This window comes from Actinomyces viscosus, assembly GCF_900637975.1.
In the GTDB taxonomy this organism is placed as follows: Bacteria; Actinomycetota; Actinomycetes; order Actinomycetales; family Actinomycetaceae; genus Actinomyces; species Actinomyces viscosus.
In genome coordinates this window covers 3,226,263-3,283,933 of the sequence record NZ_LR134477.1, presented here as the reverse complement: position 1 = coordinate 3,283,933, position 57,671 = coordinate 3,226,263, and the positions used below count along the sequence as shown (strand labels likewise).

Genomic DNA, 57,671 nt, shown 5'->3' with positions numbered 1-57,671 from the left:
GGCACCAGCCACAGGAACGGGTTGCCCAGTGAATCGCGAAGCTTGCGGTCACGCTTGCTGCGATCGTCCTTTCCGGCCCTGCCCGGCTTCTCCGAGTCCTTGCGGCCGGGCTTACGCCCAGAATCTGTCATCTGCGGTAGGTCCCTTCAACATACTGATTCTCAGACGTTAGCCGATAGCACGGCAAAGGTCCCGTTGCGCTTGCTCACGTTCGCGCCGGGCGTGGCCGGGAAGAACCGGGGAAGCGGTGGGGAGGTGGCGGGGAGGCGGTGGGGCGCGCTGCCATGGAGGGGCTCGGGGCCGGCTCCCGCCGGTACTGCACGAGGCCTGGGGGCTCGGGGCCCGCTCCCGCCGGTTACTGCACGAGGCCTGGGGGCTCGGGGCCCGCTCCCGCCGGTTACTGCACGAGGCCTGGGGGCTCGGGGCCCGCTCCCGCCGGTTACTGCACGAGGCCTGGGGGCTCGGGGCCCGCTCCCACCGGTTACTGCACGAGGCCTGGGGGCTACTGGCTGGGACGTGGGTGTACTCCACGGGGTCCGGACTCCCGTGCAGTGCGGCCAACCCCTGGCCAGTAGGACCCGGACCTCGTGCAGTAGGCGCTCGGACACGGCTGGCAGCACACCACCGCATCCCCACGCAATCCCCGCACAGGGAGTGCTCTGCGACGCGTGCCGCAGCACCCCCTTACCCTCAGCCCTGACATCACCTCCATTGATGCCGACAGCGCCGCTGCAACCAGTCGCTCACGTCGTCGAAGTCTCATGCTCCACCGTCTCGTCGACGCCTCTATCAACTGGTCGGCGACGGAGTGGCGCTCGCAGATTGCCGACGGAATCGCACGTAACGAGTCCTCAACCCGAGGAACACTGCACCGATCAAGTCTCGAGCGATGGAGATCGTGGCTCGAGTCGGGAGACACCAGGGCCATGCGTGAACGCATGTGTGCCGACGACGAAGACGGCTGCCGGCTTCGCGAGGTCTCACCTATGGCGGGTTTCCTCAGCACACCCCAGCGACAAGCCGTGATCCGCTGGGAGAGGGACCACTTGCGACGTGAGCCGGAGAGCTCTCCCCTTCGAGCAGCTTCACGGGTTTGCGATTGATGGCATCGACGACTCAACCGCCTCCCCTGCGGACGCACCTTAGGGCACGAGGACTGAGGCCCAGAGGGCAGTCCGCGGCCTCTAAGGTGCGTCCGCGACGACGTCGATGACGCCCATCCCGTAGGCGCCGTGGGAGCCGACGTTGGTGTAGCGGGCCAGGGCCATAAGCTGGGAGAAGACGGCAGTGGTGGCGCCGGCGGAGGGGCGCTGATACGCGGGCGCCGATGCTGGCGTGGATGGGCCTCGACGGCGGCGAGCACGGCGGTGGTCTCGCTGCCGCACATTAAGACGTGGCCTGCCAACCTCTAATCACCTCCTTCAACTTCTCGTCAGAAAGCACCTCATGCCAGAAGACGTCGAAAAGCCTACGACATGCGCAGTTAGCAACAGGGGCACCACATCCGTTTCCCAATCCGGCGCAGACCAGTCGCGACTCAGTACGGGCGCCGTCCTCGCCGACAGCACTCAGAGCGTCCGCAGCAGCGTCCACCTCAGGTGGATTCGCGCCAGGTGAGCTTGCGGAACTCCAGCAAGCGTCACGCAGCCATCATGCCTATACCGCGGGACCCGCTAGATCGGCCCGCACAGTGAGGTGCATGAGGCTCCGTCGCGAGGGGAGGGCCGCAAAGGTGTTCTCGGTACCCGGTCAAGGCACTCAGTTCGCCGCAGACGCACCTTAAGGGCCGAGGACTGAGGCCCGGGGATGCGTCCGCGACGACGTCGATGACGCCCATCCCGTAAGAGCCGACGTTGGTGTAGTGGGTCAACCCTCGCCCGGCCCCTCAACTACGGCGCAGGCGCAGGATGATCAGGCCGCCGGACAGCAGGATCGCCGCCATGGACAGCACGCCGATCGCCACACCAGTCACCGGCAGCCACCGCTCCCGGGCGCTCTGGGAGGAGGACCGCTCAGCGGCGCTCGTGCGCCCCTTGCTGTCCTGGCCGCTGCTGGCACCCACCACAACCTCGTTACGGTCGTCGTGCCCGGCGCCATTCGAGGACTGCGAGCCGGTGCTCGAACCATCCGGCACCGAGCCACCATTGGCGGGCGGGGCCCCCGGAGCCGGAGTCTGCGCACCCGGCTGGGCCGAGGCCGAGGCTGAGGCCTCCGGACCCGGCGTCGCGCTACTACCGGCGCCGCCAGTGGCTCCCGACTGATCCGGGGCGGCCGCACCGCCCTCGGGCGCGGACCACTGCGGGCGAGCCACCAGGGCCACCTCAGCCATCGTCTGCGCATCCAGCGTCTCCGCCCGTACACCGCCGGACGAGGCCCTCACGACCTTGTTCTCCCCCACGTAGATGCCGACGTCGTATACGTTCCCGAACACCACGGACTGCGCGGGAGCCGAGCCGGCCCCGCCCTGCCCCGCGGGCATCGGGTTGGAGAAGAAGACGATGTCACCGGGGGCGATAGCGCCGTTCGCGTTCACCCACAGACGCCCCTGCGAGTTGAACCAGCCGGCCAGGTCGTCCGGCTTCCAGGACCCGGTCAGATCGTGCCCGACGTCGGCCCGGTACCCCACCTGGGTGTTCTGGTCCGCCACGTACGTGGTGTGCGAGTAGTCCCAGCCGGAGAGCACCATGCCCACCAGCGCCGAGGAGGTGATCGGGTACGGCCCCGAACCGCCGGCACGGACGTTCGCGCCCGACAGCGGCGTGGGACGCGACGGGTCCACCACCAGGGAGCCTCCCGCGGCGGCGAAGGACTGCGCCCGGGCCACCACGTCACCGGCGGCGGCACCGTCCGAGGCGGCAGTCGGGGCGACCGGAACACCCCGTGGCACGGCCCACTGGCCGTCGGCCAGCATGACGGACACGGCCCCCAGCGCGCCGGCGGGGCTCGTGCTCTCCACGGTGTAGGTCAGACCGCCGCCGTCACCCGGCGCCTCATCGCCAAGAGTGGTCAGGGTGCCCGAAGCGCCGCTGACCTGCGCCATCTCAGCAACCGTATTAAAAGTGGTGCCTGCGGCCGGCTCAGCGGCCACGGGGGCCGTCAGGGGCGCACCCAGCGAGGACGCCAGCACCACCGCACCCGCGAGGCCGACCAGCCCCGAGACACGTCGACGCACAGCCTTCTTCACCGTCACCAACTGTCCTTCCACAATCACCCGCCGGCATGGGGCATCCGCCGACGACCTACACTCGTTATCGTAACGTAACGTACACGGCTCCGACCACCTGGAAAAGGGGGCAGGACGCAGGTCACGGGCCTCGCGAGCACCGCCCGGCAGCAGCACTTCGACCGACCCACCCCCGATTCTCCCGTTCTCCCCTCAGGTTTTGTCAAGGTTGACCTGAGTCAGTCAGCCTCCATAGACCTCGGGCCGCAACGTGCCGATGAACGGCAGGTTGCGGTAGCGCTCGGCATAGTCCAGTCCGTAGCCGACGACGAACTCCGTAGGAATATCGAAGCCGACGTACTTGACGTCCACCTCGACCTTGGCGGCGTCGGGCTTGCGCAGAAGTGTGGCGATCTCCACCGAGGCCGCACCGCGGGAGGACAGGTTGCCCAGCAGCCAGGACAGGGTCAGGCCGGAGTCGATGATGTCCTCGACGATGAGGATGTGGCGGCCGGTGACGTCGGTGTCCAGGTCCTTGAGGATGCGCACCACCCCGGAGGACTTGGTTCCCGAGCCGTAGGAGGACACCGCCATCCAGTCCATCGGCACGCTCATGTGCAGCCGGCGCGACAGGTCCGCCATGACGTAGACGGCGCCCTTGAGCACGCCCACGAGCAGGGGGTCGCGGCCCGCGTAGTCGGCGTCGATCTGGGCGGCCATCTCGTCGAGGCGCTGCCCGATCTGCTCCTCGGTGATGAGTACCTGCTGAAGGTCCGATCCCATGTCCGTGGCGTCCATCCGCCCTGCCTTCCTCATGCGTCGTCATGGCTTCGCGGTGCCACCGGGGCCCGGGGAGGCCACCGGTCCGCGTCGACGCCATAAGCCTGCCACACCGGGCCCGACCTGGCACTTCAGCTCACGCGGCGCACCCACACGTCGGGACGGGCGATCTCGGCCGGGGTGGGCAGCAGCGCGGGGTCGGTCCACACGACGTTGAGCCCCTCCTGCCCGATGCGCGCCACGACGCTGCGCACGAAGGCGGCACCGTCGGCGTACTGGGCCTCCTTGGCCTCCAGCCCCATGAGCCGGCGCAGCAGGAGCGCCCCCAGGCCCGGCCCGGGACCGATGCCGCCGTCAACCGCGCGAGAGCGCGACAGCACCGCCCGCAGCCGGTGCACCGAGGGCATCCGGTTGGGCCGCACGTCGTCCAGGACGACCTCGGCGTGCCCCTCCAGAAAAGTCAGCGCAGCCGCCAGGGAGGCGACCTCCGAGCGATCCCTGAAGTTCGTCAGTCCCTCCAGCACGCGTCCCCGACCGGCGCGCGCCGCGATACGCACCGCGCCGCCCCGCCGCGACCGAGGCGCCCGCTGCCCCGTGCTCGCCCCCGCAGCACCGCCGGAGCCGCCGTAGACGGCCTCGACGACGTCGCCGATGACCGTGCGCATGGAGTCGGTCAGGTAGGGGCCGAGCCAGGGGGCGGCCGTGAGCTGGACGGCGTGCGTCACCTCGTGCAGGCAGACCCAGGCGGGCAGGTCGAGCATGTCCAGGTCCATCTGGCGGCGCATCGCCAGCACGTTGGGAGCCACGAGCAGGAGGTGCGGAGCCCCCGGGGCCGCCCGGCCGACGACGCCGGACGCCTCGCCCTCGCCCTCCTCGTCTCCGGACCGCCCGGCTCCGGGCTCGCCGTCGTCGGCACCGCTCGGGGCGGTCGGGGCTGGGGGCACCACCTGCCCCAGGAGCCGGGTGGCCAGCAGGCTCATCGCCCCGGCCACCTCGGCGGCCCCGACGAGCCGGACCGCCTCCGAGGCCCGCGGGGCGGGCACCTGCCCCATGAGGTCGCGCAGCGCCCGGGTGGAGGCGCGCACCAGGCCGGCCCGGTCGACCACGCTCACCCGCGTTGAGTCCGCGACCTGCTGGGCCGCCCGGTGCAGACCGGTGATCCTGGCGACCCAGGCCGGCGCCTCCTGGGCGGAGCGGCGCAGGACCGCCACGGAGCTGGCGCGCGTGGAGTGCGAGGCACTGGGGCCGGCCGGGATGAGCGCGGTCAGGCGCTCCACCGTCCGCCAGTCGACCAGCCCCGCTGCTGTGCCGTTGGTTGTCACCGCCACGCCTTTCTCACCGAATTCTCACTGAAGTCACTGACGTCACCGGGCCCGCGCCCTTCAGGGAACCTACTGGACGGACCCTACCGGCCTACCGGTCCACCGGCATCACGTGGGTTCTCACGAGCAGCCGCAGGAGGCCAGGGGCGCCACGAAGTGGTTGTCGATGGCGGCGCCGGCCGCCGAGCTGCCGTTGGCGGGGAAACCGTTGGCCAGGATCGAGAAGGCCAGCAGCCGCCCGTCGGCGGTCGTGACGACGCCGGCGAGCGAGGAGGTCTGCTCCAGCGACCCGGTCTTGGCGCGCACGGTTCCGGCGGCGGAGGTGCCCAGCAGGCGGTTGCCCAGGGTGCCGTCCAGGGCGGCGACGGGCAGGCCCGCGATGAGGGTGCGCCCGGTCGAGCCGCCCTCGTCACCGGCGGACCTGGCCAGGATCTGGGTCAGCAGCCTGGCGGGCACCTTGTTGCCCTTGGCCAGCCCGGAGGAGTCCAGGAGGGTCAGCCCGGAGGTGTCGAAGCCGTCCTTGCGCAGCTGGGCGGTCACGGCCTTGGAGGCCCCGGCGAAGTCGGCGGTCTCCTTGGCCTGGACGGCCACGAGCCGCCCCTCGACCTCGGTCATCGTGTTGTCGGAGGTCTTGAGCGACAGGGCCAGGATGTCGGACAGCGGGGCGGAGGAGACCGAGGCCAGCTCCCGGGCGCTGCTGGGCGCGGCCGCGCGGGACGCGTCGCCGTCGACCGTGATGCCGGCCTCGCTCAGGTGCCGGGCGAAGGCCTGGGCGGCCTCCATCGCTGGGTCGGCCGGGTAGCCCTGGTTCTGGGTGGCCGAGACGTCCACCATGATCGGCTGGATCTTGGCCACGTACTGCTCGTTGCCGGACTCCCAGCCGTCGTTCCACTGGGCGCCGGTGAACAGGGTGTCGTCCAGGCGCAGGGAGACCGACGTCGTCCCCTGGGCCTTGAGCTGCTCGGCGGTGGCGCGGGCGAGGTCGCCCAGGCCCGCGTGGCCGGCCGTGGCGGTCGGGTCACCGGCGTCCTCGGCCAGCAGGACGTCGCCGCCGCCCACGAGGGTGACGGTCTGGCCGTCCAGGACGGCCTTGGTCTGGAGCGTGTGGCCCGGCCCCATGGAGGACAGGGCCGCCCAGGCGGTGAGCACCTTGTTGGTGGAGGCCGGCGTCACCCCGGTGGCCGCCGACTGGTCCAGCAGCTCCTCGCCGGTGGCGACGTCGACGACCGAGGCGGTCACGCTCCCGCCGGTCAGGGCGGCATCGGAGGCGACCGCCTGGACGTAGGAGCTCAGTGCCGCCTTCGAGGGCGTGGGCGCCCCCGACTCCAGGCCGGAGGGGGCCGTGGTCTTGGCGCTGGGGCCGGCCGGCGTCGGGAAGGGCTGGGGGGCGACGTCGGCGTAGGCCACCGTCACCGGGCCAGGTACCAGGTCGAGAGCATCGCCCAGGCTGTAGTAGCCGCCGAAAACCAGCAGGCTCGCCGCCGTCAGGGCCGCGGTCTGGACCTTGCGCATACGTCCTCCGGACTGGGTTGTTGACAGGCTGGGATGGCCTGTATATCAGGTGGGTGGGGCGCCCGGGAGGTCGTCCCCGCCGGTGCACCGACGTGCAGAGTACGCGTTTGCTGACCTCGGGCGCTGTCGTGCGCCACACTAGTGCCATCAATACCCGCCCCGCCGGATCGACGCCGACCGCCAGGCACCGTTCCAGCGCCCAACGAGCTGAAGACACGAGCGAAGGAGGCTCCCCGTGGAGTTCGACGTCACGATTGAGATCCCCAAGGGCAACCGCAACAAGTACGAGATCGACCACGAGACCGGCCGGATCCGCCTGGACCGCATGCTCTTCACCTCCACGCGCTACCCCGACGACTACGGCTTCATCGACGAGACGCTCGGCGAGGACGGCGACCCGCTGGACGCCCTGGTCCTGCTGGAGGAGCCGACCTTCCCCGGCTGCGTCATCCGCTGCCGCGCGCTGGGCATGTTCCGCATGCGCGACGAGAAGGGCGGCGACGACAAGGTCCTGTGCGTGCCCAGCGCCGACCAGCGCGCCTCCTGGCGCACCGACATCGAGGACGTCTCGGAGTTCCACCGCCTGGAGATCCAGCACTTCTTCGAGGTCTACAAGGACCTCGAGCCCGGCAAGTCGGTCGAGGGCGCCCACTGGGTGGGCCGCGAGGAGGCCGAGGAGGAGATCCGCCAGTCCTTCCAGCGCGAGGCCGACCGCATCGCTCGCGAGGGCCACTGACGCGAGCCGCCCGGACTGGGCGGGGCAGGGCGGCACATATGCTCTCGGCTACCATCCGCGCCGCTCGTTCCTCGCGCCGCTCCCGCCAGACCCGCCACGCCTTCGAGCACATATGCCGCCCCACCCCTGCTCAGGGGTGGGGCGGCTCAGCGTCCCGGCGGGTCACCTCGCGGCGAGAGGGCTGCCGCTGAGAGTGTTTAGAGACGCACCGCGTAGGGCATGACGCCGGAGTAGCGCATGGAGGTCACGCGCACGGTCATGCCGAAGGTCGGCGCCTCGATCATCGTGTCGTCACCCAGGTAGATGGCCACGTGATAGATGCCGGACTGGCTGCCGTCGGAGGACCAGAAGACCAGGTCACCGGGCTGGGCGGCGTCGAGCGGGACGTGGGTGCCCTGCCCGTACTGCACGCGCGAGGAGTGGGTGAGGTACACCCCGGCGGCCTCGTAGGAGACCATCGTCAGCCCGGAGCAGTCCAGGCCCGACGCCGACTCCCCGGCCCACACGTAGGGCGTGCCGAGGTAGCTCATGGCCGTGCTGATGGCGATGGAGGCGGCGTTGCCGGAGTACGACGGGGCGGGCTCGGGCTCAGCGGCCGGGGCGGGCGCGGGAGCGCGGTCCTCGTCGTCGGAGGTCTCGGGCTGGGAGGTGGTGGCGGGGTCCTGGGCCGGGGCCTGGTAGGCGGGCTCGGGCTCGGTCGCCTGCTCCTGGGGGGCGGGGGCCGTCTCCTGGGGGGCGGGGGCCGTCTCCTGGGGCTGGGCTGCGGCCTGCTCGGCCTGCCTCTGGGCGAGGTCGGCGGCGGCCTTCTCCGAGGCCTCCTTGGCCGCGGCCTGGGCGGCGGCCTCCTCACGGGCCTTGCGCTCGGCCTCGACCTGGTTCTGGTACTGCGTCTCCAGCTCGACGGTGGTGTTGCGCTGGGCGGCCAGCTGGGTGATGAGGTTCTGGCGGTTGGTCTGGGTAGTGGAGACGGCGCTCTGGGCGTCGCGGGCGGCGGTCTCGGCGTCGGACTTGGCGGTCTCGGCGGAGGTCTTGGCGCTCTCCTTGTCCTTGACCTTCTGGTCGGCGATGGCCTGCATGCTCGTGGCCACCGACTGGAGGGCCTCGACGTTCTGGACCTTGGCGTTGTTGTTCTCGCCGGCGCGGGCCAGGGCGACGTCGGCGTCGGCCAGGTCGGCCAGCGACTCGCTGGTGAGGTACGGGGTGAGCGGGTCGAGCGGGTTGCCGCTCTCCTGGTAGGTCTGCACGACGATCGAGCCCAGCTCCGAGCGGGCGGCCGCGGTGCTGGAGGCGGCGTTGTCGGCGTTGGCCTGGGCGGTCTGGGCGTCGGTGGTGGCCGTGTTGAGGTCGTCGACGGCGGTCAGGTAGTCCTCGTTGGCCACCTGCGCCTTGACCTGGGCCTGCTCCAGGGTGGTGCTCTGCTGGGCGAGCTGGGCCTCCAGGGAGGCGATGGAGGTGGAGGTCGAGCGCTCCGAGGCCTTGGATCGGTCGATGTCGTTCTGATCGACCGGGTCGGCGAGCGCCGACGGCGCCAGGGTGCAGGCCAGTGCCACGACTGCGGTGGCGACGACACCGTGTCCGTGTCGTCTCTGGGGGATCGGGCTCACAGGGGTTCTCCGTCGTGATGGGGCTGAACGTGAGGATGTCGCCTCACCCGGGGACCGACGTCGGCCCAACCGTCGGGATCCGTTCCGCGAGATCACGGGGGCGCGGGACGGAGGAGGGGACGAGGACGGCGGGTGCGTCGGCCCGGATGTGACGCAACCACACTAGTCGCTTCAGTCTCAACAGAAAACAGAGTTCACACTATTCACAATCGTAACTTACACCCCTGTAGTTCAGGGGTCTTGCTTGTGATGACAAGGCTCTCGACGTCCGTCATGCGACCGTGACCGGTATGACATCTGGCACAACCAACCGTTCGTGCAGGTCAGAGGCGGTTTTGAGCCGGGGTTGCCGAGGCGTCGGCACGGAGCCGAAAGCGGGGGCCGACGACGGTCCCGAGCCCCCGGGCTGGACCTCCTGAGCACCGGGGAGGCCCCGGCCCGCCCCCGCATCGTGGACACACGTTTGGACCGGGCGCGGAGGAAACCGCTAAAGTCGGAGCATGTTCCGTCGTCCTGAGGCCCTCCGGCCGGACGCCCCCGCCACGGGGCGAATGCGCAGCTGACGCGCACGCCGCCGTCGGCCCACGTGCGCGTCCCCGCCCTCACTCACACCCATCGCAGACACTGCAGAAACGGTGACGGCGGACGACCAAGCGCCACGACATCTCGCCACCGACTGCGTCCACCGGCCTCGTCGCCGGGCGCAGCGGGCGCCGGGCAGCACCACTCGCAAGCGCGCCGGAAGCAACGGCGCGGCGCGGGCACCGCCCGTGGCACTGACATCGCCGCCGGTCACCAGGAACCACCAAGGAGTCCTCATGACCGACCAGCACCCCTCCGCCCCCGAGCAGGCCACCGACCGGGCCACTGACGGGGCCGCCTCCCGGAAACTGGCCCAGCCCCCGGTCCCCTCCCCCACCAATCCGGCGGGGTGGCGCTTCGAGACCAAGCAGGTCCAGGCCGGGCACGACCCGCTGGCCGAGCCGACCCACGCGCGAGCCATCCCGATCTACCAGACCACCTCCTACGTCTTCGAGTCGGCCGAGCAGGCGGCCGCCCGCTTCGCCCTGACGGATCTGGGTCCCATCTACTCGCGCCTGACCAACCCCACCAACGACATCGTCGAGCAGCGGATCGCGGCCCTGGAGGGCGGCGTCGGGGCGCTGCTGACGGCGTCGGGCCAGGCGGCCGAGACCCTCACCTTCCTGACGCTGGGGCGGGCCGGCGACAACATCGTGGCCTCCCCCTCGCTGTACGGCGGCACCACGAACCTGCTCACCCACACCCTGCCGCGGCTGGGCTTCGAGACCCGGTTCGTGGACGACCCGGGCGACCCGGCGGCCTGGGCGGCGCTGGCCGACGAGCGCACCATCGCCTTCTACGGGGAGACCATCCCCAACCCGCGCGGCGACATCCTCGACATCGAGGCGGTCGCGGCCACCGCCCACGAGCTGGGCATCCCGCTGGTCGTGGACAACACGGTGGCCTCGCCGTTCCTGACCCGCCCCATCGAGTGGGGCGCGGACATCGTGGTGGCCTCGGCGACGAAGTTCCTGGGCGGGCACGGCTCCAGTGTGGCCGGGGTGATCGTGGACTCCGGCGGCTTCGACTTCGCCGCCCAGCCCGAGCGCTTCCCCACCTTCAACACGCCCGACGAGTCCTACCACGGCCTGGTCTACGCCCGGGACCTGGGGGTGGGCAGCCCGTTGGGCGCGAACCTGGCCTTCATCCTCAAGGCGCGTGCCGAGGGCCAGCGCGACCTCGGCTTCCCGCTGGCGCCGCACTCGGCCTTCCTCATCGCCCAGGGCATCGAGACGCTCTCGCTGCGCATGGAGCGCCACGTGGACAACGCCCTGGCGGTGGCCACCTGGCTGGAGGGGCGCGACGACGTCGCCGCCGTGCGCTACTCGGGCCTGACCTCCAGCCCCTACTACGAGCTGCACCGCAAGTACTGCCCGCGCGGGGCCGGATCGATCGTCACCTTCGACCTGGCCGGCGGGCGCGAGGCGGGGGCGGCCTTCATCGACGCGCTCGGGCTGTTCTCCAACCTGGCGAACATCGGCGACGTGCGCTCCCTGGCGGTCCACCCGGCCACCACCACCCACTCCCAGCTCGACGACGCCGGGCTGGCCGCGGCCGGCATCAGCGCCGGGACCGTGCGCCTGAGCGTGGGGATTGAGCACATCGACGACATCCTGGCCGACCTCGAGCGGGGCCTGGCGGCAGCGCGCGCCGTCGGTGCAACCGGGGCAGCCGGAGCCTGAAGCCGCCGTGAGCGCGCGGACGCACCTTAAGGCCCGCGGACGGCCCCTGGAGGGTCAGCCCCGGAGCCCTATGGAGCGTCCGCGAGGCGGCGTCGATCCTTCTTCCACTCGTTTCCCGATGATCGCGACCAGAGGCAGCCTGTCATGAGCAATCCCACCCCCTCCCACCCTCAGACCGCCCCGTCCGCCGACGACACCGCACCCGCCGCCTACGGCGTGGGAACGGCCTCCTCCAAGCTCGTCGACCGCAAGGCCGGCTCCCCCACCGGGGCCTGGCGGCCGGGAGACGAGCCGGGACGCCGTCGATTCCTGGAGATCGGGGACCTGCCCCTGGAGTCCGGGGAGGTCCTGCCGGACACGGTCCTGGCCTTCGAGACCTGGGGCCAGCTGAGCCCCCAGCGTGACAACGCGGTCCTCGTGCTGCACGCGCTGACCGGCGACTCCCACGTCACCGGCGAGGCCGGGCCCGGGCACCCGACGCCGGGGTGGTGGTCGGACCTGGTGGGGCCGGGGCGGGCCATCGACACCGAGCGCTACTTCGTCGTGGCGGCCAACATCCTGGGCGGCTGCCAGGGATCGACGGGCCCGTCGTCGACGGCGCCGGACGGGCGGCCCTGGGGGTCCCGCTTCCCGTGGCTGACCACGCGCGACGCCGTCGAGGCCGAGGCCCGGCTGGCCGACGCCCTGGGCATCGAGGTCTTCCACCTGGTCATCGGGGCCTCGCTGGGCGGGCACCGGGCGATCGAGTGGGCGGTCACCCACCCTCAGCGGGTGCGCAACCTGGCGCTGGTGGCCACGGGCGCCTCGACCACCGCCGACCAGCTGGCCTGGTGCCACCTCCAGGAGCTGGCGATCGTGGCCGACCCCTTCTTCTTCGACGGCGACTACTACTCCCACTCGGTGGGGCCGGTGCGGGGGCTGGGGCTGGCGCGGGCGCTGGCGCACACCACCTACCGCAGCGCCGCCGAGCTGGACGAGCGGTTCGGGCGGCGCCACCAGGGCGAGGAGGACCCGGCCGTGGGCGGGCGCTACCAGGTGGAGTCCTACCTGGACTACCACGCCGGCAAGCTGCTGGCGCGCTTCGACGCCAACACCTACCTCATCGTCACCCACTCGATGATGGTGCACGACGTCGGCACCGGACGCGGCGGCATCGAGGCGGCGCTGGCCAGCGTGCAGGCGCGCACGCTCGTGGTGGACGTGGACTCCGACCGCCTCTTCCTGGCGGCCCAGGCCGAGGAGCTGGCCGGCGGCATCCCGGGCGCCCGGCGCGAGACGATCACCTCCCTGCACGGGCACGACGGCTTCCTCATCGAGGCCGAGCAGATGGACGCGATCCTGCGCGACTTCCTGGCCGGCGCCTAGAGATCCACATCTTCTTCACACACGACGGTGGGATCATAGAAGCGTGAACGAGACGACCGAGCACGCCCCGGTGGGCGCCTGGGGGCCGGACTTCCTGGGCCCGGGATTCGAGGCCCGCACCCTGGAGCTGCTGCCCGACGACGAGGACGACGGCGCCGTCGCCACCCTGGTGCGCCACCTGCCCGCCCTGGACCCGGGCGCCCTGCCGGGCACCCCCACCACCCCCGGCTTCGTCTACCTCTACCTGCACGGCTGGAACGACTACTTCTTCCAGACCCACCTGGCCCGCGAGATCTCCCGCCTGGGCGGGGCCTTCTACGCCCTGGACCTGCGCCGCTACGGCCGCTCCTGGCGCGAGGGCCAGATGCTGGGCTGGTGCACCTCCCTGGCCGACTACGACGAGGACCTGGGCCTGGCCCTGTCCGCCATCCGCGCCGACCAGGGCTGGGAGACCGAGGTCGTGCTGTCCGGCCACTCCACCGGCGGGCTCGTCGCCGCCCTGTGGGCCGACCGCCACCCGGGGGCGCTGCGCGCCCTCATCCTCAACTCCGCCTGGCTCTCGCTCCAGGGCTCCGAGCTCGTGCACCTGGTCGGCGAACCGGTCCTGCGCACCCTGGCGCTGCGCGACCCGCGCATGTCGATCCTCGACGGCTGGGTCGACCCGGCCCGGGCTTTCTCCATCACCGACGGCTGGGATACCGAGCGCGACGGCGAGCTGCCCGACCCGGCCTGGGCCGACGACCCCTACGTGACCGGCTGGGACATCAACCCCGCCTGGTCGATCAAGCCCTCCGCGCCCGTACGCGTCGGCTGGCTGCAGGCCGTCATGGAGGGGCACAACCGGGTCGCCCAGGGCCTGGACATCCGCTGCCCGGTGCTGTCGATGGGCGCGGCCACCACCCGGCTCGGGGTGACGTGGATGCCGGAGTCCAGGCACGCGGACACGATCATCGACGCCGACGCCACCGCCCGCCGCGCCGTCATGCTCGGCAAGCTCGTGACCATCGCCCGGTTCCCCGGCGGGGTCCACGACCTCACCCTGTCCGAGCCGCCCGTGCGCGAGCAGGTCTTCTCCGCTCTGCGGCGCTGGATGTCCGCCTACGTGCTGCGCTGAGCCGGCCCGACGACGGCCGCGGCCGGCCGCCCGCGCACAGGGCTAGACCAGTCCGTTGCGGTAGGCCCACACGACGGCCTGCACCCGGTCGCGCGCACCGATCTTGGGCAGGATCCTCGTCAGGTGCGACTTGACCGTGCTGGTCTCGACGAAGAGCGCGGCGGCGATCTCCGCGTTCGACATACCGCCGGCCAGGAGCTGGACCACCTCGCGCTCGCGCCCCGTGAGCACGGCCAGCCCCTCACCGTTCCCGGCTCGGGCCGGCCGGCGGGCGAACTCGGCGATGACCCGCCGGGTCACGCCCCGGTCGATCAGCCCGAATCCGGCAGCCAGCCTGCGCACGGCGTCGACGAGCTCCTCCGGCTCGCAGTCCTTGAGGATGAATCCGTCGGCCCCGGCCTCCAGGGCTCCGAAGACGTCGGCGTCCAGGTCGAAGGTGGTGACCACCAGCACCGCCGGGGTGGCGTCCTCACGCTCGGCGACGATCTGGCGCGTGGCCGTCAACCCGTCACCCTCGGTCATCCGCAGGTCCATGCACACGACGTCGGGGCGGGCCGCCCGCACCACGCGGACCGCCTCCCTGCCGCCGGAGGCCTCACCCACCACCGTGATGTCGTCGTGCTCCTCCAGCAGGATGCGGAAGCCGGCGCGGACCACCGCCTGGTCGTCCACGAGCACCACCCTGATCACGCGTCCTCCTCCTGAGCCTGCTGGGCCAACGGCAGGACCAACCGTACCCGCCAGCCGCCGCCGGCCACCGGGCCGGCCTGGAGAGAGCCGCCGACGGCGTCCGCCCGCTCCCGCATGACCGTCAGGCCGGTGCCGCCGCCACCGGGGTCGGCCGGAGGCATGCGCGCCGGGTCGTTGAGGACACACAGCTCAAGGGCGGCCGCCGCGCGCTCAACCTCCACCGTGATCGGGGCGCCCGGAGCGTGCTGCAGGGCGTTGCTGATGGCCTGCTGCGCGACCCGGAAGAGGGCCGTTTCAGCCTGCGGTGGCAGGGCTGGCGTATCGGCGGGTGCCTCAGCGGGCGTGCCGCCAGGGGCTCTGACGGAGGCCGCTTCACCGGGCTCGCCGCCCAGCAGGCCGCCGTCGAGCAGCTCGATGTCGACACCGAGCGCGCGGGTGGAGGCCACCAGCTCGGGCAGGTCGCGCAGCCCGGGCGCGGAGGCCTGGCCGTCCTCGTCGCTGCGCAGCAAGCCCACCACGGAGCGGAGCCCGGAGAGGGTCTCCTTGGCCTGGCTACGCAGCTGCTGGGCGGTCTGCCTGGCCGACTGCGGGTCGCGGTCGATCAGCCTCTCGAGCGCAGCCGCCTGCACGACGATCCCGGCCAGGTGGTGGGCGGCGACGTCGTGCAGCTCTCCGGCCAGGCGGCGGCGCTCCTGGATGAGGGTCACCTCCAGCTGCCGTTCGTGCTCGCGTCTAAGAAGCTCCTGGCGGGAGCGCTCGTACCTGCGGCTGCTGGCCAGTGCTGCGCCGCCCAGCACCGGCAGCAGGTAGAGCGCCAGCTTCACCAACGCACTCACAATGCCGCTTTGCCACTGCTCCGGCGGGTTGCGCCACACGTCAACCGCTGCGCTGCTCAGCGCCAGGGCCGCCAGCACGGCCACGGTTCGACGTGGGGGAAATCGCATCCCGATACCGAAGGACACCACGACCTGGCCGTACCCGCTGGCGATGAATCCCACCGGAACAACCAGTGATGTCACGACCTCCGCCGACCACACCAGTGCCTGGCAGAGCAGCGGGCGACTGCGCCACAGCACGAGGGCCAGCCCCTCGACCCCGAGCGGGATCGCTGTCGCGGCGAACCACTGTCGAGCACCGGCGGGCACCATGGTGCTCGCGAGAAGCACAGCCGTCGGCTGGACCACTGCGAAGGTAAGAGCCAGCAGCACATCGTTGCGCTGGATCGAGAGCGCGCTGGCGGGAACGGACAGGCTCATGGCTGCATTGTCGTCGACGGGCACCGGCCTCTGCGCCCAGGTCACAGTCCGAGCCTGGGCACCAGGGCGTTGCCGGCCCAGGCCCACCAGGCCAGCGCCACCAGTGCCGCCAGGAGTACGGTCGACATGGTGACTCTCCGCCAGCCCGCGCGGCGCCTCAGAGCGATGACGAGGTCGGCTGCCGCCGGGATGACGGCCGCCACCCCGAGGGCCTGGAGCACCTGGGCACCCCGGATCACCGGGACGATCCAGGAAGGAGCGCCGACGACGGCCGCCTGAGTAACCATGAATACGGCAAGGACCAGGATCCAGGTGAGCTGCGCAGCCAGTGCCACGGCCCCGCCACCACGGGCCACGCGGGTCAGCCACGGCACCGGAGCGCTGGCTTCCTGACCTCGCTTGAGGGCTCGACGTCGTCGCAGCGCCCCGACCGGCCAGGCCACCGTCACCACCAGCAGCAGGACCAGACAGGCAAAGAAGACCGGGGCGAGTGCCTGCTGAGCCGGTGTCATGGGCAGCAGGGCAGAAGCCGGCCCCTGACTCAGGCTGACCACCTTGCCGTCCTCGACCTGAGCAGCGATGGCGCCGGCACCGTCGACCTGTCGCCAGACCCAGGGCTCGACCTCGACATACCGATTCTCACCGACGACGAGCCGCCCGTCACCGCCATGCTCTATCGTCGTTGAGAACACAACAGGCACCCAAGCCGCCGCGAAGGTGGCCCACGGGGCCCTGCTGGAGATGTAGGAGCCGGCCACCTGGCGGGCGCGCTCGGAGGAGTCCTTGCTGCCGGAGGCCTTGACCGTCTCGCCGGGGAAGTAGCGGTCGGCGAAGCCCTGGGCCAGGTCCTCCCGCAGGCTGTTCGAGGACACGTTACTGCTATCACCGTTGTAGGAGATGAAGATGCCGGTGTTCTCCTCGGGGTAGAGCTCGAACTTGGAGTGCCAGCCCTGGATGTCCCCGCCGTGCTCGACGACGCGTCTGCCGTTGCGGGTGAGCTCGAAGTAGCCCAGCCCCATCTCCCCGGCCTTGGCCCGGTTGCCGAGCGTGTCCTCCCCCAGTCCGGGGGACCACATCTGCTCCCAGGTCTCCTCCCGCAGCAGCTTCGGTGAGCGGCTCAGCTGAGCGTTCATGAAGGCGGCGAAGTCCGGCGTCGACACGGTCAGCGACCCGGCCGGGAAGTCCCCCATGAGCTCAAAGGGAACCTTCTCGCCGGTGGAGGTGTAGCCCGGGCCCAGTGAGCCCGCCAGTCCTTCGGGCAGGGGCTGCTCGTAGGTGGAGGTGGTCATCCCCGCCGGCTCCAGGACGTGCTCACGCACGTAGGTCTCGAAGGGCTGCCCGCTGACCCGCTGCACGATGTAACCGGTCAGGGCCATCCCGTAGTTGGAGTAAGCCGGGGTGGTGCCCGGCGCGAAGACCTGCCCTGGCTGATTATTCTTGACATAGTCCTCCAGCTTGGTCTCATTCTGGGCGAGCTTCATGCTCTGCTCGAAGCCCGCCGAGTGGGTCAGCAGGTGACGCAGGGTGAGGGGCTCATCGAAGCGCCGCTCGATCTCGAAGTCGAGGTAGGCACTGATATCCGTATCAAGATCCAGCTTGCCCTGCTCCACCAGCTGCATCGCCGCGATGGAGGTCGGGATCTTGGAGATCGAGGCCACCCGGAACAGGGACTTCTGCGGGTCCACCGCCACCGGATCACCGCCCGAGGCACCTGTGTCGGACCAGCCGTAGCCGCGGGTGGTGACCACCTGGCCGTCCTTGACGACCGTCACCACGGCACCGGGGATGTCGCCGTTCTTCAGGGCGTCGGGGATCTTGCCGTCCAGCCAGGCGTTGACGTCCTCGGTCGTCAGCTGGTGCTCACCGGCCGGCGGCTCCGGCGGCGGCACACCAGCCGACGACGATGCCTGGCCGCAGGCGGTCAGCAGGGACAAGGACGCCAACAGGGCCACGACAACCAGGGCCATCGTCTTGCGCGTCAGGGTGCGCGTCGCGTTCATGATCATCTCCCAGGCCCGCGGGGTCGGGAAGCCGCGAGCCGCCTCAACCCTCACGGTTCCGGGAGGCTCTCCTCTACGGGCGCGGGACGGCAGCGCGCTTACGACCTACGACGCAAGCCACGTGGCCAGGCGGAGGAGAGGGACGATTCCGACGCCCGGCTCGTCGCGGACGCACCATCAGGCCCGGCGACTCATCTCTGCGGGGCAGTCCGCGAGCCCTCAGGTGCGTCCGCGGCACTCATGACGTACCAGCCAGGGCCGGGGCAGGCGGGCTCAGGAGCTGCGGTCGGCGAGGTCGTCGCGCAGGTCCCCCAGGTGGGCGCCGCGCACCCCGACGCGCCACACGCGCCAGCCGTCGGCGTCGCTGACGTCCTGGGCGGCGTTGGCGGCCGAGGTCGGGTCGGTGAAGGAGCGCCCGTCGGACAGGGTGATGACACCCTCCACCGACAGGGTCGCCTCGTGGTAGATGCCCCGGCGCAGCCGCTGCCAGATGAGCTGGGTGGACTCCCCCAGCGAGGCGGCGACCGCAGCCAGCTCCGCGGTCTCCTGGACCACGAGGGACTTCGACGGGTCCCCGCCCAGGGCCTCGGCCACCGGGTCGAGCGCGTCGGCCGACCCCCGCAGCGGCTCCCAGGATACCAGGGGCACTGCGCCGGTGGGCTCCTCCGGGCGGGCCTCGTTGGGGGCCACGGTGGACCAGGCCTCGGCGGCCTGAGCCGAGTGCTCACCAGTCTCGGGGACGCCCGAGGCGGCCGGCGACGTCGCGGCGTGAGACGTCGGCGACGCGGCGGCACTCTCCTGCTCGCGGGACTGCGTCGCCCGCGAGCGCCGCCCCCTGCGGGTGCGGGAGTCGACGTCGTGCGGGGCACCGGAGGGCTCGGAGGAGGACGAGAACTCGGGGCCCTGCCCGGCACCGGGGGCGCTGTTGGAGGCGGCGCCGCGCGGCGCATTCGGGAGTGCTGAACCGGCGGGGGCAGTCGAGCCGCTCCCGGCCGACAGGGCGCTTCCCCCGAGGATGTCCACGCCTCCGGCCAGGGCGGCGACGGCGTGAGCCTCGGCGCTGATGCCATCGCCCTGGTCCGTATGGTCGCCGCGGCCGGTGTGGTCGGCACGGTCTGTGCGGTCTGAGTGGTCTGTGCGGTCTGAGTGGTCTGTGTGGTCTGAGTGGTCTGTGCGGCTCGGATCGCCGGTGCCCTGTCCCTCTCCGGCACCGGTGCCGACGCCGCTGCCGGTCCCTTCGCGGCCGGAGTCGTCTGCATTCGGCTCGTCACCCAGGTCGACGGTGACGGGGCCGGTCAGGGAGTCCCCGCTCAGGATGTCGGCCAGGTCCCGGCCGACACTGCCGGTGCCGGGCTGCTCGTCGGCGCCGCCGTCACTGTCGCTGCGGTCTGCGCGCTCATGGCCGGCTCCGCGGGAGTCCGCCGCGGAGGCGGGGGCGTCGTCGTGGGACTCGGCGGCGCCGGCGGAGGTCCGCGCGGCATGCTCGTCTGTTCCGGGAAGGTCGGCGGAGGCCTCGCTGGCGGCCTCGCCGGCAGGGTCGCTCCCGGTACCACCGGCGGTGTCCTGGGCCGATCCCTCAGCGGGGGCGGACGAGGCGTCATCAGCCGGTTCATCGGCCGCAATCCCGGCCCTGTCCCCGTCCTCGTGCCCGGCCGGGTCGTCGGGGTCCTTGGGGTCCTCGGACCGGTCCTCGGCCTGGTCCTGACCCGCCTGGGCGTGCACCTGGGGCTGCTCGGCGGTCACGGCCACCGGCTCGAACAGCTCGGAGAGCGCGTCGGCAGCGCCCGACGCGGCGAAGGCACCCGCGGGAATACCGCCACCGGCAGCCTCCCCGGCGGCGTCGCCGTCTCCGGGATCCTCCTGCGGCATGACGATCTCGATGGGGCCGGTCACCGGGCTCGCCTGCGCGGCCTGCTCGGAGACGTCGATGGCCCGCGAGCCGGCCGCGGACGCCGTAGAACCGGCAAGCGCCGGGCGGGGCGCACGGGCCACGAGCAGCGGCCCTCCGGCGGCCACGTCCAGCCCGGAGATCTTCTCCACGACGACGACGATGCGGGACTCATCCACGATGCGCACGTCCACCTCGTGGATCTCCAGCCCGGAGGAGGCCAGCACGCCCAGTCCCCCGACGACGTCGGGCTCCAGGGAGGCGCTCAGGATCGTCAGCCGAGGCCCGGCCTCGACCTGAGCGGGCATGGCCTCGCGGAACTCGTTCCAGTCCTCGCTGAAGGCCCCCAGCCCACCGACGTACCTGCTGGCGATCTCACGGCGGCCGGCGGCGGCGGCCTGCGTCAGGCGCGACATGGCGGCCAGCAGCCCCGCGGAGTCAACACTCTCCAGGACCTCGACGACGACGACCTGCCCGGTGGCGTCCAGGGCGGTCAGGCTCGCTCCGCCGTCGATCTCGTCCCAGGCCAGGGGGAAGAGCGGACGGCGCAGAACGTCGACGATCTGACGCTGGATGGCGACCAGGCTGTGGGACAGGGTGATGGCATCAGCGGAGCGTCCCAGGCGCACGGGCAGGAGGTGGTTGCCGTCGAGCTCGTACATGGCCATGGATGGGGCCGCCTTTCCTCGTCGTCCTGCTCCGCGATGGCCTCCAGCACAGTCGGGCGCACGCGTGGGCAGCTCACAGTCGAGTCGCCCACAAACGCAGTGCCCAGCCATCCTGTCACGACCGCCAGCACACGGCAGCGTATCTCATCATGGCAACGAAGGGCGGGCCGCCGGGCCGCCGCATCGGCTCCCGAACAGTGAGAAAACCGCCGCCATACGCGCATATCGAGGTTTTCTCTCAGGGTTATCCCTGATTCTTAGAGAGACCGGTCTCATGGGCTCATCCCCCTCGAGGGGGATGAGGATGCCTACGAAGTGGATAAGAATGTCGGCTGACCGGCCCCTCCCAGAGAGCCGACCGGCCCTTAACGCACCGTCAACCTCCCCCCGCCTACCGTCTGAGGAGTGTTCATGCCGTCGGCCTCGTCCACCACGACTCCCCCGGACGTACCCGAGAGCGACCCCTCCCCGGTGTCCTCCTCCGCCTCATCCGTCTCCTCACCGTCTCCCGCTGCGGAACCCTCCCAGCCCTCCCGGCCCGCCCGGAAGCGCCCCGGGGCGCCCGCTACCACCTCTACTACCTCCGGGGCCGCAGCGCCGTCGTCCGCGCCAACAGCGTCGTCGTCCGCGCCGGCCTCGGGCCTCAGGTCATACGCGCACCGGGCCTGGCGGGCCACCCGCACCTGGTTGGCCCCGGCACCGGCGGCAACCGCCTCCGCCGTGATCGTCCTCCTGGTCGGGCTCGTCCTCATGCCCTGGGGCCACCGCGGCCAGATGGCCCTGGCCGCTCTCATCAACCGGCCCGAGCGGGCCTGGACCCTGCTGACCGCCTGGGCGGCCCCCGGCCACCTGGTGCCGGTGGCGGGCGTCATCGCGCTGCTGTCCATCGGGGTCCTGCTGGAGCGGCTCCTGGGGACGCAGCGGTGGCTGGTCACCGGCGTCATCTCCGCCGCCGGGGGCATCGCCCTGGCCCAGGCGCTCTACCCGCTCATCGGGCGGGTGTGGGAGGCCTGGTCCCCCTACCTCGTCCACGCCCCGATCCAGGGTGTCAGCCTGCCCATGGCCGGCCTGGTGGCGGCCTCCACCAGTGTCATGCGCCCCTCCTGGCGGCGTCGCGTGCGCCTGGTCATGTTCGCCGTCCTCATCGTCTCGGCCGCGGTGACCGGCACCGTGGGGGCCCTGGCGCGCCTGGGGTCGGGCGTCGTCGGCCTCGTCCTGGGCATCGTGCTGGAGCGCGGGCAGCAGACCGCCCCCTCCCAGGAGCTGCCCCGGCGGGTGGAGCGCGAGCTCGTGGCCTTCCTGGTGGCCTGCTGGTCGGTGGGCTGCGCCCTGGCGGTCCTGAGCAACGCCGCCGGCCCCCTGGCCGACGCCCGCTACGGGCTGACCCCCGCCATCCTGCCCAAGGACGCCGTCGTCTACCCGGTCGAGCTGCTCCTGCTGTGCATGCCGGCCGTTCTTCAGCTGGTCCTGGCCGACGGTCTGCGCCGCGGACGCCGCTCGGCGGCCCTGGGCACGATCGCCCTCCAGATGTTCCTGGGGGCCTGCGCCGCCATGTTCGCCCTGGTGGAGAAGATCATCGACGAGCAGCTGCCCGAGTCCGCCACCACCACGGCCCGGATCCTGCACAGCTGGCTGTACTCCGGCCACCTGCTGGTGCCGCTGCTGCTCAACATCGTGGTCATCAGCCTCGTGGTGTGGAAGAGGAGCTGCTTCACCCTGGGCTCACGCCCCGGCGTCATCCGCCGCGCCGTCATCGCCTGGGTCCTCACCGGCCTCGGTGGGGCCGCCGTCAGCGTGTTCGGGGGACTGCTCATCTCCCGGGACTTCTCCCCCTACGCGACCTGGTCCGACCTGCTGGAGACCTACCTGTCCTACCTGCTGCCCGTGAGCACCGGCGGCATCATGGGCCTCATCGTGGAGCCCCTGACCCCGATGGCCCACCTCGTCACCGAGTGGGTGCCGGTCGCCGTGTGGCTCCTGACGATCCTGTGGGTGTGGCTCGCCCAGTCGGCGCCCGCCCGCACCCGGGTCTCCAGCCGCGAGGAGCTCACCGAGCTGGTGCGCAGCCGCGGCGCCGGGACCCTGGGCTGGATGCTCACCTGGGAGGGCAACGAGGCCTGGGTCAATGAGTCGGGCACGGCTGGCTTCTCCTACCGGCCCAGCCGCGACGTCGCCCTGACGGTCGGGGACCCGGCCGCCGACGACGCCGACGTGGCCCAGGCGGTGCGCGACTTCGCCGGTTTCGCCACCGACGCCGGACTCATCCCGGCCCTCTACACAGTGCACGCCCCGGCCATGGAGGCGGCCCGCGCCATGGGCTGGACGATTCTGCAGGTGGCCGAGGAGGCCGTCCTGGACCTGCCGGACCTGGCCTTCCGCGGCAAGGCCTACCAGGACGTGCGCACCGCCCTCAACCACGCCCGCAAGGAGGGCATCGAGGCCGTGTGGACCACCTTCTGCGACTGCCCGGCCGGCCAGCGCGACCAGATCCGCGCCATCTCCCAGGCCTGGGCCAGTGACAAGCCGCTGCCGGAGATGGGATTCACCCTCGGCGGCCTGGCCGAGCTCGACGACTCCGAGACGCGCCTGCTGCTGGCCGTTGACGCCGACGGCACCGTCCAGGGCGTCACCTCCTGGCTGCCGGTCTACCGCGACGGGCGGATCATCGGCCTGACCCTGGACTTCATGCGGCGCCGCGAGGGCGGCTTCCGCCCCGTCATGGAGTTCCTCATCGGGCGCGCCGCCCAGGACGCCCAGGCCGAGGGCCTGGAGATCCTGTCCCTGTCCGGGGCGCCGCTGACCCGCTCCGCACCGGCCGACGGCGGCGCCGCCTCCCCCTTCGACCCGCTGCTCGACCTGCTGGCCTCCGTGCTGGAGCCGGCCTACGGCTTCGCCTCCCTGCACGCCTACAAGCGCAAGTTCAAGCCGCGGGCGGTGCCCATGTACCTGGCGGTCCCCGACGTCGTCGACCTGCCCACCGTGGGGATCGCGATCGCCCGGGCCTACCTGCCCGACCTCAAGCCCTCCCAGACGGCGCGCTTCGCCCAGGTGCTCATGAACCGCGACTGAGGCCGGACGCGGGCTGAGGCCGGGCGTACTGCACGGGCCTCGGGTGGCACTGGCCGGGAGTCGACCGCACTGCACGAGGTCAAGACCCCGTGGAGTACACCCGCACCTCCCCCAGTAGCACCCGGACCACGTGCAGTGCCGGCAGGACACGGCGCACCCAGGGCTCACAGGGCACCCAGCACGCACGATGGAGCCGGCCGGCTCACCCCCTCGGGTCGAACCGGCCGGCTCCGCTCGTGACTGCTTTCAGCCTCTGGCGGCTGCGCCGCGGTGCTGCTCGCGGTTACTCGCCCTTGTCCTCGACGGCGACGCGCCCGGCCTCCAGGCGGGCCACCGGCACCCGGAAGGGCGAGCAGGACACGTAGTCCAGGCCCACGCGGTGGAAGAAGACGATGGACTCGGGGTCCCCGCCGTGCTCACCGCACACGCCCATCTTCATCTCCGGCTTGGTGGAGCGGCCGCGCTCCACGCCCAGGCGCACCATGCCGCCCACGCCGTGGTCGTCGATGGTCTCGAAGGGGGAGATGCCGAAGATGCCGTCGTCGATGTAGCGGCCCACGAAGGAGCCCTCGACGTCGTCGCGCGAGAAGCCCCAGGTGGTCTGGGTCAGGTCGTTGGTGCCGAAGGAGAAGAAGTCGGCCTCCTCGGCGATGTGGGCGGCGGTGACGGCCGCGCGCGGCAGCTCGATCATGCAGCCCACCGGGAAGTCGAGCGTGTAGCCGGAGGCCTCGGAGACCTCCCGCAGCACCTGCTCCACGCGCTCGCGCGCCAGCTGAAGCTCACGCACCGAGCCGATGAGCGGGATCATGATCTCCGGGTGCGGGTCGCCGCCGACCTTGAGCCGCTCGACAGCGGCCTCGGCAATGGCGCGCACCTGCAGCTCGATGAGGCCCGGCATGGTCAGCAGCAGGCGGGCCCCGCGCAGGCCGAGCATCGGATTGGACTCGTGGTTCTTGCGCACCACGGCCAGGAGCTCCTCATCGGCCGGGTCCAGCTCACCGCGCTCACGGTCCACGGCCACCTTGACGCTCAGCTCGGTCAGGTCCGGGAGGAACTCGTGCAGCGGCGGGTCGATGAGGCGCACCGTCATGGGCTTGCCGTTCATCGTCTCGAACATCTGGATGAAGTCGCCCTTCTGCAGCGGCAGGAGGGCCGCCAGGGCGGCCTCGCGCTCGGCGTCGGAGGCGGCCAGGATGAGATTCTGGACGAACTGCTTGCGCTCGCCCAGGAACATGTGCTCGGTGCGGCACAGGCCCACGCCCTGGGCGCCGCGGTGGATGGCGTGGCGGGCGTCGTCGGGGGTGTCGGCGTTGGCGCGCACCTCAAGGCGGCGGACCTTGTCCGCGTGGCGCATGAGGCGGTCCACGGAGGTGACGAGCTCGCGGGTGTCGACGTCGCCGGCCACGTCGAGGGCCTCGGCCAGGCCGCGGCGCAGGTAGGTCATGACCGGGGAGTCGACGACGTCGACCTGGCCGAGGAAGACCTCGCCGGTGGTGCCGTCGATGGCGATGATGTCATCACTGGTGAAGACCTCGTCGCGGCCGGCCACGCGCAGGGTCTTACCGGCGGCGTCGACCTCCAGGGCCTCGGCGCCGCACACGCAGGTCTTGCCCATGCCGCGGGCGACGACAGCGGCGTGGCTGGTCTTGCCGCCGCGGGCCGTGAGCACGCCGGCGGCCGCCACCATGCCGGGCAGGTCGTCGGGGTTGGTCTCGCGGCGCACGAGGATGACCTGGTCGCCCTTCTCGGAGCGGGCGACGGCCTCCTCGTTGTCGAAGGCGATGTAGCCCACGGCGGCGCCCGGGGAGGCGGGCATGGCCCGGGTGAGCAGGTCGCGGGCGGACTCGTCGTCGAACTGGGGGAACATCAGCTGGGTGAGCTGCTCGCCGGAGACGCGCGTGAGGGCCTCGTCCATGGTGATGAGCTTCTCGTCGACGAGCTGGGTGGCCACGCGGAAGGCGGCCGCGGCGGTGCGCTTGCCCACGCGGGTCTGGAGCATCCACAGCCTGCCGCGCTCGATGGTGAACTCGATGTCGCACAGGTCGCGGTAGTGGGTCTCCAGGCGCCGCATGATGGAGCGCAGCTCGTCGTAGGAGCTCTTGTCCAGGCGCTCGAGGTCGGCCAGGGACAGGGTGTTGCGGATGCCGGCGACGACGTCCTCGCCCTGGGCGTTGACGAGGTAGTCGCCGTAGACGCCGGTGCGCCCGGTGGAGGGGTCCCGGGTGAAGCACACGCCGGTGCCGGAGGTCTCCCCCATGTTGCCGAAGACCATGGTGCACACGTTGACGGCCGTGCCCAGGTCGTGGGGGATCTTCTCGCGGCGGCGGTAGATGTGGGCGCGCTCGGTGTTCCAGGAGCGGAAGACGGCCTCGGTGGCCATGTCGAGCTGGGCGCGCGGGTCCTGGGGGAAGTCGATGCCGGCCTGCTCGCGCACGATCGCCTTGTACTGCTCGACGAGCTCGGTGAGCGCGTCCACGTCCAGCTCGTAGTCGAGGCTCACGCCGCGCTCGGCCTTCTTGGCGTCCAGGGCGTCGGAGAAGTGCTCGCCGTCGATGTCCAGGACGGTCTTGCCAAACATCTGGATGAGCCGGCGGTAGGAGTCCCAGGCGAAGCGCTCGTCGCCGCTGGTGGCGGCCAGGCCCTTCACGGAGGCGTCGTTGAGGCCGATGTTGAGGACGGTCTCCATCATGCCGGGCATGGAGAACTTGGCGCCGGAGCGCACCGAGACGAGCAGCGGATCCTCGGCGGCGCCCAGCTCGCGCCCCAGTTCCTCCTCCACGCCGCGAAGAGCGGTGGTGACCTGGACGGCGAGCTCGTCGGGGACCTCGCCGTCGGCCAGGTAGGCGCGGCAGGCGTCGGTGGTGATGGTGAAGCCGGGGGGAACGGGCAGGCCGAGGCGGGTCATCTCCGCCAGGTTCGCTCCCTTGCCGCCCAGGAGGTCCTTCTGGTCCTTGTCACCCTCGCTGAAGCGGTACACGTACTTGGGCATCCTTGCCTCTTTCGGTTCTTGTGGAACTACTAGGGACTCCGTGCACGCGCAGGCGCACGAAGGCCACTCTATGTGACCTCGGTCCCATATCGAAATCGGCTCGCCCAGCCGCGAACACGGCCGGCCCCGGCCCGAAGGGCCCGCACGGGTGCCAATGGCCAGGGGATGTCCTCACTCCACGAGGTCCGGACCCTCGTGGAGTACACCCGAGTCCCAGCCAGTAGACCCCGGACCTCGTGCAGTATCGCCAGCTGTTGACGGGAGCCGGCGCCGGCGCCACTCAGGGGCGCAGGGCGATGAGGCCGAAGTGGCCCGGCAGGGTGACGCGGGTGGGCAGCGGCTCGCCGTCGGGCGCGCCGGTGGGGCCGGGCAGGACCAGGCCCGCGGGCAGCTCCAGCCCGGCCTGCCCCTCGCCGCTCAGGACGACGGCGGCCAGGCCCCCCTCGAACTCGCGAACCCAGGCCCCCGAGCGGCGCTGGGGCCGCCCGAGCGGCCGCCCCAGGTCCGCGTCGAGGGCCGGGAACCAGGGGGTGCGCGAGTAGTCGTCGTGGCCGGTGGCCGCGTAGGCGCCCTCCCCTCCTCCGAAGACCCAGAAGGCCGCCAGCCCGTAGAGGCCGTAGGGGAGGCGGGTAGCGCCATCGCCCCGGGTGCCGGTGCCGCCGCCCCCGCCGTCGGGCGTGCGCACGATGGACAGGCCGGGGCCGCGCAGCTCATGGATCTGGGCCAGGGCGGTGGCCTCGTCGAAGAGGTGGTCATCCCCCCAGCCCAGCCAGCACTCGTCGAAGCCGCCGCCCCAGGCGGAGTGGCGGTCCCAGCGACCGGGCTCGCGGCGGGCCTCGGCCACGTTGGGGATGAGGATCTTGCCGACGCTGTTGAGCCCGGCGCCGACCTGGTCGACGAAGGTGTTCAGCTCGGCGCGCAGGGCGGCGGCGTCGGCGATGCCCTCCAGCGGGAAGTCCAGGTCGTAGTAGTCGTCGAAGACGTCGTTGTCCGCCATGATGCCGTCGAAGGCGGTGCCGGCGGTGGCCTGGCAGACCTCCTCGACCCAGCGGCGGCGGTAGTCGGGGTCCCACACGCGGGCCTGGAAGTGGCCGGGGTAGGTGCTCCACTCCACCAGGTCCCCGTTGTCGCGCTTGGCGAGCCAGCCGCGGCGGCGGGCCTCGCGGTAGGACAGCCCGGAGGCGCGCATGGAGTCCGGCTCGAAGTCGCGCGTGGAGGACAGGCACCGGTAGGCCAGGACCGTCATGTCCGGGCGCGCCTCCTTGAGGCGGGCGGCGGCCTCGGTCTCCCAGGGCTGGAGGATCGCGGCCCGGTAGTGGGCGATCGCGAAGTCCAGCTCCCCGGGCTCGAGCGGGTTGCCGTAACGGATCCAGGCTCCGACGCCGCCGGTGCTGCTCCTCATGCTCCTCCTTGGTCGGTTTCCGGACGGGCCTGCTCGCCGGCCCCGCCCTGACGGTAGATCTTGTTGTAGGAGGCGTTGACCTTGACCAGGTCGTAGGCGGCCTCCACGCGGCCACGGGCGTTGAGGCTCAGGCGCTCATAGAGCTCGACGTCGCTGATGACCTCCTGGACCTTGTCCGCCATGACGGCGGGGTCGCCGGGCTCGATGATGATGCCGCAGGCGTCCCAGGTCTGCCCGTCCTCGGTGACGATCATGTCCTCGACGACGGAGCGCACGGCGCCGACGTCGGTGCTCACCGTGGGGATGCCCGCCCCCATGGTCTCCAGGGAGACCACGGGAAGGCCCTCGTTGTAGCTGGGCAGGACGAACAGGTCGAACTCGGGCAGGAGCTCGCGGACCTTGACGGTGCCGCGGATGGTGATGACGCTCTCCAGGCCCTGCTCGACGATGCGGGTCAGGCACTGCTCGAAGTAGGAGGGCATGTGCTCGGTGGGCCCGCACACGTCCAGGTGGATGTTCAGCCCCCGGTCCACCATGAGGCGCACCGAGTCGATCATGTCCAGCAGCCCCTTGATGGGCACGACGCGGGCGATGTACACGAGCTTCCACAGGTGCTTGTCCGCGCCCTCCTTCTTGATCTCCTCGATGGCGGCCAGGCGGGCGGCATAGGAGGCGTCGAACTCCTCGGTGACGATGCCGTTGGGGATGACGATGGCCCGACCGGCGTCGCCTCCGAGCTCGTTGGCCTCGGTGATGGCCCGCGGGTAGAGGTAGGTGGAGGCGTAGGCGTAGGGGTAGCACAGGCGCCCCATCTCCAGCCACCAGGCCATCCACATGCGCTCGCGCCCGGTGACGTCGAAGGTGCGGTAGTCCTGCAGGGTGATGTTGAGGTCCATCCGGCGCTCCAGGAGGGTGTTGACCGTGTCGCGCACGTAGAGGTTGTGCTCGGTCAGCAGCACCCGGGTGCCGTGCTCGCGGGCGGCGTTGACGCTCAGGAGCATGGCGTAGCCGGTGGTGTGGGCGTGGTACACCGAGGCGCGCGGGACCGGCTCGGCCAGGACCGCGTAGGCCAGGGAGAAGAAGTCGCGCAGGCACCAGAAGATGTCGGTCATCGACATCCCCAGGTCCGGCATCATGTCGTGGTAGGCCTCCATGAACTCGCGCGTCCCCAGGATCGCCCAGACCGGGTAGCGCCGCGAGGCGCTCAGGCCCTCGCTGATGATCTCCCACAGCGGCTCGGTGCGGCCCTCCTGGGCCAGGGCGAGCAGGGCGCCCAGGATGCGGCGGGACAGCTCGCGGCGCTGGCGGCGGTTCATGCGCAGGTCGCGCGGGCGGGCGCGCAGGAAGTCCTCCTGGTGCTCCTCCATGGACAGGTAGAGGACCCGGACCCAGGCGACGTTGTCCGGCATGCCGTAGAGGTCCTTGAGCGCCGAGTGGGAGTCCCAGGTGATGTGGATGATGCCGAAGGTCAGGTCGGGGTTGCCGGTGATGATGTCGTGGACCACCGCGGAGACCCCGCCCTTGAGGTAGGGGTAGGTGGACTCCATGACGATGGCGACGTCGACGTCGACGTAGACGCCGTCCTCGGGGACGCCGTCGGGCAGGGTCTGGGTGTCCGGTTCCGGCTCGGGCTCCTCGGGGACCTGGAGGAGCTCGGCCGCGCCCGCCTGGGCCTCCTCCTCGGCCTCGGCGTTCTGCTGGGACAGCGGGATCGCGGCGGCGTCGGAGGCGGCCGAGGCCACGGACTCCCAGGCGATGGCGGTGGGCGCCATGGGGCTCGGTGAGCCCGCGCCTCCCGCGCCCTGGGTACCGGCCGCACCCGCTGTACCGACGGGGCCACCGGGGACACCAGGGCCAACAGAGTCACTGGGGATACCGGCTCCGTCCGGGCCGACGACGGGGGCCTGCGCCTCCGGGGCCAGCACCGTCTCCTGGAAGGGCGCCACCGGGGCGGGCGACGGCAGGACGCTTTCGTCGGCCCCCTCGTCGGGCGTCGACGACGCGGCCCGGGTCTCCGGCCCGGCCGCCCGCTCCGGTAAGGCCGCCCGCTCCGGCGAGGCCACGGATCCCGCCGATCCCGGGGAGCCTGCCGAGGCCGGCGGAGAGGCCGGCACGGGCTCTGAGCGCATGGTCCCGAAGATCGGGGAGTCCAGGACCTCGGCGCCCTCCGAGGGGGCGGCCGGCTCCGGGGACCGGGGGCGCGGCTGGACCACTCCGTAACCGGCCGGAGCCGGGGTCTGGACGACGCCGTAGATCGGCGCCGCGGGGACCTCGGGGGTCGCTGCCGACTCGCTCACCGGCGGAAGGTCGCGAGGGGCGGTGCGCCCCGGGAGCTCGGAGCTCGCGGCGTCGACCGCGGCTGGCGTGCCGACCGCCCTTGTCACGCCGCGAGGTTCCGCCAGGTGCTGGCTGCGACGGGCCCGGTGTCCATCGGGCGCTCCGGCCGCGTCTGAGGCACTGGCGGCACTAGGAGTAGCGGGGGCGCTGCGGGCACCGGGCGCGCTGGCGGCACTGCGGGCACCGGGCGCACTGCGCGCACTCCGGGCGCTGGCAGCACTACGAGCACCGGGCGCGCTCCGGGCGCTGGCGGCACTGGGGCCCGAGGGGCCGCTCAGAGCGCTCGACCCGCCGGTGGTGACGACGACGCCGTAGCCGTCGGGGCCGACCTTGACCGTGGGACCGGAGTCCTGGCCCCGGTCGCCGATGCCGGGGGCGTCGTCGGGACTGGGCATCGGGGCGTAGCCGCCGGCTGGGGCCGAGTAGCGCAGCGGAAGACTCTCCAGCCGGGCGCGGAAGGACGACGACGAGCTCACCAGGACATGGCCTTTCCCCAGAAGAAGGAGTACTCCGGCGCGGCCCACCGCCTGCGGTAGAGCAGCAGGCCCAGCGCGCACAGCGCGAGGTCGACGCCGGCCAGCGGCAGGTAGGCGCCCGTGCCGGCCACACGCAGCAGCAGGGCCGCGGCGACGGCCACGTGGATGCCGGACAGGAGCAGGGCGGAGGTCGAGTCGCCGATGTGGTCGATCTCGTAGCTCAGGAGGGTCAGCACCGTGAACAGGGTCGAGGAGAGGCACACCTCGAGGACCAGGGGCACCTGCTCGGGGGCGATGAGCGCCATGGAGCAGATGACGATGATGATGCCGGCAACCCCCACGACGCAGGCACGGATGAGGCTGGCGTCCAGCAGGCGGCGCAGGGTGCGCCCCCGGTCACGCAGGCTGGCCATTCCCTCGCGCTTGAGGACCGTCTGGAACATGGCGATCTCGGTGTTGACCCGCGGGGCGGTGACCGCGAAGTAGTAGCAGTAGGCGACGACGGCGGGCTGGAGGCACAGGTAGACCAGTGCCACGTCGAAGTCGCGACCGGCACCCAGGAAGAGGAAGAACTTGTCTGACCACAGCACTCCCCCCAGGATCGCACCTCGAAGCATGTCCTGCATGAGGATGCCGGTGGACACACCCCGGGGGCGCAGGATCCTGCCCAGGGACCGCCCCATGGACAGGACCTGGCTGAGGGTGCCCAGCAGCGGGGGCAGGTACCACCAGGTGGGCTCGGCGATGAGGGCGACCGCGTAGAAGAGCCAGCCCACCGACCACAGGCGGCGCCGGCCCGAGACGTCGGCGACGATGAGCGACTGGACGAAGACGACGTGCAGGAGGAGCAGGGCGATGTGCACCCCCATGACGCGCAGGTTCCAGCCGGTCACGGCGGCCATGACGAGGACCTCCAGCGCCGTGGGGAGAAGCGCCCACAGGAACAGGGCCGGCCAGATGGAGCAGTAGCGCTCCAGGACGGCCCTCGGGCCGCGGCCGATCGAGTCGCCCAGGAGCCGGTAGACGGGGGTGCCGATGATCTGACTGAGCCAGGGCACTGCCACCGACACGCTCAGGACGATGACCGGCAGGCCCGTTCCGTCGATGGTGCTGGCGGCCATCTTCTGGGAGACGACGGGGAAGGTCAGACCCAGCAGGATCGCCGGGGACATCCCCAGGAGCATGGCCGCCCCCCAGTGCCAGCGGGCCCCGGGGGCGATGCCACCGCGCTTGAGCGCCCGGGTGGGGGGCGCCGTGACGAGCCCCAGACCGATGAGGACGGTGACGACCAGGACGCCGATCGTCCCGGTCATCGGCCAGGCGATCCAGGACAGCACCGCCGTGACCAGGCCGACGGCGCTCAGGGCCGCAGCAGCGTTGGCGGTCCGCAGGCGCGGGAAACGGTGCTGATGAAAATGTCGCGGTTCGTATCTGAGTTGGGTCATGGGAGTAGTGGCACCAAGGATGCGTGAGCGCACGCAGGCGATCCGAGCCGGGCATTCAGAACCGTGGATGAGGAGTGCAACGGCAGCCTGAATGAGGGCAGACAGCTACGGACAGTAACGGACGAGAACGGGCAGAGACGGTTAAGACAGCCCCGCACAGCGCGGAGCGACGACACCGACCGACCAGGTCCTAGGGACGACTTTCGCCGGAGCGTCACTCCACTGTATCCGGCAGAGGGCGCACATGAGACGGTCAAGCCGAACTTTCAGTTTATTCTCTTGGCGTACCCAGGCTCCATTAAACCTTCATCTGTTTATCCCGTGACGATCCCGCCTTCGAGTCCTGTCATTATTCACGATCCCCGGCGGCCATCCACCAGGCCCGGCCACGCACCGAAACGGTCGCCACCTGGAAAAATATGGTGACGGAACAGCTGCGCACCGCCGGCCTCACTGTGGTTCGCACCAAGGCGCGGGTGCAGGGGCGGGCGCAGGGAGGCGCCGCCCTCGCCCCGGACGACGATGGGCCGCAACCCGCCCGGGTTGCGGCCCATCGTATGGGACTGATAGTGGAGCTCAGTGCCCCGGCTCGGCGGCCGGTGAGGCGCCGCCGTCGCGACTGATCGGCGTCGAGGGGATGCGCATCGGGGCGGAGGCTCCTCCCCCACCGCCGGCTGCGGCCTCCTCGGCCTCGCGCAGCGCGGCCACCTCGGCCTCACCCTGCTCCCAGGGCTCACCGCGGAAGATGAACTCGCCCAGGATGGACTCGCCCTCGGCGTCGACGATGACCTTCTGCCCCCGCTCGATCTCCCCGAAGAGGATCTTCTCGCTCAGGGCGTCCTCGATGTCGCGCTGGATGGCGCGACGCAGCGGACGGGCGCCGAGGACCGGGTCGAAGCCGCGCTCGGCCAGGAGCTCCTTGGCGGCGTCGGTCAGCTCGATCGTCATCTGCTGCTCGGCCAGGCGCTTGTCGAGGCGCGCGATCATGAGGTCGACGATCTGGCGCACCTCCTCCTTGGTCAGCTGCGGGAAGACGATGAGGTCGTCGACGCGGTTGAGGAACTCGGGCCGGAACTGCTGCTTGAGCTCGCGGTTGACGTGGGACTTCATCTCCTCGTAGTCCATGGCGCCGGACTCGGTGGACTGGAAGCCGGTGGCCACCGACTTGCCGATGTCCTTGGAGCCGAGGTTGGTCGTCATGATGATGACGGTGTTCTTGAAGTCCACCACGCGGCCCTGGGCGTCGGAGAGGTGTCCGTCCTCCAGGATCTGCAGCAGCGAGTTGAAGATGTCCGGGTGGGCCTTCTCGACCTCGTCGAACAGGACCACGGAGAAGGGCCGACGGCGCACCTTCTCGGTGAGCTGGCCGCCCTCGTCGTAGCCGACGTAGCCGGGAGGGGCCCCGAAGAGGCGCGAGACCGTGTGCTTCTCGGCGAACTCGGACATGTCGAGCTGGATGAGGGCGTCCTCGTCGTCGAAGAGGAACTCCGCCAGGGCCTTGGCCAGCTCGGTCTTTCCGACGCCGGTGGGGCCGGCGAAGATGAAGGAGCCGCCGGGTCGCTTGGGGTCCTTCAGGCCGGCGCGGGTGCGACGGATCGACTTCGACAGGGCCTCGATGGCCTTGTTCTGGCCGATGATGCGCTTGTGGAGCTCGGACTCCATGTTGAGGAGCTTGGCGGACTCGGCCTCGGTCAGCTTGACCACCGGGATGCCGGTGGACATGGCCAGGACCTCGGCGATGAGCGCCTCGTCGACCTCGGCGACCTGGTCGAGGTCACCGGACTTCCAGGCCTTCTCCTTGGCGGCGCGCTCGTCGGCCAGGCGGCGCTCGTCGTCGCGCAGGGAGGCGGCGCGCTCGAAGTCCTGGTCGTCGATCGCGGACTCCTTCTCCCGCTTGACCTCGGCGATCTTCTCGTCGATCTCGCGCAGCTCGGGCGGGGCCGTCATGCGGCGGATGCGCAGGCGGGCGCCGGCCTCGTCGACCAGGTCGATGGCCTTGTCCGGCAGGAAGCGGTCGTTGATGTAGCGGTCGGCGAGCTTGGCGGCGGCCTCGATGGCCTCGTCGGTGATGACGATGCGGTGGAAGGCCTCGTAGCGGTCGCGCAGGCCGGTGAGGATGCCGATGGTCTCCTCGATGCTGGGCTGGTCGACGGTCACCGGCTGGAAGCGGCGCTCCAGGGCGGCGTCCTTCTCGATCTTGCGGTACTCCTCCAGGGTGGTGGCACCGATGGTCTGGAGCTCGCCGCGCGCCAGCATGGGCTTGAGGATGGAGGCGGCGTCGACGGCCCCCTCGGCGGCGCCGGCACCGACGAGCGTGTGGATCTCGTCGATGAACAGGACGATGTCGCCGCGGGTGCGCACCTCCTTGAGGACCTTCTTGAGGCGCTCCTCGAAGTCACCGCGGTAGCGCGAGCCGGCCACGAGCGAGCCCATGTCCAGGGAGTAGAGCTGCTTGTCGCGCAGGGTCTCGGGGACGTCGCCGTGGGCGATGGCCTGGCTCAGGCCCTCGACGACGGCGGTCTTGCCCACGCCCGGCTCCCCGATGAGGACGGGGTTGTTCTTGGTGCGCCGGGAGAGGACCTGCATGACCCTCTCCATCTCCTTCTTGCGGCCGATGACCGGGTCGAGCTTGCCCTCGCGGGCGGCGGCGGTGAGGTTGCGGCCGAACTGGTCCAGGATGGCGCTGCCCGATGGCGTGCCCTCCTTGGAGGGGCCGCCGGCGTTGACCGTCTCCTTGCCCTCGTAGCCCGAGAGCATCTGCATGACGGTCTGGCGCACGCTGGACAGGTCGCCGCCGAGGTTGGTCAGGACCTGGGCGGCCACGCCCTCGCCCTCGCGCAGCAGGCCGAGCAGCAGGTGCTCGGTGCCGATGTAGTTGTGGCCGAGCTGGAGGGCCTCGCGCATGGACAGCTCGAAGACCTTCTTGCCGCGCGGCGTGAAGGGGATGTGACCGGTGGGGGCCGACTGGCCCTCACCGATGATCTCGATGACCTGGCTGCGCACGGCTTCCAGGGAGATGTCCATGGACTCCAGCGCCTTGGCGGCAACTCCCTCGCCCTCGTGAATGAGGCCGAGAAGGAGGTGCTCGGTGCCGATGTAGTTGTGGTTCAGGGCCCGCGCCTCGTCCTGCGCAAGCACGACGACGCGTCGGGCGCGGTCGGTAAAGCGTTCAAACATCAGTAGTTCCTCCTCGGCACGTGCTCGGTGCGGGACCACTCGTCCGGTGGTGGCGAGGGATGTCGCAGCGCCGCGGAGAGATGGCGCTGGGGGCACGTGCTGACAAGGCTAACCAGCCGGATGCCTTGCCCATGCCCCTGTTCGCGGTAGGCGTGAGTCAGCCTTGAGCCGGGTCGGCTCAAGCCGAGGACCCCGCGCTCTCCGGCCCGTCCTGCGGCCCGGTGTCCGGCCTCATTGCGTTCGTAGGGTAGGTCGCGCGTTCGTACCCTCTACCCCTCGAACGCGAGACACAAGGTACGACCGCACCGGCGGTGGCCGAGGCGAGGCGCGCGGGGCAGGACGAGCCGGGATTCAGCCCAGGTCGAGCAGGCCGCGGCGCAGGGCCTCGGTGACGGCGGCCGTGCGCGAGTCGACGCCGAGCTTGGAGTAGGCGCGCAGCAGGTGGGTCTTGACGGTGGCCTCGGTGATGTAGAGCTCGGCCCCGATCTGGCTGTTGGACAGTCCGCGAGAGGCCGCCTGGAGGACCTGCCTCTCGCGCGGTGACAGGGTCACCGGTGCCTCAGCCCGGCGTGAGGAGCCGGGCGCGCCGGGTGCGGCGCCTCGCGCCACACCGACGAGCCGGGTGGTGATGGCCGGGCTCAGCACGCTGCGGCCCACGGCGGCGGAGAGCACGGCCGCGATGATGTCCTCGCGCGGGGAGTCCTTGAGGAGGTAGCCGATGGCCCCGGCCTCGACGGCGCGCAGGATGTCCCCGTCGGTGTCGTAGGTCGTCAGGACCACGACCCGGGGCGCGGCGGGGCGCGCGGAGATCCGGCGGGTGGCCTCGACGCCGTCGAGACCGGGCATGCGCAGGTCCATGAGGACGACGTCGGGGGCCAGCTCGGCGGTCAGGGCGATGGCCTCGGCGCCGTCGGCGGCCTGACCGACCACCTGGAGATCCGTCTCGCCGGTGAGCATGCCGACGATCCCGGAGCGCACCACCGGGTGGTCGTCGACCACCAGGAGGCGGACCCGGCGGCCGCTCGAGCCGGGTGGCGGGCACGGGCCGGCGGAGCCGTCCGGGGATCCCGGGGTGCTCGCTGAGGTGGGGCCGACGTCGTTCACAAGGGCATTCTGGCCTCGACGACGGTTCCGACACGCCCGTGCTCATCGGGCTCCTGAAGCGGGTCGACGGTCAGCGTCCCACCGAGGGTCTCCACGCGTGCCCGCATCCCGGTCAGCCCCGTTCCCTCCGGCGCCCCTCCCGCACCGACGCCGTCGTCGGCGACGGTGACGATCAGCTCTCCGGTCTCGGAAGGGGAGACGGCGACGTCGACGTGCTGCGCCTGGGCGTGACGCGCGACGTTGCTCAGAGACTCCTGGACGATGCGCAGGACCGCGACCTGGAACGCGGAGGACATCTGGGCCGGCAGCTCGGCAACGAGGGAGATGTCCACACCGTGGTGCTCCTGGGCCCGGGCGAGGCGCCGTAGCGCGGCCTCCAGGCCGTCGTCGCGCAGGGCGCTGGGGCTCTCGCCGGCCACCAGGGCCCGGGCCTCGGCCAGGTTGTCGCGGGCCACGGCCTCGATCTCGGCGAGCAGCCCGTACAGGGCTCGCGCCTCATGGGGATCACCGTTCGGGTGCTCGACGAGATCATTGAGCGCCGTCTGGGCGAGGTTGATCACGGAGATGAACCCCTGCGCCAGGGTGTCGTGGACCTCGTGGGACCAGCGCTCGTGCTCGGCGGCGATGCCCGCGGCGCGCTCGGCGGCGACGAGCTCGCTCTGCGTGCGGGCCAGGGCGGTGAGTGCCTCCTCCTTGTCGGCCAGGGCGTGGATGGCCTCGAAGCGGACGATGTGGACCCAGGTGCCCCAGGTGCCCGTCACCAGGACGACGACGACCATGATGAGGGGGTTGATCCACCAGGACTCGTCGCCGTCGCCTCGGAGGTAACCTGCGGCGGCGAATCCCGCCGCGAAGACGAGGTGCGCCACGACGGCGGCCCACCACCTGGTGTAGACCCACCAGAGCATCGGCAGCACGATGAAGAATCCCGGCATCGCCAGGTCGGTGTAGTGCACCGCCACGAGGTTGGCGACCGCCAGCGTCCAGGTCAGGAGGCACCAGACCCACCGGGGCAGGCCCGCCCGGTCGAGCGGCGGGTACACGCCCGTGGGGCTGTCCGTGCCCTCACAGGCCAGGCGCAGCTTTCCGCACAGGTCACGGGGCCAGGACACGAGATCCTGCGTCTCCCGGGTCATCTGTCCACTGTATCGCGGCGGGTGATGACGACGGCGGCCACGACGCCGCCCACGAGCCAGGCGGTGACGACAGCCAGTCCCTTGCCGGTCTCCCAGGTCCCGGCGGGTTCGGCAACGGCGGCGGTGGCGGGCAGGAAGGCCTCGCGCATGAGCTCGGCCGACCAGCGCACCGGCAGGACCGAGAAGCCGTGGACCATCCAGGTCGGCAGCTGGGACAGGGGCAGGAAGAGACCGGAGACGAACTGGAGGATGATGATGACCGGCGTGAGGACCCCGGAGGCGGCGCGCGAGGAGGGACAGCAGCGGCCGACGGCCAGGCCCAGGGCGGTGCAGGCCCCGATCGTGAGCACGAGGGTCAGGGCGGCCAGGGCCCAGGAAGCCGCAGCGGCGGGCAGGCTCAGTCCCAGGGCCAGGCGGCCGACGCCGATAAGGACGACGATGTTGAGCACCGACAGGGCGACATTGGCCAGGCACTTGGCGGCCACATAGGCCCAGGCGGGGACGGGCAGGACGGCCAGGCGCCTGAGCTCACCGGACTCCCGTTCGGCTGCCACGGAGATCGCCAGGATCTGCATGCAGGTCATGAGCACGCCCATGGTGATCATGGCCGGCAGCATGTACTCGCCGTAGGTGATGCCGCCGCTCATCTCACCGGGGAAGACGGCGTTGAACAGGATGAGCATGAACAGGGGGTAGAGGAGACCCATGACGAAGGCCATGGGCTCGCGTACGAAGCTGACCAGACTCGCCCAGGTGAGGGTCAGGACGGCGGCCGATGCGCTGCCGGGTCGCTGGGCCGCGGGCCTGGGGACGGAGGAGAGGTCCAGCGTGGGTACCGGGTCGGGGCCGGCGGCGTCCGGCTCGGGCTGAGGCAGGGCACTGGGGTCGAGAACGGTCGCCATGGGGGCTCCTCACACTGACGGACGGGAGACGGAGACAACGAAACGAGGGGACTGGAATGACGGAGGAGGACGGGGACGCCGGCGCGCTGGGGAGGGGAACGGAGGGCGCGCCGGCGGGTCAGGGGGCAGGCTGCTGTGAATGGTGCCGGGAGACGAGCTCGAGGTAGTGGTCCTCGAGGTTCGGGGTGTGAACCTGGAGGCCGGGAACCTCGCCGTCGGGTCCGGTGAGACGGTCCAAGAGGCTGCGGACGACGGCGGTGGGTGTGGTGGTGACCTCGCTGCGCTCGACGCCGTCCTCGATCCAGCTGACGGTGCGCCGGCTTCCGGCCTGGCGGGCGAGGGCCTCGGGGGTGTCGTGCTCGACGACGCGGCCGCCCAGGATGATGGCGACCTCGTCGGCCAGGTGGGCGGCCTCGTCGAGGTAGTGGGTGGTCAGCAGGACGGTGGTGCCGCCGGCGCGCAGGCCGCCCACGAGGTCCCAGAAGACGTGGCGGGCCTGGGGGTCGAAGCCGGTGGTGGGCTCGTCGAGGAAGAGCAGCTCGGGGCGGCCGATGATGGCCAGAGCGACGTCGAGGCGGCGGCGACGGCCCCCGGACAGGCGGGCGGCGCGGGTGCGGGCGTCGTCGGTCAGGCCCACGCGGTCGATGGTCTCGGCGACGTCGGCGGGGTGGGAGTAGAAGCGGGCGATGTGGCTGACGGCCTCGGTGACGGTGAGGTCCTTGAGGTCGGTGGAGGTCTGGGAGACGACGCCGATGCGGGCGCGCCAGGCGCGCGAGGCTCGAGCGGGATCCTCCCCCAGGACGGTGATGGTTCCGCCGCCGCGGCGGCGCAGGCCCTGGAGGATCTCGACGACGGTGGTCTTGCCGGCGCCGTTGGGACCCAGGAGGGACAGGACGGTGCCGGCCGGGACGGCGAGGTCCAGGTTCTCCAGGACTCGTTTGTTCCCGTAGGTCTTGGTCAGGCCGCTGATCTGGACGGCGGGGAGCTGCGACATACCCCCAGTGTGTGACCCGGGTCGCGGGGTCGGTAGCGACCGGTCGGGCCACGGTGGTGTCCACCGTTCGGTGGACGGCTACCTTTAGAATTCACAAGACCGCCCGCCCACCTGTGATACACCTCCAGATTTCAGACACACCCCCATACCTCAAATCAAAGATCCGCACGCCATACCATAGATGCCCCCCAACTTACTTACCAAATCTAATAAAGCTCACCGCAATTCGTTAAAATTTACACACCTTCCCACATTTCTTAAATTATACACCCTTCTGCATCCTTTCCAGCGAAAAACTCAAAGCAATTTGATCCATCTCACCATCAATAAGTGGCACTGGACAGTCATCCAGGTCGGGGCAGACGATGCAGATTATAAGCAAAAGCACAGCTTTCGCCTTCAATAAACTACCACCCTCGATGAGGCCAAATGATTTTCTTACCACACCTTCAGTCACCTGCTTAATAAGAGTGAAGTTTTCATTTTCGTTTAACTTACTTTTAATCTCGTTCAGCAATTCATCAGCAGACGTCTCTGAACTTAAATCCAGAACGCTATATAGTTCGTAGAATAGTTCACATAGCTCATGTCCATACATTATGTTGGACATTATGTTGGTCACTTTAACTCGATATGGCGGTCTTTAATCAAGCTTTTCTTGGGTTGGTGTGATGGGTAGGTGCTCGAAGTCGTAGTCGAAGGTGCGGCTGGTGATGTAGCTGGTGAATGCGGTGTAGGTTTCCTCGGGGTTGTCTCGTTGTATGTTTGAGATGTTCTTCTTGGCGGTGTTCCAGACGTGCTCTATTGGGTTGTGGTCGGGCGCGTAAGGAGGTAGGTATGGCGGTCTTTAATCAAGCTTTTCTTGGGTTGGTGTGATGGGTAGGTGCTCGAAGTCGTAGTCGAAGGTGCGGCTGGTGATGTAGCTGGTGAATGCGGTGTAGGTTTCCTCGGGGTTGTCTCGTTGTATGTTTGAGATGTTCTTCTTGGCGGTGTTCCAGACGTGCTCTATTGGGTTGTGGTCGGGCGCGTAAGGAGGTAGGTAGATCGGCCTGACGCGCTCCAGGGCCTGGCCGGGCTCATACAGGTCAGTGACCGCCTTGGCGTGGTGGAAGCCGGCGTTGTCAAGAACAACAGCGATCTTGTCGTTTGCCGTCTCGCGTACCAGACGGGCCAGGGCCAGGGTGACCTGCTCGGCGTTCTGGTTGCCCTCGATGGGGTAGACGCGCACCTGCTTGCTGGTCAGGCTCAGGGCGCCGAAGAAAGACTGGGCCGAGCGTTCTCGGTCGACATAGATCTTGGTCCGACGGCCGGTGGGCAGCCACATACGCCGGGTGACGGCCTCGTGCTCGACGCGCACCTCGTCGACGGTGTAGACCTCCCAGCCCCGGGCCAGCAGGTCGGCGACCTCCTGACGGACCTGGTCCATTCGCTCGGTGACGGCGGCCTCGTCGCGGCGCTTGTCGAAGGGGTCGGGCAGCTTGAAGCTCATCCCCACGAAGCGCAGGAGCAGCTGGTAGGAGGAGTCTGAGGCGTACTCCACGCCGAACTTGATCCGCACCACGTCACGCAGGGCCGGTACGTCCCAGAAGTCCGCCCTGATCCCGCTCTGGGCCGGTGGCCTACTCAGGATCCGCTTGAGCTGCTCCTTGTGGGCGCGGGTGAGCTTGGCGGCGTTCTCGTTGCCGGCGTGCCCAGTGACAACCGAGTGCAACCTGGAGCACCGCCAGCGGCGCAGCCAGTTGCTCACCGTCCTGCGGCTGCGGCCGACCATCTCAGCGATAACACCCGTGCCGACACCACGAGAGGCATACAAAATGGCCTCAGCCTTTAAACGCACCAGGACGAACGAGTCACCGCGTTTCTTCCACGCCAGAAGAACATCCCGCTCCTCCGCAGTCACATCAACAACCACACACACATTCTATATCGATACCCCCAAAACCACCCGACAACACAACCCCAGAAGGAAACTTTGTTTAATGCCGGCCATAAACTTCTATTAAGTTTACAACCCTTATCAAATCACAACAAGGGAGAAGTTCAACCTTATCCGCAAGTTTTTTTGGAAACCCCCCGCTCTTTGGACTTCCATTGGACCGCAAGCCTCGAGAACTTGAACGGCCTCGGGGAGTGACTCCTGCATATAGCCCCTGAGAGGCTGACACGCCAGTCCCGCACTTGGGGCATCTTTCTTTGGCATCCGGCGAACGATGCCCTCGAACTGGAGCGGTACATTCTCTGTTCATACTACGAGCATACACGTATATTCTCAGATGCTGTCAACCACCCCCCACGTAGTGCAGTTTTCTAATTTCAATAAAACTGAAGCCTCTACCAAAAAGAGGGCATCCTTACACATTAACACAGCCGATCATCAGAAGGGAGTCCCTAACCTAGAAAGCCAGATGGGAGCACTATGCAGCAATACACGCCTACATCTATGGCCGGCATTAAACAAAGTTTCCTTCTGGGGTTGTGTTGTCGGGTGGTTTTGGGGGTATCGATATAGAATGTGTGTGTGGTTGTTGATGTGACTGCGGAGGAGCGGGATGTTCTTCTGGCGTGGAAGAAACGCGGTGACTCGTTCGTCCTGGTGCGTTTAAAGGCTGAGGCCATTTTGTATGCCTCTCGTGGTGTCGGCACGGGTGTTATCGCTGAGATGGTCGGCCGCAGCCGCAGGACGGTGAGCAACTGGCTGCGCCGCTGGCGGTGCTCCAGGTTGCACTCGGTTGTCACTGGGCACGCCGGCAACGAGAACGCCGCCAAGCTCACCCGCGCCCACAAGGAGCAGCTCAAGCGGATCCTGAGTAGGCCACCGGCCCAGAGCGGGATCAGGGCGGACTTCTGGGACGTACCGGCCCTGCGTGACGTGGTGCGGATCAAGTTCGGCGTGGAGTACGCCTCAGACTCCTCCTACCAGCTGCTCCTGCGCTTCGTGGGGATGAGCTTCAAGCTGCCCGACCCCTTCGACAAGCGCCGCGACGAGGCCGCCGTCACCGAGCGAATGGACCAGGTCCGTCAGGAGGTCGCCGACCTGCTGGCCCGGGGCTGGGAGGTCTACACCGTCGACGAGGTGCGCGTCGAGCACGAGGCCGTCACCCGGCGTATGTGGCTGCCCACCGGCCGTCGGACCAAGATCTATGTCGACCGAGAACGCTCGGCCCAGTCTTTCTTCGGCGCCCTGAGCCTGACCAGCAAGCAGGTGCGCGTCTACCCCATCGAGGGCAACCAGAACGCCGAGCAGGTCACCCTGGCCCTGGCCCGTCTGGTACGCGAGACGGCAAACGACAAGATCGCTGTTGTTCTTGACAACGCCGGCTTCCACCACGCCAAGGCGGTCACTGACCTGTATGAGCCCGGCCAGGCCCTGGAGCGCGTCAGGCCGATCTACCTACCTCCTTACGCGCCCGACCACAACCCAATAGAGCACGTCTGGAACACCGCCAAGAAGAACATCTCAAACATACAACGAGACAACCCCGAGGAAACCTACACCGCATTCACCAGCTACATCACCAGCCGCACCTTCGACTACGACTTCGAGCACCTACCCATCACACCAACCCAAGAAAAGCTTGATTAAAGACCGCCATACCAAGAATTTAGAGCCGCCGGCCGACAAGTCGCCGGTCAGGCACTCATCGGCCAGCGGAATTCGCTCCACCACGCACCGCGGGCCGGCGAAGGCTCGTGCTGCGAGCCGCCGTCCGGCAGGCCTCCACCAGGACGTCGATGGCCAGCGGCCGAGGGCTCTCCGCGCGGGTGACCACCTCGACCCGCCGGTGCTCCTGGGCCAACGGCCGCACCTGAACCCCCTCGTGCCGGTAGGCGCTCAACGCCATGCCGGGCAGCAGCGCCGCCCCCACCCCCGCGGCCACGAGCGCCTGCACGGCCACGTAGTCGTCGGAGGCGTAGGCGGTCTCGGGCGTGAAGTCGTTGGCCCGCCCCACGGCGATGAGCTCCTCGTGGCAGCGCGCGCAGCCGGTGACCCACCGGCACTGGGCGCCGTCGGCGATGCGCGTGATGCCGCCGGGGTGGCTGACCAGGTAGAGGACGTCGTCGAGCAGGTGCGCCGACTGAAGGCCCTCGCCGGCGTCGTCGTCGGTGTAGGAGAAGGACAGGGCCGCGTCCACCCGACCGCGCCGCAGCGCGTCGAGGGCCTCGGGCGGCTCGGCGTCGACCAGCTCGACCTCCAGTCCCGGGTACTGCCGGCCGACGGCGTCGAGCACCCCGGGAACCAGCGAGGCCACCGCCGAGGGGAAGGCCGCCAGCCGCACCCGCCCCGCCTCCGCGTGCGCCATGGAGACCGTCTCCCTCTCAGCGCGATCCAGCAGGTCGAGGACCTCCTGCCCACGGGCCGCCAGCGCCCTCCCCTCCTCGGTGAGCCGCACCCCGCGCCCCGCCCGCGTCAGCAGGACCGCGCCGGTCGCACGGGACAGGGCGGCGAGCTGGTGGGAAACGGTGGACTGGCTGAAGCCCAGGGAATCGGCAGCGGCCGAGACGGTGCCGAGCCGGGAGAGCTCCACGAGGGCCCGCAGCTGCTGAACATCGATCACGCCACCAAGTATGTCTTATATCGATGGGTACTCGTCAAAACATTCATTGGACCGATAGTCCAGTCTTCATCATCATGGAGTCATGACCGCAACCGACACCCTGACCCCCACCCCCTCTTTCAGCCCCGGGACCGGCCTCGACTTCGACGCCGTCCTGCGCACCTACGAGGCCGTCTCGCGCGTCCTTCCCGAGACCCCCGCCTGGTCCTACCCGCTGCTCAACGCCGAGGCCGGGGTCGATGTCGTGGTCAAGCACGAGAACGTCCAGCCCACCGGCGCCTTCAAGGTCCGCGGCGGGGTGGCGCTCATGGCGGCGCTCAGCCCCGAGGAGCGGCGCCGCGGCGTCGTGACCGCCTCCACCGGCAACCACGCCCAGTCCCTGGCCTGGGCCGGTGCGCGCAGCGACGTGCCCGTCACCGTCGTCGTGCCGGCCGGCGCCCCGGCCCGCAAGGTCGCCGCGGTGCGCGCCCTGGGCGCCCGGGTCGTCATCGAGGGCGACACCATGTGCGACTCGCTCGCCCACGCCGAGGCCCTGTCCGTGGCCGAGGGGCTGCGCATGGTCTCCCCCGGCGACGAGCCGGCGATCGTCCTCGGGCACGCCACCGTCTACCTCGAGCTCTTCCGCCGACACCGCGACCTGCGGGCCGTCTACGCCCCGGTCGGATCGGGCTCCGGGGCCGCCGGCGCCTGCCTCGTGCGCGACGTCCTGGCGCCCGGGTGCTGGGTCATCGGCGTCCAGTCCAGCGCCGCCCCGGCCGCGCACCGCGCCTGGAAGTCCGGGAGGCCCGCCACCATCCACAGCCGCACGCGCGTGGCGGGACTGGCCGTCGGGGCGAGCTTCACCCTCACCCAGTCGGTGCTGGGCCGCGGCCTCAACGACTTCATCCTGGTCGACGACGACGACATCCAGCGCGCCGTCGGCCTCATGTCCACCCACGCCCACACCCTGGCCGAGGGCGCCGGCGCCGCCAGCCTGGCCGGACTCATGGCCGACCCCGCCCGCCGCGGCCCCTGCGCCGTCGTGTGCACCGGAGGCAACGCCGACGACGACGAGCTCGCCGCCATCGCCGGCTCCGCCACCGACATGGCCCTCACCTGCTGAGGCAGGCCGCAACCTAACGGGCGGTTTGGGGAACACTCCCCGTTGAGCGGCGACCACCGCCCGGGTGACACTCAAGTGAGGGCCGGGAAGCGCAGTCGGGGGCGCATACCCGGCCCTCTCCCTTGGCTCCGGCGACCGCCCACCGGTCGCCACCGGCCCCGGCAGTGCTCTCGCGGACGCACCGTAAGGCTCGCGGACTGCAGGCACACCCTCCGTCCTGGAGACCTAAGGTGCGTCCGCGCAGCGCCGGACTTCAGATCTCCTGTACCTCGACGGCGCCGGGCCGGCTCCAGCGCAGGTAGGCCACCGTCGCAGACAGAACCAGGATGCCGCCCACCCAGAAGTGCGGCATCCACAGGAGCAGCCGCCACCAGCCGTAGCGCGAGAGCGACTGGCCGGCCAGGAGCCGCAGGACCAAGCCCGCCGAGCCGACCAGGCCATAGGCCATGAGCAGGACCCCCGAGACCCAGCCGAAGGCCAGGCGCATCCAACGCGGCACCCTGATGACGTCCAGGCGCAAGAGGGCGAATCCGTAGACGACGAACCCCAGCTTCACCAGCCCGGAGACGAGCACAACGACGACGAACCAGGTGGGTCGCTCCTGGGCGAGCCGGAGGCCCCCGCCCTGAAGCGCCGTGTCAACCAGCCACGGGGAGCCCAACGCCCAGGACACGCTGACGCAGCCGAAGAAGGCCCACCACAGCATCATGGCGATGACGATCGCCCGCGACCGTCCCGTCATCTCAACGGCCCTGGGTCTACTCGGCCTCGACCAGGATCGTCACCGGACCGTCGGCCACAGCGTCGCATCGTCGGCCTCCTCAGGCCTACTCCGCTTCGACCAGGATCGTCACCGGACCGTCGGCCTCCATGTCAATGAGCATGTGGGCGCCGAACCTTCCGGTGGCCACCTCCAGACCGCGCCCGCGCAGGTCCTCGGCCACGGCCTCCACCAGGGGCTCGGCCACCTCGCCGGGCGCCGCCTTGTTCCAGGTGGGCCGCCGGCCCTTGCGCGTGTCGGCGTACAGGGTGAACTGGGAGACGACGAGCACCGGCGCACCGGCGTCGGACACCGACATCTCATCCTCCATGAGCCGCAGGTCCGCGATCTTGCGGGCCACCGTGGCGACCTGCTTCGGGCCGTCATCGTGGGTGGCCCCCACCAGGACCATGAGGCCGGGCCGGGTGATCTCCCCGACCACCTGGCCGTCAACCCGGACGGCGGCCCGACTAACCCTCTGAATGACCGCGCGCATCAGCGACCAGGGCTCCAGTCGCGCGGGCCCCGGCCGGCGCCACGCCCAGGCCGGCGCTGCGAAGCGCGCCCCGGGATCCGGATCGAGGAGCGCACCCGCACCGGCGCCAGCGCCTGCAGGGCCGGGCGCACATCGACCAGGTAGATTGCGCTGGCCACCACACCCAGCAGACCAAGCATCGAGGCGGCCCCAAGAACACCGACAACCACCGTTCCGACGGCGTTCACCACGTTCCAGAACCGCTTGGTGCTCTTACCGGCTGCGACGTAGTACTCCGCCGGGCGCAACAGCGAGTCGACAAACGCCCAGACCCCCATGACGACGGCGATCACCTGGACTCCGTACCAGGTCCACCTGACCGCCTCGGAGAGAAGAACTGCAACGGTGTATAGGACGCTCACGCCCCCAAGGCTACCGGTCGGTGACCCACGATCCCAGTGATGCGGCCACGCCCAGCGAGAACAGTTGACGCCTCACGCACCGGCCGACGGCGGTTCCCGGCCGCCTCAGGTCGGACGCGTCCCGGATCGTCTCCCCGTGAGGACCGGACCGGTCCCGGGATCCGGAGCCGGCCGCGGGACAGCGGGCCGGTCAGAGCCTCAGGCCCTTACGCAGCTCCGCCCCGGGGCGCTCGGAGGGGCTGGCCTGGGCGCGCCCCTCGGGCGAGACCAGCGGTTCCTGCGCGGCGTCGACCCGTCCGACGACGATCTCCTCACCGGTGGCCTCGTCGACCTCGGCGACCTCCACCGTCAGCTGCTCGCCCGCGGGCACGGCGCGGCGCAGCAGGGCCAGAGCGATGGGGCCGAGCTCGTGGTGTCGGGCCACGGAGGTCACGGCGCCCACGGCCCGCTCCCCCATGCGCACGACCGCCCCCGGCCGCGGCAGGTCACCGCCCAGGCCATCGAGCTGAAGCACCGTGAGGCGGCGCGGCGGGCGGCCCAGGTTGAGGGTGCGCGCGATCGTCTCCTGGCCCGGGTAGCAGCCCTTCGTCAGGTGCACGGCCGTGCGCAGCCAGTCCAGCTCGTGGGGGATGGCGCGGGCGTCGGCCTCGCGGGCCCGGCGGGGGCGGCCCGCCTCGATGCGCAGCGCCTCCCAGGCCAGGGCCCCGGCCAGGCGCCGGTTCGTCCCGGCAGCGAGGAACGTTCTCGCCACGGCGCCCACGCCACTGGTGGGGACCAGGACGAAACCAGCCTGGTAGCCCTCACCGGGATGCGGCCGTTCCAGTCCGACGTCGTAGCTCGTGCCGCCGTCGACGACGCCCGGCCACGGGTCGCGCCACAGGCCGATGAGCGAGCCCTGCGCCTCGGCGCCGGCTGCCTCAGCGGCGTCATCAGTGGCGTCATTGGCCTCGACGGCGTCGCCGGCGTCGGCCTGAGCCCCCGCCGCCGGCGGCTCGGTGTCGCGCGCCGCCTGAGCCAGGGCGTCGAGCCCCTCCCCCAGGGCGCCCAGTGCGGTGACGTCGGCCCGTTGGGCGGCCTCGACGCGCAGCATGAAGCGCATGGAGTCCAGGAAGGCCGCCAGGTCCTCGCCGCTGCCGGCCTCGGTGACGAGCCAGAGCGTGCGGCCGTCGTCGATGGCCGCGAGCGCGTGGGTGATGTGGCCCTGGGCGTCGAGGAGCAGCGTCTCCGCGCCGCCGTCACCCGGTTCCAGAGCGGTGAGGACCTGGCTGGACAGGGTGGTCAGCCAGCTCAGTCGGTCCGGCCCGGTCACGGCGACGACGTCGCGCGCCAGGGCGCAGGCGGCTCGCCCCTCTGCCAGGGCGGCCTGCTCGCGGCCGGGGTCACCGAGGTGGGCGGGGACGGCCTCGTCGGGGTCGCCCGGAGCGGAGGCGACGGCGCCGGGGCGGTTCAGCAGCGGGGAGGGGAGCATCAGGCGGTGGGCTCGGCGTCGTCGGAGGCTGCGGAACCGGAGGCGGGCTCGGAGGACTCCGCGGGCTCGACCGGGTCGAGAGCCGATCCGGGCTGGGCGGCAGGGTCGCCTAAGTCGTCGACGCGGCCGAGCCTCCCGGAGGCGTAGGTGGTCACCTCGGTCTTACCGAAGGCCGCCATGTCCTGGGTCCACATGAGGTCGCCGCCTACGAGCCCGAACATGCGGGTCATCTCCTCCACGGCGACGGCGGTGCGAACCCGGCCCACGGCCTGGGTGCCGACCTGGGCGCGCGGCCCCTGGATCCAGCCCTCCCAGACGGCGACGTGGCCGGCGGGGTCGGCTGAAACGAGCTCGAGCTGGGTGACGGGGATGAGGGGAGCGCCGGCGTTCTCGGAGGGTGTCTCGCCGGCCTCACCGGCGGCATCGGCCTCACCAGTGGCGTCAGCGGTCTCGGCAGTGGAGGCGCCGTCGGGCTGCTCCTGGCCGACGGGCCGCCAGTAGGCGGTCTCGGTGGACCAGATCTGGGCGGGAGCCAGCAGGGAGGCGCCCTGAAGGCCGGGCATCTCGAAGTCGAGGTTCTTGGAGCGGGTGGCGTCGACCGTCCAGATCGTGGTGGTCTGGCGCAGGTAGGGGCCGCCGTCGTGATCGAAGGTGATCTCCTGGTAGACGGCCTGCTCGGGCACGGTCTCGCCGTAGGTGAGGATGCCGTAGCCGCGCCAAGTGCCGACCAGCCAGGCCAACGGGTAGAGCTCGGGGGCCAGGTCGTCAGGAAGCGTGAATGCCATACCCGCAGCCTACGACGTCGGCCCGGCCCGGGACACACGCGCACCGCCGACCGACCAGGCTGCCCGATCAGGTCGCGCGTCCGCGCGCACCGGGAGGTCGCCGTCAGCCGGCGAGGAAGCCGCCCATAAGCCGGGCGATGGCGTAGACCGGCACGCCGACCGACAGGATCGGCACGAGCGCGGAGGCCACCGCCGCCCGTCCCCCGGGCACCCACCGGTGGGTCCACAGGACGCGGTTGCCGGCCGCCATGAGGACCCCGGCCACGAAGCCGACGAACACACAGGCCACGGCGCTTTGCAGAGCCGCCGTCGTGCTGATGTGGGACAGGCCGAAGAAGCCGGCCGCGGCCAGCAGGTAGCCGGCGCCGCCGGCGAGCAGCGCCGGGACCGTGACGGTGAGCACCTCCAGTATGCGGGCGCGCACGTTGAGGACGGTCAGGACCGCTCCGACGAACAGGGCCAGGCAGGTGGGCACGACGACGGCGGGGTCGGCCAGCCCCGGCTCCAGGGCGCACCAGGCCGAGCCGGAGACCACCACGAGGCAGCCCGCGACCGTTGAGGACAGGTCCTCGACCAGGTTGTGCCGGCCGTCGCGCCGCAGCATCTGGCCGACGAAGGCCCCCAGGATCGAGAAGGCCATGACCAGGCCGGCGACCCCCATGTCGTCGAGGAGGTAGACGCTGGTCGCGGCCGCCAGCCCGCTGATCGTCATGACGATCGTGGAGCCCAGGTCGTGCCGAGCGCGCACGAGCGCGGGCCACCCCTGGGCTGCGGCCGGTACCAGGACGGCCACGAGGGCGAGCCTCACCCAGCCGGGCAGCACCGAGCCGACCGCCAACAGCAGCGGCACCAGGCCCGCGAAGGCGAGCCGGGTCCAGGCCGGGTCCACCAGCCCCGGTTCCTTGGGGCGGTTGGAGGCCCGGCGGGTGGCGTAGCCGAGGTCCTCGGCGAGGTCGAGGGTGCTCATCGAGTCGGCTGAGCGCGCCGAGCGGGCTGAGCGGGCCGGGCGCGGAGACGGAGACACTGCCGCACCGGTCGACCTCGCGGAGCCGCCCGCGCCACGTGGGTCGCCCGCGCCGATGACACTGGCCCAGTCCGTTGCGCCGCGGAGGTCCGTAGGCGCCGTCGGGATGGCCGCGCCGTTGGAGTGATCGCGGGAGTCACGGGAGGCTCCGCGGGCGCGTGCAGCCGGCTGGGATCGTCGGTGGTGGGTAGTCACAGCACGCATCGTCCCACACCCGGACGGCCGCGGGCCCCACTCCGCCGTCTCCCGATCCGGTCATTTTCCTCCCTGGGGATTCCGCCCTCGGCCAGGTGTGGTTGACTTGCCCCGACAGTATCGCCGCTGCTCAGCTCGTCTGCGCCGGTGAGTCCCGGTCGAGAGCCCCGGAGGGAGCAGCCATGCGGATCATCATGTTCACTCGTGAGAGTGACGCCACCGATGTCCTGCCCGCAACCTCCTTCCTGGACTCCCAGGTGGAGTGCCTTCCCCCGATCCCCTCCTCCTACGCGAAGGTGGACAGCGCCGACGTCGTCATGATCGACGCGCGCGGAGACCTGACCCGGGCCCGCGCCCTGTGCCAGCTCTTCACCGGCCCCATGGACTGCCCGCCCATCATCCTCATCCTGGAGGAGGGCGGCGCGGCCGCGGTGCAGATCGACTGGGGGGCCGCCGACTTCGTCATGGCCGGCGCCAAGCCCGCCGAGCTGTCGGCCCGGTTGCGGCTCCTGCGCGCGCACGTCCCGGTGGTGGACGAGGTCGACGACGACCGTATCGACGTCGGCGACCTCGTCATCGATGTCACCGCCTACACGGCCCGCCTGCGCGGCTCGATCCTGGACCTGACCTACAAGGAGTTCGAGCTGCTGAAGTTCCTGGCCGCCAACCAGGGGCGGGTGCTCACCCGCGACGCGCTCCTGCACGAGGTGTGGGGCGAGGACTACATCGGCGGCTCGCGCACGGTGGATGTCCACATTCGTCGTCTGCGCGCCAAGCTCGGCACCGAGCACGACCACCTCATCGGCACCGTCCGCAACGTCGGCTACCGCCTGGACGCCCCCGAGGACGCGTAGAGCCAGAGGTCCCGGCCTCCGAGCGGGCCCGGGAGGCGGTGGTCAGAGGCAGGAGCCGCCCCGACCGACTGGTGGACACCGGGGCGGCCGGCTGCCCGGACCTGTAGACTCTTGGGCGGCGTCGGGCCGCGACGGGCCCCGGGCTCCAACTTAAGCCGCCACGAGCGGCATTCGCGCCGACTGGCGCTCTCCGGCCCGACGTCCTTAATTCTCCAATTCTCCGGACACCGAGCCGGGCACTTTTCGCGTAGCCCTACCGAAAAACGGTTGTCCTACGCGAAAAGTGCCCGGCTCGACGGATCCGATCGGTGGCGTACCCGCCGGCTCAGCCGAAGCGGCCCGAGATGTAGTCCTCGGTGGCCTGCTCACTGGGGGCGGAGAAGATCTTGTCGGTGGAGTCGTACTCGACGAGGTGGCCGGGCTTGCCGGTGGCCTCCAGGTTGAAGAAGCCGGTCATGTCACTCACGCGCGAGGCCTGCTGCATGTTGTGGGTGACGATGACGATCGTGTAGTCGGTCTTGAGCTCGGAGATGAGGTCCTCGATCGCCAGCGTGGAGATGGGGTCCAGGGCGGAGCAGGGCTCGTCCATGAGCAGGACGGCGGGCTTGACCGCGATGGCGCGGGCGATGCACAGGCGCTGCTGCTGACCGCCCGAGAGTCCCAGGCCCGGCCGGTCGAGACGGTCCTTGACCTCGTCCCACAGGTTGGCCCCGCGCAGGGAGGCCTCCACCAGGTCGTCGGCGTAGGACTTCTTGATCCGGCGGTTGTTGAGACGCACGCCGGCCAGGACGTTCTCGGCGATCGACATGGTGGGGAACGGGTTGGGCCGCTGGAAGACCATGCCGATGGCGCGGCGCACCTGGACGGCGTCGACGCCGGGGCCGTAGAGGTTGACGCCGTCGACGATGACCTGCCCCTCGACGCGGGCACCGGGGATGGTCTCGTGCATGCGGTTGAGGGTGCGCAGGAAGGTGGACTTCCCACAGCCGGAGGGGCCGATGAGGGCGGTGACGGACTTGGGCTCGATGACGACGTTGACGTCCTTGACGGCCAGGAAGTCGCCGTAGTAGATGTTCTCGCCGATGACGTCGATGCGCTTGGACACGTCGGTTCCTTTACCTGAGGTGGACGGTGGAGGGCTCTGGGGCGCTGGGGGCACTGAGCGCTGCGGCTCGGGCCAGTCTCAGCGCCGGCCGCCCTTGGGGCTGAAGTACTTCGAGATGAGGCGGGCCGCGAGGTTGAGCAGCATGACGAGGATGATGAGGGTCAGCGCCCCGGCCCAGGCGCGTTCCATGGCGGCGGCCTCACCGCGGGAGTACTGGTCGTAGACGAGCACCGGCAGGGTGGCCATGGAGCCGTCGAACGGGTTGGTGTTGGTGCGGATCGTCAGGCCCACGGTGATGAGCAGCGGCGCGGTCTCGCCGATGACGCGGGCGATGGCGATCATGACGGAGGTGGTGATGCCGGCCACCGCGGTGCGCAGCACGACCTTGACGATGGTGAGCCACTTGGGCACGCCCAGGGCGTAGGAGGCCTCGCGCAGGTGGGAGGGGACGAGCTTGAGCATCTCCTCCACGCCGCGGATGACCACCGGCGTCATGAGGACGCTCAGGGCGACGGCGCCGATGATGCCGGCCTGGTAGCGGGGGCCGGCCACGATGAGGAAGATCGAGTAGGCGAACAGGCCGGCCACGATCGAGGGGATGCCGGTCATGACGTCGACGAGGAAGGTGATGGCCCGGGCGATCCAGCCGCCGTTGTACTCCACGAGGAAGACGGCGGTGAACAGCCCCAGCGGCACCGAGATGAGGGTGGCGATCCCGGTGATCTGGAGGGTGCCGACGATGCCGTGGTAGAAGCCGCCGTTGGAGGCGTCGGCGCCGCGCATGTTGGTGGTCAGGAAGTCGTAGCCGAAGCGGGCCGAGCCGCCGGACAGGACCATCCACACCAGGGAGACCAGCGGCACCATGACGATGGCGAAGGACAGGTAGATGAGGAGGGTCACCAAGGTGTTGCGGCCCCAGCGCTCGCCCTCGCGCACCCAGGAGACGGCGGTGGCGCCCACCACCCACACCAGGGCGGTCAGGGTGACGACGGCGGCGATGCTCCAGCCGGCCAGCAGGCCGATCCCGCCGACGACGACGAAGGCGGCTCCCAGCGCCGCCCAGATGAACCAGTCGGGCAGGCGGTAGGAGGTCAGGGGCACGCCCTCGATGGAGGGCGGGTCGGCCAGGGGGTCGACGGGGGCGGCCGGGGCCTCGGCGGCCGCGAGCGCGGCCTTGAGGGACTTGGGGGCGGGCGCCGCGCCGGCCGGGTCGGCGGAACCGTCGGCAGCGGAGCTGTCGGGACCGGTGGGTCGGGCGGGGTCGGGCGTGTTCGTGGGCGTCATGTCAGCTGGCTCCTGAGAACTCGGAGCGGCGCGCGATGATCCACCGCGCCAGGGAGTTGACCGCGAAGGTGATGATGAACAGGACCAGGCCGGTGGCGATGAGCACGTTGACGCTCAGTCCGTAGGCCTCGCGGAACTGCGAGGCGATGTTGGCGGCGATGGTCTGGTGCTGGCCGGCCTGGAGGATGCGCAGATTCAGCCCCATGCCCGGCGAGAGGATCATGAGGACGGCCATGGTCTCGCCCAGGGCGCGTCCGAGTCCCAGCATGGAGGCGGAGATGATGCCGGAGCGGCCGAAGGGCAGGACGGCCTGGCGGATCATCTCGTAGCGGGTGGCGCCCAGGGCCAGGGAGGCCTCCTCCTGGAGGGTGGGGGTCTGCAGGAAGATCTCCCGGATGGTGGCGGTGATGATCGGCAGGATCATGACGGCCAGGACCAGGGAGGCGGTGGTGATGTTCTTGGCGGGGGCCGTGTAGTCGGCGAACAGGGGGATGAAGCCGAGGTTCTCCGTCAGCCAGGTGTTGACCGGGTCGAGCAGGGGCACGAGCCACAGGAAGCCCCACAGGCCGAAGACCACCGAGGGGATGGCGGCCAGGAGGTCGACCATGTACCCCAGCACCTGGGCCAGGCGGCGCGGAGCGAAGTGGGAGATGAACAGCGCCACCCCGATGCTCAGCGGCACCGCGACGCCCAGGGCGATGGTCGAGGACAGCAGCGTGCCGAAGACGAGCGGGGCCACGTACCCCCACAGGCCGCGCTCGCGCATGAAGGAGACCGACTCGAGGGTCTCGCGCGAGGCCGTCAGGGCGGGCAGGGCCTCCCGGATGAGGAAGGCGGCCACGAGGGCGAGCACCACCATGATGAGGGTGCCAGCCCCGAAGGACAGGCCGGTGAAGATCCGGTTGCCGGTCTGCCCGGGGGCCTTCCCGGGCTGGATGGCGGCGTCGTCGGAGCTGCTGGGCGCGGTCGCGGCGCCTGATCGGGGCGGCGGAGCCGACGACGGTGCGGTGGTGCTGGCCACGGCTGACCCTCCTCGGGGTGTCTGGGGCGGCGGCTGGGCGGGTGGGTGCTGACTGGACATGTGCGCTTAGGTTCAGATCAGTTCGGTGCTGCGGCCGGCCTGTCGGCTCAGGCGTCGATCCTGTCGATGGCGGTGTTGATCTTCTCGCGCATCTCCCGGGTGATGGGGGCGCAGCCGGTGGCCTTGGACGAGGTGTCCTGCCCCCTGGTGGAGGCGGCGAAGCGCAGGTAGGCCTTGACGACGGCGGCGATCTCGGCGTCGTCGTAGCTCAGGCGGGCGGCCAGGTAGGAGACCAGGACGATGGGGTAGGCGCCGTCGGCGTCGTGGCTGGGGGTGTAGAGCAGGCGGGTCTCGTCGGCCTCGGCGCCCAGGGTGGCGGCATCGAGGGCGGCGGCCGCGGCGTCGGCCGAGACGGGCACGTAGGCCCCGTGGCTGCCGACGGCGACGGTTCCCAGGGTGGAGGGGACCTTGGAGGCGTCGGCGTAGCCGATGGCGCCGACGGCGGCGGAGACGGTCTGGATCATGCCGGCGGTGCCGTCGCCGGACTGGCCCCCGCGCAGCGGCCAGGTCTCCTCGGGGTCGTGGGTCCAGATCTCGGGGGCGACGGTGGCCAGGTAGGTGGTCAGGGCCTTGGTGGTGCCGGAGTCGTCGGAGCGGCCGACGACGATGATCCGCTGGTCCGGCAGCGCGGCGCCGGGGTTGAGGGCGGCCAGGGTGGGGTCGTTCCAGCGGGTGATGGCGCCGGTGAGGACCTGGGCGAGGACCTCACCGGTCATGTTGACGTGGGACTCGCCGGTGAGGCCGGGCAGGTTGTAGGCCACGGCGATCGGGGAGACGTAGAGGGGCAGCTCGACGACGCCGCCGACCTTGTTGATCTCGGCGGCGCTCATGGGGGTGTCGGTGCCGGCGAAGTCGACGGCGCCCTCGACGAGCTTGGTGCGTCCGGCCCCGGAGCCGCCGCCGGCGTAGTCGACGGTGGCGCGCAGGTTGGCGCCCATGAAGGCGTTCATCCAGGCGTCCTGCGCGTCGGACTGGGAGGTGGCGCCCGCTCCGCGGATCTCCCCCTCCAGGTCGCTGGAGGCGTTGGGGTCGGGGGCGCCAGCGTCGCGCCCGCAGGCGGCCAGCGCGCTCAGGGCGGCCGCGCTCAGGGCGCCCAGGGCGCCGCGACGGGTCAGGAGCACAGGCTCTCCTCGCTGAGTCGGGGTTCAGTCAGGTGCCGGGCGAATGTCAGGCGGCGTTGACGATAGGCGCCCCGGATGAAGGTTCCGGGTGACGAGGGTAAACGGACGGTAAACACCCTCCGTGAGGAGCGTCACCATTTTATACGGTGGTCGATAGACGGCAGCCCACGGCAAAGGATATCGACATGGCGCACGACGGAAGCCTCACCATCTCTTCGCGCACGGGGTTCTTCTGCGCGCTGGCAGCACTGAACGTCACAGTTATCAGCTTCTACGTGCTGTGGAGCATCGCCGACACCATTGCGGTCAACCGTGCCGAGGAGCACGGATTCGACCCCCAGCAGCTACTGCCCCACAACCTTCTGTTCTGGTGCGCCGCGCAAGCCTCGGTGCTCAGTCTCCTGATCCTTGACATTCTCGTCTTCCTGGCGTGGCACAGGTCCCGCTCGCAGGCGACGTAGCAACGGCATTCCCTCCCAGGCCTCGGTCACCGGCCCTCGGACAGGACCGGGCGCTGCTTCTCGATGGCGACGGCGCGGATCTTGCCGCGGGGGCGGCGAGCCATGTGGACCACGAGGATCTCCCCGGTCTTGAGCCAGGGGTCCCGGTCGGGCACGGAGCGCAGGAGCTTGCCGGGCGCGTACTGGGAGACGACCTCCATGATGGTGGGCAGGACGGGCCGGTGGGTGCACAGCGCCGTCGGCTCCTCGCGCACGCCCAGGACCTTCTTGACCACGGAGCGCACGCCCTTGGGGTGCTCGGCGTGGGCCATCTCGGTCAGGGCCCCGGCCGTCTCCAAGGTGAGGCCGGCCGCCCTGGCGTAGGGGGCGACCGTGTCGACGCAGCGCTTCCAGGGGCTGGTGATGACCCGGCCCACCCCGTAGGCGGCCAGGATCGGGACGAGGGCGCGGGCCCGGGTCTCCCCCTGGTCGTGGGTCAGGGGGCGGGTGGCCTCGTCGGTCTCCTTGTCCCGCTCCTTGGGGCGGTTCCACACCGAGCGCTTGACGGCGCGGCCGTGGCGCACGAGGACCAGGGTCCAGGTGTCGAGCTTGCCGTCCTCCCACAGGTCGACCAGCTCGCCGAGCAGGTCGCGGTCGTAGGAGTAGGTCAGGCGCTTGCGGGCCTGGCCCACGCGCAGCCACTCGACGTCGTCGATCTCCTTGGTGGAGGCGGGCTTGACGGCGGCGCGGGCGGCGACGGCGGCCGAGGAGCCGGGGGCGACGCGGGCCGCCCAGTAGTGGACCTCCTTACGGGTGCCGTCGCCGATCTTGTAGCGCACGCGGCTGAGCGGCTGCCCCAGGATCACCTGGACGCCGGTCTCCTCGGCGACCTCGCGCACCGCGCAGGTGCGCACGGACTCGCACGCGTCGACCTTGCCCTTGGGGATGGACCAGTCGTCGTAGCGGGGGCGGTGGACCAGGAGCACCTCGAGGTGCTTGCCCTTCTCACGCCACACAAGGGCGCCGGCGGCCCGCACCGTCTCGCGCGAGCCGTTCTTCCTGCTGGACGGGCTCATGGCACGGCCGTCTCAGTGACGGCCCTTGACGCGCGAGCGCGCCCGGGCCATGAGGCTGGTCTGGATGTCCTCGAGGCGGTTGCCCTCGGCGTCGAGCAGGTGACGCTCCCAGGAGCCGTCGGGCTGGAGGTGCCAGGAGGAGACGTCGTCGGAGGCGCAGTGGGTCACCAGCCACTCGAGGTCCTCGACCATGGCCGGGTCGGTGATGCGCACCAGGGCCTCGACGCGGCGGTCGAGGTTGCGGTGCATGAGGTCGGCCGAGCCGATGAACAGCGTGGTCTGGCCTCCGCCGGCGAAGGCGTAGATGCGCGAGTGCTCCAGGAAGCGCCCCAGGATGGAGCGCACGCGGATGTTCTCGCTGAGGCCCTCGACGCCGGCGCGCAGCCCGCAGATGCCGCGCACGACGATGTCCACCTGCACCCCGGCGCGCGAGGCGCGGTAGAGGGCGTCGATGACGGTCTCGTCGACGATGGAGTTGACCTTGATGCGAATCCAGGCGGGAAGGCCGGCCTTGTGGTTGGCGATCTCCT

At 70.5% G+C, this 57,671-nt stretch carries 44 protein-coding genes and 1 pseudogene (2 of these 45 cut by a window edge); 9 read left to right on the top strand and 36 right to left on the bottom strand.

The genetic code is table 11. The annotated features are described in order from the left end of the window. The 6 genes from ftsH to dacB all read right to left on the bottom strand — a co-directional run. Positions 1–131, bottom strand: partial view of an ATP-dependent zinc metalloprotease FtsH gene (gene ftsH, locus EL340_RS13850; protein WP_126415107.1) — the start only. Its footprint begins 1,975 nt before the window's first position; 131 of the gene's 2,106 nt are visible here — the first part of the coding sequence; it begins with the start codon at positions 129–131; its stop codon lies beyond the left edge, outside the window. A 1,053-nt stretch (positions 132–1,184) separates the two neighbouring features. Further along, positions 1,185–1,385, bottom strand: coding sequence for a hypothetical protein (locus EL340_RS15615; protein ID WP_232023109.1), 201 nt, complete (start codon positions 1,383–1,385; stop codon positions 1,185–1,187). Between the two features lie 500 nt (positions 1,386–1,885). Further along, a complete protein-coding gene (locus tag EL340_RS13840; protein WP_126415106.1) occupies positions 1,886–3,190 on the bottom strand; it encodes a hypothetical protein in 1,305 nt (434 codons plus the stop codon). Between the two features lie 216 nt (positions 3,191–3,406). Then, positions 3,407–3,961: a hypoxanthine phosphoribosyltransferase gene (hpt, locus tag EL340_RS13835; RefSeq protein ID WP_126415105.1), complete on the bottom strand. Its 555-nt coding sequence runs from the start codon at positions 3,959–3,961 to the stop codon at positions 3,407–3,409. Positions 3,962–4,074: 113 nt separating this feature from the next. Further along, a complete protein-coding gene (locus tag EL340_RS13830) occupies positions 4,075–5,265 on the bottom strand; it encodes an Rv3626c family coenzyme F420 biosynthesis-associated protein (protein WP_232023108.1) in 1,191 nt (396 codons plus the stop codon). 120 nt (positions 5,266–5,385) lie between these two features. Then, a complete protein-coding gene (gene dacB, locus EL340_RS13825; RefSeq protein ID WP_126415103.1) occupies positions 5,386–6,777 on the bottom strand; it encodes a D-alanyl-D-alanine carboxypeptidase/D-alanyl-D-alanine endopeptidase in 1,392 nt (463 codons plus the stop codon). Between the two features lie 235 nt (positions 6,778–7,012). Here dacB and EL340_RS13820 point away from each other — a divergent pair, with 235 nt between their 5' ends. Beyond that, positions 7,013–7,513, top strand: a complete 501-nt coding sequence (locus EL340_RS13820; protein ID WP_126415102.1) for an inorganic diphosphatase — start codon at positions 7,013–7,015, stop codon at positions 7,511–7,513. Positions 7,514–7,710: 197 nt separating this feature from the next. Here EL340_RS13820 and EL340_RS13815 read toward each other — a convergent pair whose 3' ends face one another. Beyond that, positions 7,711–9,117: a C40 family peptidase gene (locus EL340_RS13815; RefSeq protein WP_126415101.1), complete on the bottom strand. Its 1,407-nt coding sequence runs from the start codon at positions 9,115–9,117 to the stop codon at positions 7,711–7,713. Positions 9,118–9,935: 818 nt separating this feature from the next. Between EL340_RS13815 and EL340_RS13810 the strand changes: the two genes are divergently transcribed. From EL340_RS13810 to EL340_RS13800, 3 genes are all read left to right on the top strand, one after another. Next, positions 9,936–11,381, top strand: coding sequence for an O-acetylhomoserine aminocarboxypropyltransferase/cysteine synthase family protein (locus EL340_RS13810; protein ID WP_197722318.1), 1,446 nt, complete (start codon positions 9,936–9,938; stop codon positions 11,379–11,381). Between the two features lie 144 nt (positions 11,382–11,525). Further along, entirely contained in the window at positions 11,526–12,746 is a 1,221-nt protein-coding gene (gene metX, locus EL340_RS13805; protein ID WP_126415100.1) for a homoserine O-acetyltransferase MetX, read from the top strand. Between the two features lie 43 nt (positions 12,747–12,789). Further along, entirely contained in the window at positions 12,790–13,860 is a 1,071-nt protein-coding gene (locus EL340_RS13800; protein WP_126415099.1) for an alpha/beta hydrolase, read from the top strand. A gap of 42 nt (positions 13,861–13,902) precedes the next feature. Here EL340_RS13800 and EL340_RS13795 read toward each other — a convergent pair whose 3' ends face one another. The 4 genes from EL340_RS13795 to EL340_RS15040 all read right to left on the bottom strand — a co-directional run bounded on the left by EL340_RS13795 (position 13,903) and on the right by EL340_RS15040 (position 20,362). Further along, complete coding sequence (locus EL340_RS13795; protein WP_126415098.1) at positions 13,903–14,550, bottom strand: response regulator; 648 nt, start codon at positions 14,548–14,550, stop codon at positions 13,903–13,905. After that, positions 14,547–15,806, bottom strand: a complete 1,260-nt coding sequence (locus EL340_RS13790; RefSeq protein ID WP_126415097.1) for a sensor histidine kinase — start codon at positions 15,804–15,806, stop codon at positions 14,547–14,549. The genes EL340_RS13795 and EL340_RS13790 overlap by 4 nt, the downstream gene beginning before the upstream one ends. Before the next feature lie 41 nt (positions 15,807–15,847). Next, complete coding sequence (locus tag EL340_RS13785; protein WP_232023107.1) at positions 15,848–17,860, bottom strand: serine hydrolase domain-containing protein; 2,013 nt, start codon at positions 17,858–17,860, stop codon at positions 15,848–15,850. A gap of 219 nt (positions 17,861–18,079) precedes the next feature. Further along, entirely contained in the window at positions 18,080–20,362 is a 2,283-nt protein-coding gene (locus tag EL340_RS15040; protein WP_164719403.1) for a restriction system modified-DNA reader domain-containing protein, read from the bottom strand. 411 nt (positions 20,363–20,773) lie between these two features. Here EL340_RS15040 and EL340_RS13775 point away from each other — a divergent pair, with 411 nt between their 5' ends. Further along, complete coding sequence (locus tag EL340_RS13775; protein WP_126415096.1) at positions 20,774–23,431, top strand: MprF family protein; 2,658 nt, start codon at positions 20,774–20,776, stop codon at positions 23,429–23,431. 283 nt (positions 23,432–23,714) lie between these two features. Here the strand turns inward: EL340_RS13775 and ppdK are convergent, their stop codons facing one another. From ppdK to EL340_RS13715, 12 genes and pseudogenes are all read right to left on the bottom strand, one after another. Then, complete coding sequence (gene ppdK, locus EL340_RS13770) at positions 23,715–26,420, bottom strand: pyruvate, phosphate dikinase (RefSeq protein ID WP_126415095.1); 2,706 nt, start codon at positions 26,418–26,420, stop codon at positions 23,715–23,717. Positions 26,421–26,700: 280 nt separating this feature from the next. After that, positions 26,701–27,822 (bottom strand): putative glycoside hydrolase, encoded by a 1,122-nt coding sequence (locus EL340_RS13765; protein ID WP_126415094.1) that lies wholly within the window; start codon positions 27,820–27,822, stop codon positions 26,701–26,703. Further along, positions 27,819–30,635: a GT4 family glycosyltransferase PelF gene (pelF, locus tag EL340_RS13760; RefSeq protein ID WP_126415093.1), complete on the bottom strand. Its 2,817-nt coding sequence runs from the start codon at positions 30,633–30,635 to the stop codon at positions 27,819–27,821. The genes EL340_RS13765 and pelF overlap by 4 nt, the downstream gene beginning before the upstream one ends. Then, positions 30,632–32,080 carry a phosphatidylglycerol lysyltransferase domain-containing protein gene (locus EL340_RS13755; RefSeq protein ID WP_126415092.1) on the bottom strand — a complete coding sequence of 483 codons (1,449 nt, stop codon included), beginning with the start codon at positions 32,078–32,080 and terminating at the stop codon, positions 30,632–30,634. The genes pelF and EL340_RS13755 overlap by 4 nt, the downstream gene beginning before the upstream one ends. 576 nt (positions 32,081–32,656) lie before the next feature. Continuing rightward, on the bottom strand, positions 32,657–35,257 hold the full coding sequence (locus tag EL340_RS13750; RefSeq protein WP_126415091.1) for an ATP-dependent Clp protease ATP-binding subunit: 2,601 nt from the start codon (positions 35,255–35,257) through the stop codon (positions 32,657–32,659). A 351-nt stretch (positions 35,258–35,608) separates the two neighbouring features. Then, positions 35,609–36,361 (bottom strand): response regulator, encoded by a 753-nt coding sequence (locus tag EL340_RS13745; protein WP_126415090.1) that lies wholly within the window; start codon positions 36,359–36,361, stop codon positions 35,609–35,611. After that, on the bottom strand, positions 36,358–37,497 hold the full coding sequence (locus EL340_RS13740) for a sensor histidine kinase (RefSeq protein ID WP_126415089.1): 1,140 nt from the start codon (positions 37,495–37,497) through the stop codon (positions 36,358–36,360). Before EL340_RS13740 ends, EL340_RS13745 begins: the two co-directional genes overlap by 4 nt. Next, a complete protein-coding gene (locus tag EL340_RS13735) occupies positions 37,494–38,399 on the bottom strand; it encodes an ABC transporter permease (RefSeq protein ID WP_232023106.1) in 906 nt (301 codons plus the stop codon). Before EL340_RS13735 ends, EL340_RS13740 begins: the two co-directional genes overlap by 4 nt. Positions 38,400–38,517: 118 nt before the next feature. Further along, positions 38,518–39,393: an ABC transporter ATP-binding protein gene (locus EL340_RS13730; RefSeq protein WP_126415088.1), complete on the bottom strand. Its 876-nt coding sequence runs from the start codon at positions 39,391–39,393 to the stop codon at positions 38,518–38,520. Positions 39,394–39,655: 262 nt separating this feature from the next. Beyond that, positions 39,656–40,015: a hypothetical protein gene (locus tag EL340_RS13725; RefSeq protein ID WP_126415087.1), complete on the bottom strand. Its 360-nt coding sequence runs from the start codon at positions 40,013–40,015 to the stop codon at positions 39,656–39,658. 21 nt (positions 40,016–40,036) lie between these two features. Beyond that, a pseudogene (locus EL340_RS13720) lies at positions 40,037–40,225 on the bottom strand (hypothetical protein); the annotation flags it as partial. A 15-nt stretch (positions 40,226–40,240) separates the two neighbouring features. Beyond that, entirely contained in the window at positions 40,241–41,305 is a 1,065-nt protein-coding gene (locus EL340_RS13715; protein ID WP_126413152.1) for an IS630 family transposase, read from the bottom strand. Positions 41,306–41,911: 606 nt separating this feature from the next. Between EL340_RS13715 and EL340_RS13710 the strand changes: the two genes are divergently transcribed. Next, complete coding sequence (locus tag EL340_RS13710; protein ID WP_126413152.1) at positions 41,912–42,976, top strand: IS630 family transposase; 1,065 nt, start codon at positions 41,912–41,914, stop codon at positions 42,974–42,976. A gap of 55 nt (positions 42,977–43,031) precedes the next feature. Here the strand turns inward: EL340_RS13710 and EL340_RS13705 are convergent, their stop codons facing one another. Beyond that, positions 43,032–43,949, bottom strand: coding sequence for a LysR family transcriptional regulator (locus tag EL340_RS13705; protein WP_126415086.1), 918 nt, complete (start codon positions 43,947–43,949; stop codon positions 43,032–43,034). An 82-nt stretch (positions 43,950–44,031) separates the two neighbouring features. On the opposite strand from EL340_RS13705, the gene EL340_RS13700 reads away from it, so the two are divergent. Further along, positions 44,032–45,051, top strand: a complete 1,020-nt coding sequence (locus EL340_RS13700; RefSeq protein WP_126415085.1) for a threonine ammonia-lyase — start codon at positions 44,032–44,034, stop codon at positions 45,049–45,051. A 253-nt stretch (positions 45,052–45,304) separates the two neighbouring features. On the opposite strand, the gene EL340_RS13695 is transcribed toward EL340_RS13700, so the two are convergent. The 6 genes from EL340_RS13695 to EL340_RS13670 all read right to left on the bottom strand — a co-directional run bounded on the left by EL340_RS13695 (position 45,305) and on the right by EL340_RS13670 (position 50,189). Beyond that, complete coding sequence (locus EL340_RS13695; RefSeq protein ID WP_126415084.1) at positions 45,305–45,793, bottom strand: DUF3995 domain-containing protein; 489 nt, start codon at positions 45,791–45,793, stop codon at positions 45,305–45,307. Positions 45,794–45,878: 85 nt separating this feature from the next. Continuing rightward, a complete protein-coding gene (gene dtd / locus EL340_RS13690) occupies positions 45,879–46,307 on the bottom strand; it encodes a D-aminoacyl-tRNA deacylase (RefSeq protein ID WP_126415083.1) in 429 nt (142 codons plus the stop codon). After that, entirely contained in the window at positions 46,307–46,708 is a 402-nt protein-coding gene (locus EL340_RS13685; RefSeq protein WP_126415082.1) for a DUF2516 family protein, read from the bottom strand. The genes dtd and EL340_RS13685 overlap by 1 nt, the downstream gene beginning before the upstream one ends. 190 nt (positions 46,709–46,898) lie before the next feature. Beyond that, entirely contained in the window at positions 46,899–48,176 is a 1,278-nt protein-coding gene (ygfZ, locus tag EL340_RS13680; protein ID WP_126415081.1) for a CAF17-like 4Fe-4S cluster assembly/insertion protein YgfZ, read from the bottom strand. Then, positions 48,176–48,961 (bottom strand): heme-binding beta-barrel domain-containing protein, encoded by a 786-nt coding sequence (locus tag EL340_RS13675; protein WP_126415080.1) that lies wholly within the window; start codon positions 48,959–48,961, stop codon positions 48,176–48,178. The genes ygfZ and EL340_RS13675 overlap by 1 nt, the downstream gene beginning before the upstream one ends. A gap of 103 nt (positions 48,962–49,064) precedes the next feature. Then, complete coding sequence (locus tag EL340_RS13670) at positions 49,065–50,189, bottom strand: hypothetical protein (RefSeq protein ID WP_126415079.1); 1,125 nt, start codon at positions 50,187–50,189, stop codon at positions 49,065–49,067. 173 nt (positions 50,190–50,362) lie between these two features. Between EL340_RS13670 and EL340_RS13665 the strand changes: the two genes are divergently transcribed. Next, positions 50,363–51,034: a winged helix-turn-helix domain-containing protein gene (locus EL340_RS13665; protein ID WP_126415078.1), complete on the top strand. Its 672-nt coding sequence runs from the start codon at positions 50,363–50,365 to the stop codon at positions 51,032–51,034. A gap of 325 nt (positions 51,035–51,359) precedes the next feature. Here EL340_RS13665 and pstB read toward each other — a convergent pair whose 3' ends face one another. From pstB to pstS, 4 genes are all read right to left on the bottom strand, one after another. Continuing rightward, the gene (gene pstB, locus EL340_RS13660; RefSeq protein WP_126415077.1) at positions 51,360–52,139 is read right to left on the bottom strand and encodes a phosphate ABC transporter ATP-binding protein PstB; all 780 of its coding nucleotides are present in this window, start codon (positions 52,137–52,139) and stop codon (positions 51,360–51,362) included. A 78-nt stretch (positions 52,140–52,217) separates the two neighbouring features. Further along, positions 52,218–53,423, bottom strand: coding sequence for a phosphate ABC transporter permease PstA (pstA, locus tag EL340_RS13655; RefSeq protein ID WP_197722317.1), 1,206 nt, complete (start codon positions 53,421–53,423; stop codon positions 52,218–52,220). A gap of 1 nt (position 53,424) precedes the next feature. Then, a complete protein-coding gene (gene pstC / locus EL340_RS13650) occupies positions 53,425–54,444 on the bottom strand; it encodes a phosphate ABC transporter permease subunit PstC (protein ID WP_126415076.1) in 1,020 nt (339 codons plus the stop codon). Between the two features lie 107 nt (positions 54,445–54,551). Next, positions 54,552–55,625 (bottom strand): phosphate ABC transporter substrate-binding protein PstS, encoded by a 1,074-nt coding sequence (gene pstS / locus EL340_RS13645; protein WP_126415075.1) that lies wholly within the window; start codon positions 55,623–55,625, stop codon positions 54,552–54,554. A 185-nt stretch (positions 55,626–55,810) separates the two neighbouring features. On the opposite strand from pstS, the gene EL340_RS13640 reads away from it, so the two are divergent. Next, positions 55,811–56,086, top strand: coding sequence for a cell surface protein (locus tag EL340_RS13640; protein WP_232023105.1), 276 nt, complete (start codon positions 55,811–55,813; stop codon positions 56,084–56,086). 26 nt (positions 56,087–56,112) lie between these two features. Here the strand turns inward: EL340_RS13640 and EL340_RS13635 are convergent, their stop codons facing one another. Together EL340_RS13635 and EL340_RS13630 are read right to left on the bottom strand one after the other, a co-directional pair. Next, positions 56,113–57,141, bottom strand: coding sequence for an NUDIX hydrolase (locus EL340_RS13635; protein ID WP_126415073.1), 1,029 nt, complete (start codon positions 57,139–57,141; stop codon positions 56,113–56,115). A 12-nt stretch (positions 57,142–57,153) separates the two neighbouring features. Beyond that, on the bottom strand, positions 57,154–57,671 hold the 3' end of the coding sequence (locus tag EL340_RS13630) for an RNA degradosome polyphosphate kinase (RefSeq protein WP_126415072.1). Its footprint extends 2,401 nt past the window's final position; the window shows 518 of its 2,919 coding nt (coding positions 2,402–2,919); the start codon falls outside the window, past its right edge — the gene reads right to left on this strand; it ends in the stop codon at positions 57,154–57,156.

Bases quoted from the DNA above. Each gene is read 5' to 3' on its own strand.
- metX (WP_126415100.1), top strand. From the start codon at position 11,526: ATGAGCAATCCCACCCCCTCCCACCCTCAGACCGCCCCGTCCGCCGAC.
- hpt (WP_126415105.1), bottom strand. From the start codon at position 3,961: ATGGACGCCACGGACATGGGATCGGACCTTCAGCAGGTACTCATCACC.
- EL340_RS13665 (WP_126415078.1), top strand. From the start codon at position 50,363: ATGCGGATCATCATGTTCACTCGTGAGAGTGACGCCACCGATGTCCTG.
- EL340_RS13700 (WP_126415085.1), top strand. From the start codon at position 44,032: ATGACCGCAACCGACACCCTGACCCCCACCCCCTCTTTCAGCCCCGGG.
- EL340_RS13635 (WP_126415073.1), bottom strand. From the start codon at position 57,141: ATGAGCCCGTCCAGCAGGAAGAACGGCTCGCGCGAGACGGTGCGGGCC.
- EL340_RS13740 (WP_126415089.1), bottom strand. From the start codon at position 37,497: ATGACCCGGGAGACGCAGGATCTCGTGTCCTGGCCCCGTGACCTGTGC.
- EL340_RS13750 (WP_126415091.1), bottom strand. From the start codon at position 35,257: ATGTTTGAACGCTTTACCGACCGCGCCCGACGCGTCGTCGTGCTTGCG.
- EL340_RS13670 (WP_126415079.1), bottom strand. From the start codon at position 50,189: ATGCGTGCTGTGACTACCCACCACCGACGATCCCAGCCGGCTGCACGC.
- EL340_RS13735 (WP_232023106.1), bottom strand. From the start codon at position 38,399: ATGGCGACCGTTCTCGACCCCAGTGCCCTGCCTCAGCCCGAGCCGGAC.
- EL340_RS13810 (WP_197722318.1), top strand. From the start codon at position 9,936: ATGACCGACCAGCACCCCTCCGCCCCCGAGCAGGCCACCGACCGGGCC.
- ppdK (WP_126415095.1), bottom strand. From the start codon at position 26,420: ATGCCCAAGTACGTGTACCGCTTCAGCGAGGGTGACAAGGACCAGAAG.
- EL340_RS13675 (WP_126415080.1), bottom strand. From the start codon at position 48,961: ATGGCATTCACGCTTCCTGACGACCTGGCCCCCGAGCTCTACCCGTTG.
- EL340_RS13790 (WP_126415097.1), bottom strand. From the start codon at position 15,806: ATGAGCCTGTCCGTTCCCGCCAGCGCGCTCTCGATCCAGCGCAACGAT.
- pstA (WP_197722317.1), bottom strand. From the start codon at position 53,423: ATGACGCCCACGAACACGCCCGACCCCGCCCGACCCACCGGTCCCGAC.
- ygfZ (WP_126415081.1), bottom strand. From the start codon at position 48,176: ATGCTCCCCTCCCCGCTGCTGAACCGCCCCGGCGCCGTCGCCTCCGCT.
- dacB (WP_126415103.1), bottom strand. From the start codon at position 6,777: ATGCGCAAGGTCCAGACCGCGGCCCTGACGGCGGCGAGCCTGCTGGTT.
- EL340_RS13640 (WP_232023105.1), top strand. From the start codon at position 55,811: ATGGCGCACGACGGAAGCCTCACCATCTCTTCGCGCACGGGGTTCTTC.
- EL340_RS13755 (WP_126415092.1), bottom strand. From the start codon at position 32,080: ATGACCCAACTCAGATACGAACCGCGACATTTTCATCAGCACCGTTTC.
- EL340_RS13765 (WP_126415094.1), bottom strand. From the start codon at position 27,822: ATGAGGAGCAGCACCGGCGGCGTCGGAGCCTGGATCCGTTACGGCAAC.
- dtd (WP_126415083.1), bottom strand. From the start codon at position 46,307: ATGCGCGCGGTCATTCAGAGGGTTAGTCGGGCCGCCGTCCGGGTTGAC.
- EL340_RS15040 (WP_164719403.1), bottom strand. From the start codon at position 20,362: ATGGCCATGTACGAGCTCGACGGCAACCACCTCCTGCCCGTGCGCCTG.
- EL340_RS13775 (WP_126415096.1), top strand. From the start codon at position 20,774: ATGCCGTCGGCCTCGTCCACCACGACTCCCCCGGACGTACCCGAGAGC.
- EL340_RS13695 (WP_126415084.1), bottom strand. From the start codon at position 45,793: ATGACGGGACGGTCGCGGGCGATCGTCATCGCCATGATGCTGTGGTGG.
- EL340_RS13730 (WP_126415088.1), bottom strand. From the start codon at position 39,393: ATGTCGCAGCTCCCCGCCGTCCAGATCAGCGGCCTGACCAAGACCTAC.